Consider the following 55,769-nt stretch of genomic DNA (forward strand, 5'->3'; position numbering starts at 1 on the left):
GCGCGCCGCCACCGCCGCGATCCCCCGCAACGAGCGCTCGCCCCTTTCGGCCATGAAGACGCTGAACTGCCTGGAGCAGATCCTCTGCCTGCGGGCCGCCCGCGCGGCCGGCCAGGACGACGCGGTGATGCTGAACGGCAAGGGCCATCTCGCCTGCGCCACCAGCGCCAACCTGTTCCTGGTCCGGGACGGAGCGCTGCGCACCCCGTCCCTCGCCTGCGGGATTCTGCCGGGCATCACCCGCGCCCGCCTGGTCGAGGTCTGGCCAGGACCGGTCCGGGAGGAGCCGCTTGGCCCGGACGACCTGCTGCGCGCCGATGAGGCGTTCCTGACCAACAGCCTGATCGGCGTCCGCCCCCTGGTCGCCCTGGACGGCCGGCCGGTCGGCTGCGGCCGGCCGGGCCCGGCTGCCGCGCGCGCCGCTGTTCTGCTGGAGGAAGCAGGGCGGGACCCGCCCTAGCGGCCCCGGCGCCCCAGCCGCTCCATCCGCGCCAGCCAGCGGCGCCGGCGCGCCTCGCTGCCCTCCACCATCCCGACCAGCGATTCGCCGCTCGGCCGGATGCCCACGAAGCGCAGGATGTTGCGCTCCAGGCTGCGCAGGCTGTGGGCGCCGAAATACCAGCGATAGACCAGGGCCGGCATGCCCATGGTGACCACGATCCGCGCGGTGCGCCCGGACAGGAGCCTGGTCCGCCCGCCGGTCCCCACGGCAAATCCTGGCCGCAGCACCTGCTCCAGGAACCCCTTGAGCAGCGCCGGCATCCCGCCCAGCCAGAGCGGATAGACGATCACCAGATGCTCCGCCCAGGCGATGGTCGCCTGGGATTCCCGGATGTCCGGCGGCACCTCCGGATCGTCCCAGGCGCGCTTGCTGGTCAGCAACGGAAACGACAGGCGGGCGATCTCGATCGTGCGAACCGCATGCCCGGCCTCCTCCGCCGCCTGGGCATAGGCTTTGGCCAGCGCATGACAGTAATGCCGGTCTTCCGGATCGGGATGGCCCTGGATGATCGCGATCCGCCTGGGCATCCAACGCCTTCCGTCAGCGGCGGCCCGGCCGCCCGAGCCGCTGCTCGGCGTCGTGGACATGGCGGATCGTGCGGAGCAGCACGTCCGGGGTGACGCTGATCGAATCGATTCCGCATTCCACCAGGAAGGCCGCGACTTCGGGATAGTCGGACGGCGCCTGGCCGCAGATCCCGCTGTGCCGGCCGTTGCGCCTGGCCCCCTCCACCGCCTGCCGCAGGAAGGCGGTCACCGCCGGGTCGCGCTCGTCGAAGTCGAACGCCACCATCTGGCTGTCCCGGTCGACGCCGAGCGTCAGCTGGGTCAGGTCGTTGGAGCCGATCGAGAAGCCGTCGAAGCGTTCGGCGAACTGGTCGATCAGCAGGACGTTGGCCGGGATCTCGCACATCACGTAGATCTCCAGCCCGTCCTGGCCGCGCCTCAGCCCCTCCTCGGCCATGGCGGCGATCACCCGGTCGGCCTCGTCCAGCCGGCGGCAGAACGGGATCATCAGCTTCAGGTTGGTCAGGCCCATCGTGTCGCGCACCCGGCGCATCGCGGCGCACTCCAGCCCAAACGCTTCCCGGTAGGCCGGGTGCGCGTAGCGGGATGCGCCCCGGAACCCGAGCATCGGGTTCTCCTCGTGCGGCTCGAACGCCCGCCCACCCAGGAGCGCCGCGTACTCATTGGTCTTGAAGTCGGACAGGCGCACGATCACCGGCCTTGGCCAGAACGAAGCGGCGATGGTGCCGACCCCCTCGGACAGCCGGTTCACGAAGAACTCCGCCCCCGAGGCATGGTCGGCGATCATGGCCTGGATCGCCTGCCGCTCGCCCGGATCGGGCACCCGCTCGGGATGCAGCAGCGCCATCGGATGCGCCTTGATCGCCTCGCTGATGATGAACTCCAGCCGGGCCAGGCCCACCCCGTCGGCCGGCAGCCGCGCCAGGCCGAAGGCGAGGTCGGGATTGCCCAGGTTGATCATCACCTCGGTGGAGGGCCGCGCGACGCTGGCGAGATCGGTGCTCTCCACCCGGAACGGCACCGCCCCCTGGTAGATCCGGCCGGCATCGCCCTCGGCGCAGGACACGGTGACCACCGCCCCGTCCGGCACGGCGGTCGTGGCGCCCTCGGCGCCCACCACCGCCGGGATGCCCAGTTCCCGGGCGACGATCGCGGCATGGCAGGTCCGCCCGCCGCGATTGGTCACCACCGCCGCCGCCCGCTTCATCACCGGCTCCCAGTCCGGCGTGGTGGTGTCGGCGACCAGCACCTCGCCGTCGCGGAAGGCCTCCAGGCCCCGCAGGTCGGTGATCAGCCGGGCCGGCCCGGTCGCGATCCTGGTGCCCACCGCCCGCCCGGTCGCCAGCACCTCGCTCCTGCCGACAAGCACGAAGTCCTCGACCAGCGTGGCGGACCGCCGGGAGGTGACCGTCTCCGGCCGGGCCTGGACGATGTAGAGCCGGCCATCCACCCCATCCAGCGCCCACTCGATGTCCATGGGCGTCGGCCGGCCGGCCTGGCGGCTGTAGTGCTGCTCGATCCGGATCGCGTAGTCGGCCAGTTGCAGCACCTGGGCGTCGTCCAGGCAGAACCGCCGCCGCTCCTCGGCGCTGGTGACCCGGTTGGTGACCGGCTCGCGGGTGCGGCCTTCCGCATAGACCATCTTGATCTTCTTGCCGCCCAGCCGGCGGCGCAGGACGCAGCGCTTGCCCGCCTGGAAGGTCGGCTTGTGGACATGGAACTCGTCGACGTCGACGGCCCCCTGCACCACGTTCTCGCCCAGCCCCCAGGCCCCGGTGATGAACACCGCGTCGGCGAACCCGGTCTCGGTGTCGATCGAGAACATCACCCCGGCGCTGGCGAGGTCGGCGCGCACCATCTTCTGCACGCCCACCGACAGCGCGACCTGGAAATGGTCGAACCCCTGGTCGATCCGGTAGGAGATGGCGCGGTCGGTGAACAAGGAGGCCTGGCAGCGGCGCACCGCGTCCAGCAGCATGCCGGGGCCGCGCACGTTCAGGTAGGTGTCGTGCTGGCCGGCGAAGCTGGCGTGCGGCAGGTCCTCGGCGGTTGCCGAGGAGCGCACCGCCACCGAGAGATCCTCGCCATATTCCGCCCGCATCTGCTCGTGCGCCGTCAGGATCGCCGCCTCCGTCTCCGGCGCCAGCCCGGCGGCATAGACGATCTCCCGGCAGCGGGCTCCCGCCCGCGCCAGGGCGCGCACGTCGTTCTTGTCCAGTCCGTCCAGGGCCTCGTGCAGACCAGGCCAGGCATCGGCGCGGGTCAGTCCGTCCCGGAACGCTTCGGCGGTCACCGCGAACCCGTTCGGAACCGGGATGCCCAGCGGCACCAGCTCCTGCACCATCTCGCCCAGGCTGGCGTTCTTGCCGCCGACCAGCGCCACGTCGCCGATGGTCAGTTCCGAAAACCAGCGCACGTCCCGGTTCGCTGCCATGGCCGTTTCCTTTCGCGATCGATCCAGCGGGCGGTCAACGATACACCAGCACCGGAACCTTCGAGTGCGTCAGCACCCGGCTCGTCTGGCTGCCCAGGAGCAGGGCCGACATTCCGCGCCGGCCGTGGGACGCCATGGCGATCAGGTCGCAGCCCTTGGCCGCGGCCGTGCCGATGATCGCCTCGTGCGGCTGGCTGTGCTCGACCTCGACCATCCCGCAGTCGATGCCGAGCGCCTGCCCCTCCTTCCAGGCCGCATCGAGGATGCCCTGCGCGTGGCGCGCCGCTTGCTCGTGGAAGCTGGATGGCGTCTCGGTCACCTGGTAGGGCGTCATCGAGAAGGGCAGGAACGGCTCGACCACCGTCAGCACCGTCACCTGCGCGCCGATCTCCTGCGCGAAGCGAAGGCCCTTCTGGAGAGCCGCCGTGGCCAGGGCCGAGCCGTCGGTCGGGATCAGCAGGTGCCGGAACATGAACCATCCTCTCCTTGCCGGACGCGCCGGCATGCCGTTGCGCCATGCAACACGATGGTCGGAGGATCGGCGATGCCGGCAGGATGGTCATTGATTCAACGCAAGCCGCGCGGCTTTTGCTGCCTCGGGATCGACAGAGTCGACATGCCGAAGGTCGGCCAGGAGCAGGTCCGGCCGATCAACAGGCGATCATGGAGAGGGAACTGGTGGAGCCGATCGGGATCGAACCGACGACCTCGACGGTGCAAACGTCGCGCTCTCCCAGCTGAGCTACGGCCCCGTTCCGGCGCCTATATGCCGGGCGGAGCGCCATCGGGCAAGGGCGAAGGTCAAGGCCAGCGCAGGAGACCAGCGGCGAGCGTGTCGGCCTCTCCCAGGTCGGCGACGGCGATGCGGTCGCCGGTCCGGCGGAGCCGCTGGCCTGGCAGGAGCGCCTCCAGCACCCCCAGGTCCAGCCAGTCGGCGGCCGGCGCACCGGTTTCCCGCTCAAGGACGCCAAGATCGATGCCCTCCGCCAGCCGCAGCCCGTCGATCGCCCGCTCCCGGGCCTGGTCGGCGGCCGCCAGGCGATGCAGCCGCCCCCGTCCGTCGCCGCCCGCATCCACCGCCCGACGCCAGCGATTACCCGGCCCGCCGCGCCACCAGCGCCAGCCTTCCGCTCCCGGCCAGCGCCCATAGGCGCCCGGCCCCATCCCCAGGATCGGAGCCCCGCGCCTGGCGCCCAGCAGCCAGCGCGCCTCATGGCCCGGCAGCGCCCAGTGAACGGCCTCATAGCGCCGAAGCCCCTGCCCGCGCGCCAGGCCGTCCAGCCGCTCCACCGCCTCGGCCGGCAGGCTGCCGCCGCGAAGCCCCAGATGGACCACGCCCGCCTCCATCAGCCGGCGCAGCCAAGGCGCCGTGCAGCGCCGCAACTCACGCGGCCCCAGGTCGACGGCATGGGGTCCGGGCGCGCCCGGATGCGGCCAGCCTGCCGGCAGCCGCGGCCAGGAGCGGCGGCTGACACCGAGCGCAGAAGCAGCGGCCTCGTTGCCGGCATCCCCATGCCAGGTGATCTCCGCCCCTGGAGCGAGCACGCCGGCAGCGGCGAGATCGCCGGCAAGCGCGGCCGCCGCCCCAACCTCCACCGCCACCGGCGCGTCCAGGAACAGGCTGGCGAAGCGCGCCTTGGGCAGGCCGGCAAGCGCCCGGCCGAGCGCTGCCCGCAGCCGTTCCAGGCCGGGATCGGCGCGGTCGACCCGCAGCAGCAGCCCGGCCTGGGTCATGCCGGGCTCATGCCGGGGTGAAGCAGCGCTCCTTGAGGAGCTGGAAGGCGCGGGTGCGATGGCTGATCGCGTTCTTCTGCGCGGGGTCCATTTCGCCGAAGGTCTGCCCGAACCCGTCCGGCACGAAGATCGGGTCGTAGCCGAACCCGTTGGGCCCACGGGGCGCCTCGACCAGCTGGCCGGGCGAGCGCGCCAGGACGATCTCGTCATGGCCGTCCGGCCAGGCCAGGCACAGGCAGCTCACGAACGCGGCGGCGCGGTCGGCTTCCGCGAAGCTGCCGAAGCGCTCCGCCAGCTCGCGCACCACCCGCGCCATCGCCGGCCCGAAATCCTTGCCAGGCCCCGCCCAATCCGCCGAGTAGACCCCGGGCGCACCGTCCAGCCCGGCGCAGGCCATGCCGCTGTCGTCGGCCAGCGCCGGCAGGCCGCTGGCCCGGGCGGCGGCGTGCGCCTTGATCCGGGCATTGCCCTCGAAGGTCGCCTCGGTCTCCTCCGGCTCCGGCAGGCCGAGATCGCCCGCCGAGACCAGTTCCACCGGATAATCGCCCAGGAGTGCCCGCAGCTCGGCGAGCTTGCCCTTGTTGTGGGTGGCGACCACCAGCTTCGGCTCGGTGAAGCGGCGGCTCATGCGAAGCCCGCCTCGGCCAGCGCCGCCAGCTGCCGCTCGACCAGCTGCCGCACGCCCTGCTCGGCCAGGCGCTGCATCGCCACGATCTGGGCCGGCTCCAAAGGCGCCTCCTCGGCGGTCACCTGCATCTCGACGATCTTGCCGGACGGGGTCAGCACGAAATTGGCATCCGCCTCGGCGCCGCTGTCCTCCAGATAGTCCAGGTCGAGCAGGGCTTCACCCTTGACCAGGCCGCAGGACACCGCGGCCACCGGCTCGCGCAGCGGCAGGCTCGGCAAAGCCCCCTTCTGCACCAGCTTGCGCAGGGCCTCGTGCAGGGCGACATAGGCGCCGGTGATCGAGGCGGTGCGGGTGCCGCCATCGGCCTGCAGCACGTCGCAATCGACCACGATCTGCCGCTCGCCCATCGATTCGACCAGGGTGACGGCGCGCAGCGAGCGGCCGATCAGCCGCTGGATCTCCATGGTCCGCCCGCTCTGGCGGCCCTTGACCACCTCGCGCGGCGAGCGGGAATGGGTCGAGCGCGGCAGCATCGCGTATTCCGCGGTCACCCAGCCCTTGCCGGTGTTGCGCAGGAACGGCGGCACCCGTTCCTCGACGGTCGCCGTGCACAGCACCCGCGTGTTGCCGAAGCTGACGATGCACGAGCCCTCGGCATGCCGGTTGACCCCGATCTCGATCGTCACCGGCCTGAGCGCCTCCGCCAGCCGACCATCCATCCTCATGTTCCGCGTCACCCTTTTCGTGTCCCGTCGCGCTGCCGCTCATAGGGGCTTGGCGTCCCGAAGTCTCGGACCGATCGCAGGGCGTCCCCCGGCTCACCCCGCTTTCCCTGCCGCGACGGCGTCGATCCCGGTTGCTCTGGAGCTTTCGCGAACGCAGGTAGAGAGCAACGACAATGCAACAGACAAGCCATGCCAGGGGAGCGCTCATGACGGCCGATGCGGGGATGAAGGCGGCATCCGATCTGCTGTTCCGCTGCTGGGAGGAAGGCTGGAAGCTGCCCTCCGTGCCCGACGAGATGCGCCCGCGGACGCGCGCCGACGGCTACGAGGCCCAGGCCTTCCTGGAGCAGCGCAGCGCTTCGCCGCTGTTCGGCTGGAAGATCGCGGCCACCAGCCTGGCCGGCCAGGCCCATATCGGCGTGGACGGGCCGCTGGCCGGCCGTATCCTGCAGGAGCGGGTCCTGCCCCCCGGCGCCACCGTGTCCCTGGCCGGCAACGCCATGAAGGTCGCCGAGCCCGAGTTCGCCTTCCGGATGGCCCAAACCCTGGCGCCCCGTCCAGGAGATTACGGCACCGACGAGGTGATGGCGGCGGTCGGCAGCCTGCACCCGGCGATCGAGGTCCCGGATTCCCGCTTCGAGGATTTCGTCAGCGCCGGCGAGGCCCAGCTCCTGGCCGACAATGCCTGCGCCCACCAGTTCGTCTTAGGGGAGCCTGCCCCGGACGGGTGGCGCGACCTGGACCTGGTCACCTTCGCGCCCAAGGCCACCGTGCGCCGCCCGGGCCAGCCGCCCACCACCCGGATGGGCCAGGGCGCCAACGTGCTGGGCGACCCGCGCGTCGCGCTGACCTGGCTCGCCAACGAATTGTCCCGCCTGTCGATCCCGCTGCAGGCCGGCCAGGTGGTCACCACCGGCACCTGCATGGTGCCGCTCGCCGTCGAGGCTAGCGACGAGGTCGAGGTCGATTTCGGCGTGCTGGGCGGGCTGCGGATCGCGTTCGGCGCCTAGTCCGGGCGCAGGATGCGGCCACCCCGGCGCAGCAGTTCCTGCGCTTCTCGGAAATGGGGCAGCTCCGGATCTCCGGTGAAGGAGGCACAGGCCGCCGCCAGCCGTTGATGCGCCAGCCCCGCCTCGCCTGCCGCTGTGGCTGCACGAGCCATGCTGATCGCGGTGCGCAGCCGCCACAGCGGGGCGTCCTGCGCAGCCGCGATGGACCAGGCCCTTTCCAACTCCTGCTTGGCTGCAGCCGGATCGGCCGCCGGTTCCAGGGCCAGCAGCTCGCCCCGGCGGCGCACCAGTTCCGCTTCGAACCAGCCCTCCCGGATGCGCTGGGCCTGCCTAAGAGCCTTGGTGACCTGCAGCAGGAGCTCCGGCTTGGCCCGTCCCGCCCAGGAGAGCGCGTCGATCAGGAGGCAGCGGTTGTACGGCATGAAGATCCGTGTGCGGGTCCCCAGCAGGGCCGTGAACCCTTCGCTGATCCGGGCAAGGCCCGCCTCCGGCTGTCCGGTCCGTGCCAGGGCCCAGCCATGGAATACCTTCGCCTCGCCTGCAAACATCAGGAAGTCCAGCTTCTCGGCCAGATCCAGATAGGCCTCCGCTTCCGCCAGGGCCGTGGCGGTGTCGCCGCATAGCTCGGCAACCATGAAGCAGTAGGCGCGGGCATAGGCGCCTGAAGCGGGATGCCTGAGGAAAGTCGCGCGGCTCAGCGCCTCTCGGGCGTACTGCCGCGCCCGGCCCGGCCGGCCGCCAATCGTGAGGATGAGCGCCAGGTAGCACAGGGCGACCACCCGGGTGTCGCAATAGAAGCCGAAGGGCGCGGACAGCCCCGGGTCGTCGAGAGCGAGAACTGCGCCCAGATGGTGTCGCGCCCTGGCAAGATCGCCCATGTGGAACGAGTTGACGCCGATGACCCGGTGGCCCAGCGACTGCGCGACCACGTCCCCTCGGCGTTCGCCCAGCGCCAGCAGCGCGGCGCCTTCTCTTTTCGCGGCTTGGTAGTCCGCGCGAATCGCCTTCACGCCGCATTGCGCCAGGAGCACCAGCGGCAGCTGGTCAGGTTCGCCCAGCGACTCGCAGAGGGCGCGGGCGCTCTTCCAGACCCGTTCCGCGTCGAGCGAGCCGTAGCCGCGCAGGCTGGCGACCACGGAGCCCAAAGCAATCTGCAGGTCAAGTTCGCGCCGCATCCGCCCGCGATCTTCGGGCATCCTGTCCAGCAGGGCCAGCGCCTGGCTGAGATGGGCGATAGCCTCGCGGCCGGCCGAGCGCGCGATCGCGAGGGTGCCGGCTTTCTGCCAGTAGGCCACGGCCTGCTCGATGAGCTCCGCTTGCGTGAAATGATGGGCGAGCAGTTCCGGCTGAACCGCGACCACATCCGGGAAACGCGCTTCGATCGTTCGCGCTACCTTGGCATGAAGCTCGCGGCGCCGACTGCGCAGCAGCGTCCGGTAGGCGACATCCTGCACCAGCGCATGCTTGAAGGCGTAACAGCGCTGGGCTGCCGGTCCGCGCACGAAAATCAGTTCCGCCTGCAGAAGATCAGCCAGCGCGCGCTTGAGCATTCTGGTCGGCCAGCCGGCCACTTCTGCCAGCAGGTCGAGAGAGAACTCCCGGCCGATCACCGCGCAGACCTGGACGACGCCACGAACATGCACCAGCCGGTCTAGGCGCGCCAGCAGCGAGTCCTGGAGGGTCGCGGGAATCACCGGAAGATCCGCCGGCTGCCCCGGAGGCGGCAGGTCCCGGACCAGCTGCCGGGACTCCACCAACGTCTTGGTCAGTTCCTCCACGAACAATGGCACGCCATCGGTCCGCGCCACGATCTGGCTGAGAAGCGCGCGCGGCAGGTCCGTTTGCCCCGCCACGCTTTCGGCCATGGCTGCGGCATGCTGGTCGTCCAGGCTGGCGAGCGTGAGGAGGCCGACATGGCCAAGGCTGCTCCAGCGCGGCTCGAAGCCTGGCCGGCAGGTCACGACGATCAGCACCGGCAGGTCCTGAAGTTGCTCGATCGCCAGGTCCAGCAGCTCAAGGGTCGTGGGATCCATCCAGTGGGCATCCTCCACGATGACCAACAGGCCCTGGCCTGCCGCCAGCCGCTCGAACTCGGCTATCAGCGCCCGGAAGGTTCGCGCCTTGCGCTCGTGCGGGCTGAGGTCCTCCAAGGAGCAGCGATGATCCGGATCGATGCCGAGAAGCTCCGCAAGCAGCGGCAGGGTGCGCTCGTCGCGGCCGGCGTCGGCGCCCAGCATCGCCTCCAGCTTACCCAGCCGGACCTGCGCATCGTCCTGCCGGGCGAAACCTGCGGCACGCTGGAGCTGCTCCACGACCGGCCATAGGGCGGCGTTCACGTGGAAGGGAGAACACTGGTAGCGCAGGATCTGCCCGCTCCCGCGAACTTCCTCGCTGATCGCCCAGGCGATCCTCGACTTGCCGATGCCCGGCTCGCCCCGGATCAGGACGACCTGCCCCTTGCCGGCAAGGGCCAGCCGCCAGCGGTCGCGCAGCAGGTTCATTTCCTGGCTCCGACCGATCATCGGCGTCAGCGCAGCCGTGTGGCGCGCCCGGAACCGGTCCCCCACCTCCGCATCGCGCAAAACGCACCAGGCCTGGATCAAGGCGCTGAACCCCTTGAGCCGGCGGCGGCCCAGGTCGCGGTAGAGGAACAGGTCGCCCAGCAGCGTCCGCGTGCCGTCCGCGATGATCACCTCGCCTGGTTTGGCGAGACCTTGCAGTCTGGCAGCCAGGTTGGGCGTCTCTCCCACCACCGAACGCTCACGCGACTCCCTGCTGCCGATCAGTTCGCCGACCACCACCTGCCCGGTCGCGATCCCGATCCGCGCCGACGCCGCGGTGGCCAGGTTCAGGAGAGGCATGGCTGCAGCGATGGCGAGCCCGGCGCGCACCGCCCGTTCCGCCGCATCCTCTTGGGCGACGGGCCATCCGAAATAGGCCAGCACTCCATCGCCCAGATACTTGCTGACATAGCCGCCGAAGCGCGCCACCTCATCCGTGATCAGGTCCTGGTAGGCGTGGATCAGGTCGCTCATCTCTTCCGGGTCGAGACGCTGGCTCAGTTCCGTGGAACTGACCAGATCGACGAACATGACCGTGAGTTGTCGCCGCCCTGCCGACGGCGGGTATCGCGGAGCTTTGGGATCCAGCGATCGCTCGTTCGCCCTGGGGTTCCCGGATGGCGCCGTCCCGGTGCGAAGCATCTGGATCGCATCGAGCATGCGCCGGCGGTGGCCGACGGCGGCGACACCGATTTCCTTCAGGTCGTCGGCGGTCAGCCGGACGAGCAGGCCGAAACCTACGTCATGCTTGCGGAAGTGCGGGCCGTACTGCTCCAGCCCCAGTCCGCGTAACCACGCGTCGAGGTCCAACCCACTCGCTCCCGGCCTTGCCTGGGACCCACCAGTATAGACGCGGCAGCGCGATCCGCTCCCTGAAAGAGCAAGCTTGTCTCAACTTGAAGATGAAAAATTCTTCAGGACGTTTCCGTTATTGCGCTCCACGCCGCCGCAGCGGTCGGCAAGCGCCGAGAGGGTGGCGCGGATCGACATCAATTCGCCGATCTTGCCGTCGATCTCGCCGATCCGGTCCAGGGCCAGCGCCTTCACTTCCGCGGCGCTGCGGTCCTGCCCCCGATAAAGCGCCAGGAGGTCGCGGCAGTCGTCGACCGAGAAGCCCAGCGAACGGGCGCGCTGGATGAACAGCAGGGTCTGGACGTCGGTCTCGTCGTAGAAGCGATAGCCGCTCTGCCGCCTGGCCGGCGCCTCGATCAGGCCGATCTGCTCGTAGTAGCGGATCGTCTTGACCGGCAGGCCCGAGCGCTCCGCCGCCTGTCCGATGTTCACGTCATTCCTTCCCCGCCCCCTCGCCGCCCAGCTCAGGCCGCCAGCGGCGCCGCGGCCGGCTGGCGCTCCCATTCCGGCCCCCAGACCTGCACCACATGGCCGGGCGACACCTCGCGGTACTGGCGGACCGGCGGCTCGTAGTCGGGCGGCCGCACCGGGCTCTTGATCTCGTCCTCCGACACCTCGCGCCGCTCGCCGCGCATGGCCGGATCGGCGATCGGCACGGCGGCCAGCAGCTTGCGGGTATAGGGGTGCTGCGGGTTGCCGAACACCACGGCGCGCGGGCCGATCTCGACGATCTCGCCCAGATACATGACCGCGACCCGGTGGCTGACCCGCTCGACCACCGCCATGTCGTGGGAGATGAACAGGTAGGCCAGGCCGTAGCGCGCCTGCAGGTCGAGCATCAGGTTGATCACCTGCGCCTTGATCGAGACGTCCAGGGCCGAGACCGATTCGTCGGCCACGATGATCTTGGGCTCCAGCGCCAGGGCACGGGCGATGCACACGCGCTGGCGCTGCCCGCCGGAGAACTCGTGCGGCAGGCGGCTCGCCATGTCCGGGGTCAGGCCGACCTGCTGCAAAAGGTCGGCGACCCTGGCCTGGGCCTTCGCACCGCTGGCCAGCCCGTGCGCCAGGAGCGGTGCCGCGATCGCGGCGCCGACGCTGCGGCGCGGGTTCAGGCTGGAGAACGGGTCCTGGAAGATCATCTGCATGGACCGGCGCATCAGGCGCAGGCCCGGCTTGTCCATGGCGCGCACGTCCTGGCCCTCGACCAGGATGCTGCCGTCCTGCGGCTCGACCAGCCGCATGATCGAGCGCCCGGTGGTGGACTTGCCGCAGCCGGATTCGCCGACCAGGGCCAGGGTCTCGCCGGCCCGCAGGTCGAAGGAAACGTTCTCCACCGCATGGACCCGCCCGGTCACCCGGCCGAACAACCCGGTGCGGATGTCGAACCGGGTCACCAGCCCGGCCACCTCCAGCACCGGCCGCGCCTGGGGCTGGATGGTCTCGCCGGTCTCCATCGGCACGTCGGACTGGCCGGTGGCGGTGTCCACCACCGGGAAGCGCATCGGCCGGGCCCGCCCCTCCATCGAGCCGAGCCTGGGCACCGCCGAGAGCAGCGCCTTGGTGTAGGGCCTGGCTGGGCGGGCGAAGATCTGGGTGGTGGGACCGCTCTCGACCATCTCGCCGCGGAACATCACCACGGTCCGGTCGGCGATCTCGGCCACCACCCCCATGTCGTGGGTGATGAACAGGACCGACATGCCGTTCTCGTCCTGCAGTTCCTTGATGAGCTGCAGGATCTGCGCCTGGATGGTCACGTCCAGGGCGGTGGTCGGCTCGTCGGCGATCAGCAGCTTGGGCCGGCAGGCCAGCGCCATGGCGATCATCACCCGCTGGCGCATGCCCCCGGAGAAGCGGTGCGGGTACTCGTGGAAGCGCGAGCGGGCGGCGGGGATACGCACCTTGTCCAGCAGCCGCACGGTCTCCGCCTCGGCCTCGCCCCGCGACATGCCGCGATGCTGCACCAGCGCCTCGGCGATCTGGAAGCCGATGGTCAGCACCGGGTTCAGGCTGGTCATCGGCTCCTGGAAGATCATCGCGATGTCATCGCCGCGGATCTGCCGCATGTCGCGCTCGGGCAGGGTCAAGAGCTCCTGCCCGGCCAGCTTGACGCTGCCCTCGATCCGCCCGGCGTTCTTGGGCACCAGCCGCATGATCGAGAGCGCGGTGACGCTCTTGCCCGACCCGGATTCGCCGACGATCGCCACCGTCTCCCTGGGCGCCACCTCGAACGACACGTCCCGCACCACGGTGCGCCAGCCGTCCTCCATGCGGAACGCGGTGGACAGGTTGGCGACGGACAGGATCGGCGTGGTCATCGGCGACAATGTCTCCCGGCGTTCGGATCCCTGGCGGCGGCCCCGCGATGATAGGCAAGCCCCTCCACCGCCGTCTACGCCCAGCCTGCCGGAGGCACTGGCCGCCGGCCTGCAACCTGTCCGCCAACTCAACCTCACCGATCCCGCAGCCGCGACCTGGCGCACCCTCGCCGCGGCGTGCGCGCTCCTCTATGCCCGAAGCCGTTCCTTGACGGATTTCGGGGTTTGATATGACGCGTGTCCTGGTGACCGGCGGGGCCGGCTATATCGGCAGCCATGTGGTCAAGCATCTGGCGGCGTCCGGCTTCGCGCCGGTCACGCTGGACAATCTCTATGCCGGGCATCGCTGGGCGGTGACCTCGGGCGAGCTGATCGAGGCCGATTTCGGCGATCCGGAGCGGATGGACGCGATCCTCGGCAGCGGCCGGTTCGAGGCGATCATCCACATGGCCGCCCATATCTGGGTCGGCGAGAGCGGCAAGGATCCCGCCAAGTACTACCAGAACAACACCGTCGGCGCCCTGAACCTGTTCCGGATCGCCGCCCGCCACGGCATCCGCCGGATCGTGTTCTCGTCCACCGCCGCCGTCTACGGCGAGCCGGACCTGGACCCGATCCCCGAGGACGCGCCGCTGCGCCCGATCAACCCCTACGGCGCCTCCAAGATGATGGCCGAGCGGATCCTGGCCGACGTCATGGCGGCGTCGGGCGGCAGCTGGATGGCGCTGCGCTACTTCAACGTGGCCGGCGCCGACCCGGACGGCCAGGTCGGCGAGGCCACCCCCAACAACAGCCACCTGGTCAAGCTCGCCTGCATGACCGCCGCCGGCCTGCGCCCGCGCATGGCGATCTTCGGCCGGGACTACCCCACCCCCGACGGCACCTGCATCCGCGACTATGTCCATGTCCAGGACCTGGCCCGCGCCCATGTCGACGCGCTGCGCCACCTGCTGGACGGCGGCGCCTCGATGCCCCTGAACTGCGGCTACGGCCACGGCTTCAGCGTCAAGGAGGTGCTGGACACCTGCCGCCGGATCACCGGCGTCGACTTCCCGATCGTCGACGAGCCGCGCCGCCCGGGCGATCCGGCCCGCCTGGTGGCGGACGGGCGCCGCATCCGCGAGGTGCTGGGCTTTGAGCCCCGCTTCGACGACCTGGACACCATCGTCGCGCATGCCTGGGCCTGGGAGCGGAAGCTGGCGGCGATGCGCGGCGCTTAAAGCCGATGGGACGGACCGGCGAGGTCCTCGCCGCCTTCCTGCCGGTCCTGCTCCTGGTCCTGGGCGGCTATCTCGGCCAGCGCACCGGCCGGATGGACGCCTCCCTGCGCAGCGGGCTGGAGCGGATCGGCTACCACGTGTTCCTGCCGGCGCTGCTGTTCCAGAACCTGGCCTCCTCGGCCGCCTCCTCGGCGGTGGTCCTGCCGCTCCTGGTGCTGACGGTGGTCTCGATCCTCCTGGCCTCGGCGGCAATGCTGGGCTGGTGCCGCTTCGCCCGCACGCCGCACCCGCAGGTGGGGCCCCTGGTCCAGGCCTCGATGCGCTTCAACAACTTCCTGGGCTTCTCCCTGCTGCTTCCGCTGTTCGGCCCGGTCGGCCTGGCCGCGGGCGCCATCGTCTCGACCTTCTCGGTGATCGTCGCCAACACCGTCGCCGTGACGGTCCTGCTGGTCTATGCCGGCAAGGAGCCGCCCGGCCTGCTGCGCCTCGGGCGCGAGCTGGTGCGCAACCCGCTCATCCAGGCCTCGGCCGCCGGGCTCCTGTTCAAGGCGCTGGGCGTGGAGCTGCCGGAGACGCTCGGCCAGACCCTGTCGATGCTGGGCCAGGCCGGGATCGTGGTCGGCCTGATCGTGGTGGGCGCCGCCCTGGCGGCGGCACCGAGCGCCCTGGTCCCCCTGCGCGCCCTGCTGCCGGCCGCCCTGGTCAAGTTCCTCCTGCTGCCGGGCATCGCCTTCGCGATGGCGAGGATGTTCGGCCTGGACCCGGTCGTCACCGCGGCGATCACCATGTTCTTCGCCCTGCCGACCGCGCCGGCCTCCTACCTGCTCTCCCGCCAGCTGGGCGCGGACGCCGACCTGATGGCCGGCCTGATCGTCGCCGAATCGGTCTTGGCCCTGCTGGCGCTGCCGGCCGTGGTGCTGCTCACGGCGCCCTAGCGGCATCCTCCGGGGGTGAACCGGATCACGACGTAGCCGGCGCCCGGTGATCGTCGGATTGCCGCAGGCGTCCCGGGCCTCGTCTGGGCCCGTCCCGATCGAGCTGCCCCTAGTTTCTGGTCGACGCCGTCCCGACGATCGCTGGAAGAGCGAACTCGACCGACCCGTCCTGCCGCTCATATCCGGCGAGCGCATGCCTCGCGTCGTCGAGCAGCGCTGCGTAGGCCTTGTCGCCGAACTCGCCGCCAACCCAGCCTCGGACTTCCGCCTCGACCCAGTCCTCAATCGAGGGGAAGCGTGCGGTGGCATCGACCGAAGCGGCCTCGACATCGACGAACGCTGCCGTCTCGAGCAGCGATCTGATCCTGTCGGCATCCCCCAGGGCGAAGGAGGCGCGGATCGGCATGCCCGCCTCCCGACCCAGATGCCGCTCGACCAGATCGGTCAGCATGGCATAGCCGGGCGTGCGGTCGAGCCGGTCCCAGACTGCCAGGGCGACGCGCCCGCCGGCGCGGAGGACCCGCCGCATCTCTTGGAGGGCTTGCCCGGGATCGTCGAAGAACATCATCCCGAACTGGCACGTCACGGCATCGAAGGCTGCGTCGTCGAACGGTAGCGCCTCCGCGCGACCCTCGTGCCAGTCCAGGTCCGGAAGCTTGCGACGCGCCACCGCGAGCATGTCCGGGCTCCGGTCCAGACCGGTCACGCTCCCGTCCGGACCGACCCGCCTGAGCGCTTCGGCGGCCACGGCGCCGGTCCCGCAGGCAACGTCGAGGACCCGGTCGCCTGGGCCCAAGCGCGCGGCATCCGCCACACGGACGGCCCAAGGTCCGGCCATCGCAGGCAGGAACAGGCGTTCGAAGACCTCGGCGGATGATTCCGATCTGCTTTCTGCTCGCTCCTCGTGTTCCATGCCAGATCCTCCACAGCCGTCGCGAGCGCAGGAACGCTCGTGAAGGACAGCCCCGTCGATCCTAGCATGGGAAAGGTCCGATCGCGCTGATGACGGTTCCGTGGAGAGGCGAACCGCGCTGCTGGGTTCGCGTGCTTGGCGTTGTCGGAGGTGGAAGTCTTGCAGCGAGGTGTCCGGCTTGACCCCGTCTAGCTGACGCCCACGTAGCGGCCGGGCCGGTGGTTCAGCGCGATGATCAGGTTGAGCACGGCGGCGCCCAGCGCCGAGAGCAGGATCTTGGCGGGCGGCAGCACGAAGCAGGCGCCCGCCAGGATGGCGGCGTCGACGCCGAACTGGAAGTAGCCGGCGCGGATGCGGTGCCGGTCCTGCAGGTAGAGCGCCAGGATGTTGATGCCGCCGAGCCCGGTGCGGTGGCGGAACAGCATCAGCATGCCGATCCCCATCAGGGTGCCGCCGGTGACCGCGGCATAGAGCGGCTCCAGGTGGTCGAGGCTGATCCAGTCCGGGGTCAGCCGGGCGAACAGCGACAGGAGCAGGACCGCCAGGAAGGTGCGCAGCGCCAGCTGCCAGCCCATCCGCCGCACCGCCAGGTAGTAGAAGGGCAGGTTCACCACGAAGAAGATGATCCAGAACCCGTGGCCGGTCACGTAGTGCAGCAGGAGCGCCAGGCCCGCCGTGCTGCCGGTGAACAGGGTGGCGTGGGCATAGAGCGTGATGCCCAGCGCCACCAGCAGCGTGCCCAGGAGGATGGCGAGCACGTCCTCGTGCAGCCGGTGCGGCAGGCCGGCGCCTGGCCGCGCCGGCTCATGGCGACGGTCGTCGCGCCGGCGCATGGGCGGCATGCGCTGCAGGGACGAGAGGAGCGGGCTCCTGGCGCTACCGGCCTGGCGCATCGGCCGACACTCCGCCGCGCACCGGGCGCTGCCCGCTCAGACCCGCCGGACCCGCTGGCTCGCCAGCAGTTCCTCCATGAACGGGAACAACTTCAGCCCGTCCTGCACCTTCTTGAGGGTCGCGGCCTCCACCTCGCGCACGTCTTTGAGCGCCGCCACGACCTCCTTCAGCCGCGCGCGCGGCACGATCACCACCCCGTCCGGGTCACCCACCACCACGTCGCCGGACTGCACCACGACCTCGCCCATCACGATCGGCAGGTCGACCGTGCCGGGGCCGCTGCGCGCCGGCGAGTTCGGGGTCAGGCCGCGGGCAAAGCAGGGCACGCCCATGTCGCGGATCCCGTCCAGGTCGCGCACCATGCCGTCGGTGACGAAGCCGACCACGCCCTGGTTGCGCGCCATGCCGAGCGCCAGGTCGCCGGTCACCGCCGCCTTCTCGTAGCCGGCGGTGGTGGTCACCACCACGTCGCCCGGCTTGCAGTCGGCGATCGACGCCAGCATGGCGAGGTTGTCGCAGGGCCCGCAGTCGGAGGTGCGCGCCACCCCGAAGAACCGGTCCTGGCCCGGCACGATCGGCTTGATCCGCCAGTCCAGGGCACCGCTGCCGCCCATGGCGTCGACGATCTGGCTGGTCAGCATGCCGGCCAGCGCGTCGACCAGCTCGGCCGGCGGCCGCTCGAAGCTCTTGGCGATGGTGAGAATCGGCGCTTCGTCGATCATGCTGCGATAGCCTTCGGCCTGGTGGAGGGAACGACGCCCGGCGCCAGCAGGCTGGCATCCGCGTCGGCAAATCGGGTGACGCCGCATAAGCACAAGGCGCGGTCCAGGTCGCGGCGCAGGATCTCCAGCACCGCCGCCACCCCGGCCTCGCCGCCGACCGCCAGCCCCCAGAGCTGCGGCCGGGCGATCAGGCAGGCATCCGCGCCCATCGCCTTGGCGATCAGCACGTCCACGCCGCGCCGGATCCCGCCGTCCAGCAGCACCTTCATCCGGCCCTGGGCCGCTGCCGCCACCGCCGGCAGCGCGTCCAGCCCGGAGGCCGCCCGGTCCAGCTGGCGCCCGCCATGGTTGGACACGATCACCCCGTCGACGCCGTGGTCCAGCGCGATCTGGATGTCCGCGGGGTGCAGGATGCCCTTGAGGATCAGCGGCCCGGCCCACTGCTTGCGCAGCATCGCCACGTCCGCCCAGGACATGGACGGGTCCAGCAGCGCGTTCATCCGCCCGGCCAGCGTGTTGCGGTCGGCGCCGCCCTCGATCGCGGCATAGTTGGCGAAGGTGAAGTCGCGCCGCTCGCGCATCCGCCAAAGCCAGTTCGGCCGGATCGCCATCGCCGCCATCACCTTGAGCAGCAGCTTGGGCGGGATCGAGAACCCGTTGCGGGTGTCGCGCTCGCGCTGGCCGAGCGTCTGGTTGTCGATGGTCAGCACCAGCGCGTCGAAGCCGGCCTGCGCCGCCCGGTCCACGAACGAGCGGGTGAAGCCACGGTCCTTGTAGACGAACACCTGCATCCAGCGGTGGCCGGTCTTCGGCAGCGCCTCGATCGGCACGGTCGAGGCATGGCTCATGCAGTAGGCGGTGCCGGCGGCCGCCGCCGCCCGGTGCGATTCGAGCTCGCCGTCCGGCCACAGCATCCCGGACAGCCCGGTCGGGCCGATCATCACCGGCATCGACAGCGTCGTGCCGAACATGTCGACCGACAGGTCCCGCTCCGCCACGCCCTGCAGCGGCCGCGGCAGCAAGGCAGGCTCGTGGAACGCCGCCTCGTTGCGCCGCAGCGTGACCTCGTCCTCGGCCCCGCCATCGGTGAAGTCGAACACCGGCCGCGGCAGGACGCGCATGGCGCCTCGCCGAAAGCCGTCCACGTTCAGATATCGCCGGACGAGCTGGTCCCGCTCCATCATCCGGCAGCCTCCCTGCCCCGGTTCCTTGTCGGAGCACCTAGGCCCCGGCCGCGCGCAGGGTCAACCGCGACATGGCGCGGTTGATCAGCCGGTCAGGCCGGGATCTCGTCGCACACCACCTTGAATCCGGTAAGCGTGCTCGGGCCGAACGTGTGGGTGAGCGGCACGTCGGCGGCATCCCGGCCCCGGGCGATCAGGATCCGGCCGAACATCGGGCGGTTGTTGCGCGGGTCGAACACCCGCCACTGCCCGCCCAGGAACACCTCGATCCAGGCGGCGAAATCCATTGCGCCATAGGGGGGCGGCTGGCCGATGTCGCTGATGTAGCCGGTGCAGTAGCGCGCCGGGATGTTCATGCAGCGGCAGAAGGCCAGGGCCAGGTGGGCGAAGTCCCGGCACACCCCGACCCGCTCCCGGTAGCCGTCATGGGCGGTGCGGGTCGGCCGGGCATGCTGGTAGCCGAACTCGATGTGCTGGTGGACGAAGTCGCAGATCGCCTGCACCCGCGCCCAGCCCGGCGGGGTGGTGCCGAACAGGCGCCACGCCTCGTCGAACAGATGGTCGGTGTCGCAGTAGCGGCTGCCCAGGAGAAACACGATCGTGTCGTCGGGCAGGTCCTCGACCGCGTGCTGGATCGCGTCGGTCGCCACCGGGTCGCTGGCGCCGCCGTCGCGGATCACCGTGTCGGCGGCAAAGCGCACCTGCCCGGCCGGCGCCACCAGCCGGGTGCACCAGTTGCCGAACACATCGCGGTAGCCGTGCAGCGGGATCGACGGCCGGGTGACCAGGTGGTCGGCTGCCTCCAGATCGCTCACCCGCGACCAGTGCACGTGCAGCATCGCGATCATCGGCGTCGGCTGCGGGAAATCGTAGTCCATTTCGTAGCCGATCCGGATCCGCATGCGTGCCCTCTTTCATGGCTTGCTCACGGCCGCGGGGCCACACCGTGTGGGCCGTCGGAAATGGCAGTTGCTGCAACAACAGATCAAATAGCATGCCAGTGCCGTCCGGTCCCGTTCCTCCGGCAAACAAGTTTGGCGCCGGCCGCGGCTTTCCGGACCAACTGCCGCAGCGGGGGTGCATGACCGGTTGCCGGGCCGCCGGCGGATCTCCATCCTGCCTGGTGGAGTTGTCGGAGGACGCAGATGTTGTCGCGGCGCACCCTCGTCGTCCTGGCCGTGCTGCTGGCGGCCGGCGCCGCTGCCTTCTGGTGGTGGCGAAACCAGGCGCCCGAGCTGCCGGCGGGGATCGCGCAGGGCAACGGCCGGATCGAGGCCGAGCCGATCGACATCGCGTCCAAATATGCCGGGCGCGTCCAGGAACTGCGGGTCGACGAGGGCGACCGGGTCGAAGCCGGCCAGGTGCTGGCCGTGCTGGAGTCCACCGAGACCGAGGAGATGCTGCGCGAGGCGGAGGCCGACCTGCGCCGCCTGACCCTGCAGCTCTCCGAGACCCGGGCGATGCTCTCCAGCCGCCAGAGCGAGCTGGCCCTGGCCCAGATCGAGTACGACCGCGCCGCCGAGCTGCGCCGCTCCCAGAATGTCAGCCAGTCGGTGCTCGACCAGCGCCGGGTCGCCCGCGAGGCCGCCCAGTCCTCGGTGGACGCCGCCGAGGCGGCGACCGGCCAGATCGAGGCGGCGATCGAGGGGGCGGAGGCCAGGGTCGCCCGGACCCGGGCGATGCTGGCGGAACTGTCCTTGCGGGCGCCGCGCGCCGGGCGGGTCCAGTACAAGCTGGTGCAGACCGGCACGGTCGTGGCCGCCGGCCAGCGCGTCTACACCCTGGTCGACGTCACCGACGTGCACATGACGATCTTCCTGCCGACCGCGGATGCCGGCCGGCTCGCGATCGGCTCGGAGGCCCGGATCGTGCTGGACGCCGCCCCGGCCTACCGGATCCCGGCCAGCGTCTCGTTTGTCGCCAGCGAGGCGCAGTTCACCCCGAAATTCGTGGAGACCCAGGACGAGCGCAACAAGCTGATGTTCCGGGTCAAGCTGCAGCTGCCAAGGGACCTGCTGGCGAAATACGCCGACTACGTGAAGACCGGCGTGACCGGGGTCGCCTATGTCCGGGTCGACCCCGACACTGCCTGGCCGCCCGGGCTCGAGCTGCGCCTGCCCGATGAATCCTGATCCCGGCCCAGCTCCCGGTCCTGGCCCGGACCCGGTGGTCGACCTGGACGGGGTCAGCCATCGCTACGGCAAGGTCGCCGCGCTGGAGGACGTCCGCCTCGAGGTCGGGCGGGGCCGGATGGTCGGGCTGATCGGCCCGGACGGCGTCGGCAAGTCGACCCTGATGGCGCTGGTCGCGGGCGTAAAGCGGATCCAGGCCGGGCGCGTGTGGGTGCTGGGCGGCTCGATGGCCGAGAACCGCCACCGCCGGCTGGTCTGCCCGGACATCGCCTACATGCCGCAGGGCCTGGGCAAGAACCTCTACCCGACCCTGTCGGTGGCCGAGAACCTGGCCTTCTTCGGCCGGCTGTTCGGCCAGAAGCGGGCCGAGCGCCAGGCCCGGATCGAGCACCTGACCCGCTCCACCGGCCTGTTCCCGTTCCTGGACCGCCCGGCCGGCAAGCTTTCCGGCGGCATGAAGCAGAAGCTCGGCCTGTGCTGCGCCCTGATCCACGACCCGGAGCTGCTGATCCTGGACGAGCCCACCACCGGGGTGGACCCGCTCTCGCGCCGGCAGTTCTGGGCGCTGATCGGCGCCATCCGCCAGGACCGCCCGTCGATGAGCGTGCTGGTCGCCACCGCCACCATGGACGAGGCCCGCCAGTTCGACCGGCTGGTCGCGATGGATGGCGGCCGGATCCTGGCGGAGGACACGCCGGCCGGCCTGCTGGCGCGGACCGGCAGCGACGACCTGGAGGCGGCCTTCATCCGCCTGCTGCCCGAGGAGCGCCGCCAGAACCATGTCGCCCCGGTCCTGCCGCCCCGGACCTCCGCCGGCGGCCCGCCGGTAATCGAGGCCCAGGGCCTCACCCAGCGCTTCGGCTCCTTCACCGCGGTCGACCATGTCGACATCCGGATCGAGCGGGGCGAGATCTTCGGCTTTCTCGGCTCCAACGGCGCCGGCAAGACCACCACCATGAAGATGCTGACCGGCCTGCTGCCCGCGACCGAGGGCAACGCCACCCTGCTGGGCAAGCCGATCGACGCCCGCGACATCCAGACCCGGCGCCGGGTCGGCTACATGAGCCAGGCGTTCTCGCTCTACGACGAGCTGACCGTGCGCCAGAACCTGGAGCTGCACGCCCGCCTGTTCCGCCTGCCCGACGATCGGCGCACCGCCCGGATCGCGCTGCTCCTGGAGCGGTTCGAGCTGGAGGAGGTCGAGGGCCAGCTGGCCGAGGCCCTGCCGCTGGGCGTCAAGCAGCGCCTGTCCCTGGCGGTGGCGGTTTTGCACGAGCCGGAGCTGCTGATCCTGGACGAGCCGACCTCGGGCGTCGACCCGATCGCCCGGGACCGGTTCTGGGAGCTGCTGATCCGGCTGTCCCGCGAGGACGGCGTCACCATCTTCCTTTCCACCCATTTCATGGGCGAGGCCGAGCGCTGCGACCGGATCTCGTTCATGCATGCCGGACGGGTCCTGGAGGTGGCGCCGCCAGCCGAATTGAAGGCCGCCGTGCCCTCGCGCGACCTGGACGACGCCTTCGTGGCGGCGATCGAGAAGGCGGCGCCCGAGGCCACCGACGACGGCAGCAGCCCCGGCTCCACGCCGGAGATCGCCGTCGGCCACCGCGGCGGCGCTGTCGCCCGCACCCTGGCCTGGGCGGCGCGCGAGGCCAAGGAGCTGCGCCGCGACACGATCCGGCTGGTGTTCGCCTTTCTGGGCCCGGTCCTGCTGATGGTCGCGTTCGGCTACGGGATCAGCTTCGACGTCGAGGACGTGGCGTTCGCGGTGCTGGACCAGGACCGCAGCGCCGAGAGCCGGGCGCTGGCCGCGGACTATCGCGGCTCGCGCTACTTCGCCGAGCAGCCGGACCTCGCCAACCTGGCCGAGCTCGACCATCGCCTGCAGGCCGGTGCCATCAAGGTGGCGCTGGTGATCCCGCCCGGCTTCGGCCGCGACCTGCAGGCCGGCCGCAGCCCGGAAATCGGGATCTGGATCGACGGCGCCATGCCGTTCCGCGGCGAGACCGCGCGCGCCTACGCGATCGGCGTGGCCCAGGGCTTCGGCGCGCGGATCGCCGGCGAGCTGGGCCGAAACGCCGGCGCGGCGCCGCCGGTCGAGGTGGAGACCCGCTACCGCTACAACCAGCAGTTCGAGAGCGTGCGCGCGATCGTGCCAGGCGTCCTGATGCTGCTCCTGGTGATCATCCCGGCCATGCTGACCGCGCTCGCGGTGGTGCGCGAGAAGGAGACCGGCGGGATCGTCAATTTCTACGTCACCCCGACCCGCCGCCTGGAGTTCCTGGTCGGCAAGCAGCTGCCCTACATGGGCGTGGCGTTCGTGAGCTTCCTCCTGCTGACCCTGATGGCGGTGCTGCTGTTCGGCCTGAGCGTCCAGGGCAGCTTCCTGACCCTGGCCCTGGGCGCCCTGCTCTACGTGGCCGGCACCACCGCGGTCGGCCTGGTGTTCTCGACCTTCGTCAACAGCCAGGTCGCCGCCATGTTCGGCACCGCGATCGCCACCACCATCCCGGCGATCAACTTCTCCGGCTTCATGACCCCGGTCAGCTCGCTTTCCGGCGTCACCCCCTGGATCGGCCGGCTGTTCCCCTCGGCCTGGTTCCAGATCGTCTCGGTCGGCGCCTTCGCCAAGGGCACCGGCCTGGCCGAGCTGGTCCTGCCGCTGCTGGCCCTGGCCGGCCTCGCCCTGGCCTATCTGGCGCTGGCGGCCCTGCTCCTGCGCAAGCGAGCGCGCTGAGCGATGCGCCGCACCCTGTCCGCCGCGTTCTGGCTGGGCCTGAAGGAGCTGGCCTCGCTGCTGCGCGACCCGGTGCTCCTGTTCCTGATCGCCTATTCGTTCAGCTTCGCGATCGTCTCGGTGGCGCGCGGCGCCCGCATGGAAGTTTCCAACGCCGCGGTCGGCATCGTCGACGAAGACCGCAGCCGCCTGTCCCGCGCCATCGCCGACGCGCTGCTGGAGCCGCGCTTCCAGGAGCCCGTCCCGCTGGAGCTGGACGAGGTCGACCAGGCGTTCACCCTGGCGCGCACCACCTTCGTGCTGGACATCCCGCCCCATTTCGAGCGCGACGTCCTGGCCGGGCGCCAGCCGGCCTTGTCCCTGGCGGTGGACGCCACCGCCATCGCCCAGGCCGGCACCGGCGCCGGCTACATCACGCAGATCGTGCAGCAGGAGGTCGCCGCCTTCCTGTCCGCCGCCCCGGACGGCACGGCCCTGCCGTTCGGCCTGGCGGTGCGCACCGCGTTCAACCCGAACCTGGACAGCGAGAGCTTCAACGCGGTGATGCAGCTGGTGAACTCGGTCTCGATCCTGTCGATCATCCTGACCGGCGCCGCGGTGATCCGCGAGCGCGAGCACGGCACGCTGGAGCATCTTCTGGTGATGCCGCTGAAACCCCTGGAGGTGATGCTGGCCAAGATCTGGGCGAACGGGCTGATCGTGCTGGTTGCCGCCGCCCTGTCGCTCACCGTGGTGATCCGGGGCGTGCTGGGGGCGGAGGTCGCCGGCTCCACCCTCCTGTTCGTGCTGGGCACCGCCGTCTACCTGCTGGCGGTGACCTCGCTCGGCATCATGCTGGCAACCATCGCCCGGACCATGCCGCAGTTCGGCCTGCTCGCGATCCCGGTGTTCGTGGTGATGAACCTCTTGAGCGGCTCCTCCACGCCTTTGGACGCGATGCCGCCCTTCCTGCAGTGGCTGATGCAGGCCTCGCCCTCGACCCACTTCGTGGCGTTCGCCCAGGGCGTGCTCTATCGCGGCGCCGGCCTGTCGATCGTCTGGCCGCAGCTGGCGCTGATCCTGGCGCTCGGCAGCCTGTTCTTCCTGGTGGCGCTGCGCCGCTTCCGTGCCGCGCTGTTCGCCTGAGGCGTCCTCAGGAGAACTGGTCGGCCGGCTCCGCCACCGCCGCGGCGAACCCCGCGGCCGGGGCGGCGGGGATCCGGCCCAGCACAGCCTCGACCTCGTCCGGCGCCGCCGGCACGGCCTGCCCCACGCGCATCGCCAGGTCGGCGCGGATCACCGCCTGCATCTGCCGCGCCATCACCTTGCGGTCCGGCACCTCCCAGGACAGCACCGGCTCGTGGAACACCAGCTCGATCCGGCAGCCCCGGTCGCACAGGGCGCCGAACAGGTGGGTCCCGAACAGGGCGTCGCCGTACCAGGCATAGCGGTCCGCCTGGTCCGGGCCGATCGGCATCCCGTCCGCCAGGGCCACGTAGGCGATCGTCACCGGCTGCACCGCCACCGGCCGGTCCAGCAGCTTGGGCTCGGCCGCGGCGAACAGCGTGCTCTTGAACGCCAGCACGTCCAGCCCGTCGGTGGAGGTGCCCTCCGGGAACAGGATGATGTCCTCGCCCCGGCGGAGGCGCTGGGCCAGCTCGTCGCGCTGCTCGCGGGCGAAGCGCCAGTGCCGGCGGATGAACATCGTCCCGGCCAGCTGCGCCAGCCAGCCGAACACCGGCCAGCCCGCCACCTCGGACTTGGCCACGAAGGTGCCGTCCACCGCCTGGCCCAGCACCAGGATGTCCAGCCAGGAGACATGGTTGGCGACGAACAGGGTCGGGCAGGCGGTGAAGGCCTGCCCATGGCGCTGCACCCGGATGTTCAGGAGCAGCAGGCAGCCCCGGCACCAGACGAACCGGCCGATCCAGGTGGCGCGGCGGCCGAACGGCATCGCCGCCAGATAGATCGACAGGCCCAGCAGCAGCACCAGCACGAAGCAGAGCGCGCGCAGGACGAAGCGGAGGGCTGGAGCGAGCGCCGCCACCGCTCAGGCCGCTGCCAGGACGGGCGGGCGGACCGGCTTTTGGAACCGGCGGCGGTTGCGCTGGCGCACGCCCTCGCAGGGCAGCAGCACGCAGACGTCGATCGTGTTGAACAGCGGGTCCAGCGAGGCGCCGTCGCCGACCACGGCGCCGGCCAGGAGATAGCCCTTGAGCAGCGGCGGCAGCTGGCGCTTGGCCAGCGTCTCGTCGATCTGCCCGGGCGGCAGGATGTCCATCTCGACCCGCTGGCCGCGCAGGGCGGCCGGGCGGAACGAGGCCGGCGCCCGGTGGTGGCGGTGCAGCCAGGAAAGGGCGTGGGCCACCGCGTCCGGGTCGGTGCCGGGCAGGCTGGCGCAGCCGAACATCACGTCGATGCCGTGGCGGTCGACATAGTCGCACAGGCCGCGCCAGAGCAGCTGAACCACATGGCCGCCGCGATGCTCCGGCGCCACGCAGGAGCGGCCGAGTTCCAGCAGTTCGCCGCGGCTGGCCAAAAGGCCGCTGATGTCGAACTCGCCGGCGGTGTAGAAGCCGCCGGCCCGCTCGGCGACACTTCGCCGCAGCAGCCGGTAGGAGCCCACCACCACCGGAGCACCCGGGCGCGAGGCGGCCCGGTCGATCACCAGCAGGTGGTCGCACAACGCGTCGAACGGGTCGATGTCCCGGCGCAGCTTGTGGCAGGCCGGGCTGGTGCCCGCTCCCATCTCCTCGACAAACACGCGGTAGCGGAGCGCCTGGGCGGCCGCGATCTCCCTCGGATCTTCAGCCAGCCGCAGTTCCATGACGCCGTCCTGAATACCAGGGCTCATCAACTTCTCCTCGAACCGCCGGAACGTTGCGATCCTGCTTGCGGCCAAGAACTCTGCTTGCCGATCGCCTGTTTAATACTCTGGTGCTGCGCCTTCGCGACTGTCTGGTGACGGATGCTTCGCCGTATCGCGACCGCCGGATGACGGTGGCTTCTTCACGTTTCGTTAAGAGCTGGGCGTGCATGCTCTGGCCAAGCGGATGAACTTGGAGACCACGATGATGGACGCGACGGCTTTCGGCGGTGCGGCGGCGAACGGGGCGATGCGGGTCCCGGCGCCAGAGATGGCGGGCGGCGAGGTCGAGAAGCTGCCGCTGCCGCAGTCGGCCATGCTGATCGTATTGGGCTCCGGCGGGTGCTGGTTCCTGCTGACCCTGGCGGCGCGCTGGCTGTTCTTCTGAGCCGGCGGGTCCCGCCCGCGGCTTGAAGGCGAGGTTGCGCCGCCCGCCGCCTTTTGCCACCACCGCGCCGACCGCCGCCGGAAAGCCGGCGGGGACCGCCCGCCGGATCTTGCCTGCGGGCGCGGGCCGGACAGCAGGCGAAGAGGACGAGCGTGATCGCGTGGCTCGACGTGATGGAGGCTGGACGCCGGCGGCTGTGGCCGCCCGCCATGGCGTTCGCCGACGGCTGGATGCTGCTGCTGCCGGCCCTCCTGCTCGTCTCGGTGCTGGCGGTGGGGCTGGTGTTCATCGGCGACATGTCGCTGCGCACCCTGGACACCTCGACCTTCATGCTGAGCGAGGACTGGTCGCTCGCCAACTACGCGGCCGCGATCGAGCGCCGCGCCACCTGGCTGGTCGGCTGGCGCACCTTATGGGCCTCGGTCGCCACCACGCTCCTCACCCTGCTGCTGGCGTTCCCCTACGCCTACGCCCTGGTGCGCACCTCCTCCTCGGCCTGGCGCAAGTTCCTGCTGATCAGCCTGTTCCTGCCGTTCTTCCTGGGCCAGGTCGTGCGCGCCTATGGCTGGCTGATCGTGCTGGGCCGCCAGGGCCTGGTGAACAGCATGCTGGCCTGGTTCGGGCTGGAGCCGCTGGCGCTGATCTACACCCCCTCGGCGGTGGTGCTGGGCCTGGTCCAGTACATGCTGCCGTTCGCGGTGCTGATGCTGGCGCCGGCGCTGACCGCCATCCCTGAGGAACTGGAGCTGGCCTCGGCCTCGCTGGGTGCCGGCTGGGTCCGCACCTTCCGCCACGTGGTCCTGCCGCTGGCGCGGCCGGGCCTGGTCGCGGCGGGGATCGTGGTGTTCACCCTGAGCTTCACCGAGTACGCGATCCCGCAGATCATGGGCGGCGGCAAGTTCGACTTCGCCGCCCAGGCCGTCTACGAGGCCTGGTTCTCGACCTCCGACGCCGGGCTCGGCTCGGCCCTGGCCCTGATGGTGGTGATCGTGTCCACCGGCTTCACCGCGCTCCTGATGGCGCTGCTCGGCATCCGGGCGGTCGAGGGCCATGCCGCGCCCTCGGGCAAGGGGGGCGGCTCATGACCGGCGAGCGCGGCAAGCGCCTGCTGATCGGCGGGCTGGTCCTGTTCGACCTAGTGTTCCTGGCCCTGCCGACCGTGATCATCCTCCTGGCCTCGTTCACCAGCGGCTCGATCGTGCGCTTCCCGCCCGAGGGCTTCTCCTTGCGATGGTATGCCGAGCTGTTCGCCGGCGGCGCCTTCCTGGACGCGTTCGGCCGCTCGCTGCTGGTGGCGACCGTTTCCACCGCGATCGCGGTGCCGGCCGGCAGCCTCGCCGCCCTGGCGCTGGCCCGCTGGCGCTTCCGCACCGCGGCGCTGATCCGGCTGTGGCTGCTCTTGCCGTTCACGATCCCGCTGGTGGTGGCGGGGCTCGGCATGATGGTGCTGTTCGGCGAGATCGGGATCCTGGGCAGCCTGTGGCCGGTGGGGCTGGCCGCCTGCATCATCAACCTGCCCTTCATGCTCTGGGCGGTCAGCGCCTCGGTGAACCATCTGGACCCGGAACTGGAGAACGCCGCAGCCAACCTGGGCGCGGCACCCCTGCACCGATTCGTGACCGTCACCGCGCCGGCGGTGATGCCCGGGATCGTGACCGGCGGCCTTTTGATGTTCATCCTGGCGTTCAACGAGTTCCTGGTCAGCCTGATGCTGACCGATGCCCGCACGGTCACCCTGCCGGTGCAGATTTACACGTCGATTCGTGCGATCATCACCCCGGACTTGGCAGCGGTTTCCGCGATCTACGTGCTGGTGGCGCTGGTTGCGGTCTGGCTGCTCGACCGGCTGGTCGGGCTCGACCTGTTCCTGCGCTCGCGCTGATCCGGAACCTGCTCCGCCCAAGCCCGTTGATCGCCCAACGGATCTACACTCACGTTTCTGTGAGTGTTGATCCGACACATGGAGGGAAGTATCGTGGCCACCACCGCTGGAGATATCCGCGACTCTGCCCGCAAGACGGGCGAGGATCTTCGACAGGGCGCCCGTGACGTCGGCAGCGACGTGCGCCACTCCATCCGCGACACCGCCCGCGACGCGAAAGAGCAAGCCTTGCACACCGCCGAACATGCCCGCCAGTCGCTCAGCGCCAACTATGACCAGCTCAAGCGCGATCTCGACGTGCTGCGCGGCCAGCTGGTGGCGCTGGGCGCCGATGCCAGCGACGAGGCGAAGCACCGCCTGCACGACGGTCTGGAGACCTTGAGCCGTCGGGTCGACCATCTGTCCCACGACGCCAAGGACTTCGGCGGGCGCAAGCTCGAGGAAGCCGAGCGGCTGGTGCAGGAGCGTCCGTTGACCAGTGTCCTGGTGTCGTTCGGCCTCGGCATGCTGTTCGCCCAGTTCCTGCGTCGCTGAGGTCGTTGCCGATGTGGCCGCTCCTGCGGACCGTGCTGCCGGTGGACATCCTGCGTCCGCAGGTGCGTGCCCTGACCACCCGCCTCGGCGCCTATGCCGTGGCGGGTCTCCTGGGCCTGATCGCCTTCCTTTATTTCCTCGACGCCGCGCGGCTGGGGATGCTCGGCGTCATGCCGGCCTGGGCCGCCTCGCTGGTGGTGGGCGCGATCCTGGTGATCGCGGCCGCCCTGGTTGGCCTGATCGGCGCCGTGGTTGCGCGCCGGGCCGAGCGGCGCGCCCGGATGCTGGCCCTGGCAGCACCGCCGCCCTCGATGCAGATGGCGACCTTGGCCACGCCCCTGGTCATGAAGGTGCTCCGGCACCCCCGCCAGATCGTGCTGCTGAGCCTGGTCGCCGGGGCGGCCATGGAGTTCTTCCGCAAGCGTTGAGCCCGGTCTCCTGGACGGGGACCCGGCGGACATCACGGGCCGAGGCGAGCGGGCGACCGCTCGCCTCGGTCGCTTTTCGCGCCGGGACCGCATGCAGCCGGTTGCTCCTGCGCGGCGGGCGGCTAGGTTCCGCGACGCCAACCCCCTGGAGGAACCATGCGAGGCGCCAACATCATCGATCTGGCGGAGCTGTCGGGCGAGGCCCGGGCGGCGCTGATGAAGCGCGCCGAGCACGACGTCTCGGCGATCCTGGAGCCGGTGCGGGCCATCGCCGACCGGGTCGCCGGCGGGGGCGACCGCGCGGTGGCCGAACTCGGCCGCGAGATCGACGGCGCGCCGCTCAGCCCCGACCGGCTGTTCGCCACCGAGCAGGAGTTCGAGGACGCCGAGGCGCTGGTCGAGCCGGAGGTCAAGGCCGCCATCGAGGAGGCCGCCCGCAACATCCGGCTGTTCCACGAAAAGCAGATGCCCCCGCCCATGTGGCTGGAGGAGATCCGCGAGGGGGCCTTTGCGGGCGAGCGGCACCGGCCGATCCCGTCCTGCGGCTGCTACGTGCCGCGCGGCAAGGGCTCCTTCCCCTCGGTGGTGATGATGACCACCATCCCCGCGGTGGTGGCCGGGGTGCCGGAGATCGTGATCCTGACCCCGCCGACGCCCGAGGGCGGGGTCGACGCGGCGAGCCTGGTGGCGGCGCGCCGGGTGGGCGTGTCCAGGGTCTACAAGGCCGGCGGCGCCGTAGCGGTGGCGGCGGCCGCGCACGGTACCTACAGCCTGCCGAAGCTCGCCAAGATCGTGGGTCCGGGCTCCCCCTGGCTGGTGGCGGCCAAGAAGCTCCTGGCCGACCGGATGGACACCGGGCTGCCGGCCGGCCCGTCCGAGGCGATCATCCTGGCCGACGAGCACGCCAACCCGGAAATCGCCGCTCTCGACCTGCTGATCGAGGCCGAGCACGGGCCGGACAGCTCGGCCTATCTGGTGACGCCGTCCCGCCGGGTCGCCGAGGCGGCCGCCCGGGTCCTGCCGGACCTGTGGGCCAGGATGGGCGAGCAGCGGGTGGGATTCTCCAGCACCGTGCTCAGCGGCCCGCGCGGCGGCATCCTGGTCGCCCGCGACATGGACGACGCGGTGGCGTTCGTGAACGAGTACGCGCCTGAGCATCTGGAGATCCTGGCCGCCGAGCCCATGGGGCTGATGAACCGGATCGAGCATGCCGGCGAGATCCTCCTGGGCGAGAACACCCCGATCGTGATCGCCAATTTCGTGCTGGGGCCGGACGCGGTGCTCCCCACCGGCGGCAACGCCCGGACCTGGTCGCCGCTCTCGGTGTTCGACTTCCTCAAGCGCACCGGCATCGGCTACGCCACCCGGGCGGGCTACGAGCGCCTGGCCGAGCCGGCCCGCCGCCTGGCCCGCTACGAGGGCTTCGACGCCCACGCCAACGCCATCGAGCTGCGCGAGCGTTATCGCCGCTGACGGTTGGTCCTAGCGGAACAGAACCGTCACGGAACGTCCCTATGTACCTCCGCGCACCGCATCCTCCCCAGGGCGGCCGGCGCCGGTGCTAGACCTCGACGCCGGGGACCGCCGCCCCGGCGGGGGCGCGATCATCGACGCGGCCCGGTCCTTGCATCGGGCCTGACGGGGTTCGACCCATCGAAGGGCGTTTCATGGCCTCTTTGGACCTGCCGATCGTGGACGCCACCGCCCGCGGCGGCGACGTCGAGCAGCTGGCGCGCGCGGTCGGGCGCGCCGCGCGCGCGACCGGCTTCTTCTACCTGTCCGGCCACGGCATCCCGCGCGACCTGGTCCGTGCCGTGTTCCAGCACACCGCCGCCTTCTTCGCCAGGGACGAGGCCGCCAAGCGCGAGCTGGCGGCAAGCCGCTCCGCGGATGGCCGCGGCTATGTTCCGTTCGGCGCCGAGCGGCTCGACCCTGCCCGCCCGGCCGACCTGCGCGAGGCGTTCAACATCGGGCTGGAGCTGCAGCAGGACCATCCGGAGATGGCCATGGGGATGCCGATGCGCGCCCCCAACCAGTGGCCCGCGGACCGCGCGTTCCGCCACACGATGCAGGCCTATTTCTGGGCGTGCTGGTCGGTCGGCCGCCGCCTGCATCAGGCGATCGCCCGCGATCTGGGCCTTCCCGCCGACTTCTTCGAGGACAAGTTCGACCGCCCGCTCGCGACCTTGCGCCTGCTCCACTACCTGCCGCATCCCCCGGCCGGGCCAGACGGCCCGATCGGGGCGGGCGAGCACACCGATTCCAACGCGCTGACCTTGCTGATGACCGACGGCAGCGCCGGGCTGGAGGTCCGCCGTCCAGACGGCTCCTGGCTGCCGGTGCCGCACGTGCCGGGCGCGTTCGTGGTCAATATCGGCGACTGCCTGGTGCGCTGGACCAACGACACCTACGTCTCCGCCCCGCACCGGGTGGTCAACCGCAACCCGGCCGGGCGCTACTCGCTGGCCTTCTTCCTGGGCCCGAACCCGGAAGCCAGCGTCGCGGTGCTGCCGACCTGCATCGCCCCGGACCGTCCGGCCCGCTACGCGCCGATCAGCGGCGCCGCCTACTCGCGCGAGCGCCCCTATCCGGGCTTTGCCCACCAGCAGGCAGGCTGATCAAGAACAAGGCAATGCCCCTGTTCTGAGCAGCGGATCCGGGCATTCCGGGCCGACCCGCCCGACCGCGCCGGCGGGTGGCACGGAGCTTGCCCGTTCCTGCAGGCGAGAGCCCGGTCACAGATGGCCGGGCCGCCGGGCGGATGGGTGCAGGCATGACCACGATCGATTCGGATCCTTATCCGTGGCCGTTCGACGGCGGGCTGCGCGTGGACAACACCGCGCTGGTCGTGATCGACATGCAGACCGATTTCTGTGGCAAGGGCGGCTATGTGGACGCGATGGGCTACGACCTGTCGCTGACCCGCGCGCCGATCGAGCCGATCCGGGCGGTGCTGGCGGCGATGCGCCGTGCCGGCCACGCAATCGTGCACACCCGCGAAGGCCACCGCCCGGACCTGGCCGACCTGCCGGCCAATAAGCGCTGGCGCTCGCAACGGATCGGGGCCGGCATCGGCGATCCGGGACCGTGCGGCAAGATCCTGGTGCGCGGCGAGCCCGGATGGGAGATCATCCCCGAACTGGCGCCCCTGCCGGGCGAGATCGTGATCGACAAGCCCGGCAAGGGCAGCTTCTGCGCCACCGACCTGGAGCTGATCCTGCGCAACCGCGGCATCACCAACCTGGTGCTCACCGGCATCACCACCGATGTCTGCGTGCACACCACCATGCGCGAGGCCAACGACCGCGGCTTCGAGTGCCTGCTGCTGGAGGATTGCTGCGGCGCCACCGACCACGCCAACCATCTGGCGGCGCTGCGGATGGTCAAGATGCAGGGCGGGGTGTTCGGCGCGGTCGCGACCAGTCAGGCCCTGCTGGCCGGCCTCGCCTGATGCCCCAGGCCCGCGTCCACCGCATCCCGGCAGCCTCGCCTGACGACATGCAGGGCCTGAACCGGCTGATCGGCGACGGCGTGATCGACCCCGCCGGGATCGTGGCGATCCTGGGCAAGACCGAGGGCAATGGCTGCGTCAACGACTTCACCCGCGCGTTCGCGGTGAGCGCGCTGAAGGCCAGCCTGCGCCGCCACCTGCCCGAAACGGCTGTGGAGCGGATCGTCTACGTGATGTCGGGCGGCACCGAGGGCGGCCTTGCCCCGCACTGGCTGGTGCTGGAGCGCAGCGCCTACGACCAGGGCCTCCGCCCGGCCCTCGCCATCGGCGCCCACCACACCGCCGAGCTGCCGGCTTCCGCGCTGGGCCGGACCGCCCAGGCCGAGATGGTCCGCCAGGGCGTGCTGGCGGCGATGGCCGAGGCCGGGCTGGACGACCCGGCCGATGTGCATTTCGTGCAGGTCAAGGTGCCGCTGCTGACCGCCGAGCGGATCGCCGCCGCCACCGGCGAGGTCCGCACCCGCGATACCCTGAAGTCGATGGGCCTGTCCCGGGGTGCCGCCGCCCTGGGCGTCGCCCTGGCTTTGGGCGAGCTGGCGCCGGACCAGGTCACCGACCAGGCGATCGGCGCCGATCCCGCCTTGTGGTCGGGGCGCGCCAGCAGCTCGGCCGGGGTGGAACTGGCCAACCACGAGATCCTGGTCCTGGGCATGAGCCAGCACTGGTCCGGGCCGCTGGTGGTCGATCATGCGGTGATGGCCGACCAGCTCGACATCGAGCCGGTGCGCGACACCCTGGTCCGCCTGGGCCTGCCGGTCCGCGCCCAGCTGGCCCCCTCCGAGCGCCACCGGGTCGTGGCCCTGCTGGCCAAGGCCGAGGCCGGCACCAGCGGCCGGCTGCGCGGCCGCCGCCATACCATGCTGGACGACAGCGACATCTCCGCCACCCGCCATGCCCGCGCCTTTGTCGGCGGGGTGCTGGCCGGCCTGATCGGCCATGCCGAGCTGTTCGTCTCGGGCGGGGCGGAGCATCAGGGACCGGACGGCGGCGGGCCGGTCGCCATCATCGCGGAGCGCACATGAGCGAGCAGGACACCAGCCGGACCCTTCCGGCTCCTCCCACCGACCAGGATCTCGTCCGCCTGATCGAGGCCTGCTCGACGGTGAACGGGATCGCGATCGAGCCCGGCTGGCAGGACCAGGTCCAGGCCCATCTGAAGGTGGCCTTCGCCATGGCGGCCCTGGTCGAGCGGGAAGACCTGCCCGACCAGGCCGAGCCCTTGCCGGTGTTCGCGCCGTGAGCGAGCTCTGCGCCCTGCCCGGCCACGCGCTCGCCGAGCTGGTCGAGGCCGGCGGCGCCAGCGTCGGCGCGATCGTGACGGCCCATCTGGCGCGGATCCGGGCCCATGACGGCCGGCTCGGCGCGTTCACCGACCTCCTGGCCGAGCGGGCGCTGGCCCGGGCCGCCAGCCTGGATGCCGATCCCCGCCCCCGGCCGCTCAAGGGCGTGCCGTTCGCGGTGAAGAACCTGTTCGACATTGAGGGCCTGCCGACCCGGGCCGGCTCCAGGATCAACCGGACGCGCCCGCCCGCTGTTCGCGACGCCACCGCGATCCGCCGCCTGGAAGCGGCCGGGGCTGTCCTGCTGGGCGCCCTCAACATGGGCGAGTACGCCTACGACTTTACCGGCCGCAACTGCCATGACGGGCCGTCCCTGAACCCGCACGACCCTGGGCGGATGACCGGCGGCTCGTCCGGCGGCTCCGGCGCCGCGGTGGCGGCCGGCTTCGCACCCCTGGCGCTGGGCTCCGACACCAACGGCTCCATCCGGGTGCCGGCGTCGTTCTGCGGCCTGTTCGGCCTGAAGCCCAGCTATGGCCGGCTGTCGCGCGGCGGCAGCTTCCCGTTCGTCGCCAGCCTGGACCATGTCGGCCCGCTCGCCCGCTCGGTGCGCGACCTGGCCCTGGTCCACGACGCCTGGATCGGCGCCGACCCGGACGACCCGGTGGTGCCGCGCTCCCCGGCTCCCCCGGTCCTGCCCGGCCTGGAGCAGGGCATCGCCGGCCTGCAGATCGCGGTGCTGGACGGCTGGTTCGTCCAGAACGCCCAGCCCGAGGCGCTGGCGGCGCTGGAGCATGTCGCCGGCGCGCTGGACGCGAGGCGGCGGGTCCGGCTGGAGGGGGCCGAGGCGGTGCGCGCCGCCGCCTACCTGATCACCATGGCCGAGGGCGCCGCCCTGCACCGCGAGCGGCTGCGCAGCCGGGCGCCCGAGTTCGACCCCGAGGTGCGCGACCGGCTGATCGCGGGCCTGATGCTGCCGGCGCACTGGGTGGTCACCGCCCAGAAGCTGCGCCGCCACGTCCTGGAGCAGGCCCGCGAGGTCTTCCGCAGCGTCGACATCCTGCTGGCGCCGGCGACGCCCTGCGTGGCGCCGCTTTCCGGGGCCAAGACCATGACCCTGGATGGGGTCGAGAAGCCGCTGCGCCCGAACATCGGCCTGTTCACCCAGCCGATCTCGGCGATCGGCCTGCCGGTGGTGGCGGTGCCGGTGCGCTCGGTGGCGTCTCTGCCGATCGGCGTCCAGGTGATCGCCGCCCCCGGCCGCGACGACCTGGCGCTGCGGGTGGCCCGCCACCTGGAGCGGACCGGGGCGGCGCAGGGCGGGATCGCAAAAGGATACGACGCATGACCGAGCGCGACCTGCCGCAGGTGAAGGCCGAGGTCGAGGCCGCCTTTGCCGCCTACGAGAAGGCGCTGGTGGAGAACGACGTCGCCACGCTCGGCGCTTTGTTCCTGGACCATCCCGACACGATCCGCTTCGGGATCGCCGAGAACCTGTACGGCTACGCGGAGATCCAGGCGTTCCGCGCCGCCCGGCCGGCCGCCGGCCTGGAGCGCAGCCTCAGCCGCACGGTGATCACCACGTTCGGCCAGAACACCGCGATCGCCTCGACCCTGTTCCACCGGGCAAGCCAGCCCGCCCGGGTCGGCCGGCAGCAGCAGACCTGGGTGCGCACGGAGGGCGGCTGGAAGGTCGCCGCCGCCCATGTCTCGGTGATCCAGGATCATACGGAGGCGAGATAGGCCTTCCAGCCGCCGAACCCGGTGATGTCCTGCGCCCCCTCGATCCCGATGCCCTCGCAGGCGAAGCCGCACACCACCCGACCGTCCTCCAGGACCACCTTGCCGATCCCGAGCGGGGCCGGGATCGCCGCCACGAACCGGCCGAACGCCGCCTCGGGCAGCGCCCAGATCTCGCCGGTGATCGGGGCACCGGTGCCGGGTGCCACCCGGATCAGCCCCGGCCGGTGCGGCGGCCCGCCCGGCAGCGCGTAGAACCGGTAGTCCGGGGCGGTGCGGACCTCTTCCAGGAACACCCCGCCCGCACTCGTGATCTGCGGGTTGAGCGGCAGGCCGGCCAGATGCGCGCCCACCGCCAGGAACGGCACGAACCCTTCGGGCATCGTAGGGCCGGGCAGCGCCTCGCCCAGGAACGCCGCACCCAGCGAGGCCAGTCGCCGGTCCTGCCCGGAAGGTGCCACCAGGGTGATCCCGGCCGGGTTGCCGTCCGCGCGCAGCGGCCCCGGCACCGCCAGGGCGGCCAGGTCCAGCAGGTTCACGAAATTGGTGTAGGTGCCAAGCTCGCTGTTGCGCAGCACCGGCTCCGCCTCGATCTCGGCCAGGGTCACCGGGCGCGGGATCGACGGCACCACCATGGCCGCCACCCTGTCCCACAGGCCCTCCGTCTGCCGCTTCAGTTCCGCCAGCCGGTAGAACGCCTTGAACGCCGCCACCGCGTCGTGGCGGGAGGCTTGGCTGATGATCTGGCGGGTCACCGGGTGCAGCGCGTCCGGGTCGCGGACCAGCAGGTCCTCGACCGCCGCATAGCGCTCCGCCACCCAGGGCCCCTCGTAGAGCAGCCGGGCCACCGCGAAGAACGGCGCCAGGTCCACCGGCACCAATTCCGCCCCCTGTTCCTCCAGCCGCGCCAGGGCGGCATCGAACGCCGCCTCGGCCATGGCATCGCCCAGGAACACCCGGCTGGCCCGATCCGGCACCGCCAGCCGCATCCCCGGCGCCAGCGCGCCGCCGGGCGCCAGGGCCAGGCGGCGGGAATAGGCGTCGTCCGGGTCGTGGCCGGCCATCACCTCCAGCGCCGCTTTTGCACCCGCCACGTCGCGGGTGAAGATCGAGACCACGTCCAGCGTTCGGCAGGCCGGCACCACCCCGGCGGTGGAGACCAGGCCCAGGCTCGGCTTCAGCCCGACCAGGCCGTTCAGGGCGGCCGGCACCCGGCCGGAGCCCGCCGTGTCGGTGCCCAGCGCCAGCGGCACCAGGCCCGCCGCGACCGCCACTGCCGAGCCGGAGGACGACCCGCCCGGCACCCAGTCCGGCACCCGCGGGTTGCGCGGCACGCCATAGGGGCTGCGCACGCCGACCAGGCCGGTGGCGAACTGGTCCAGATTGGTCTTGCCGACCAGGATCGCGCCGGCCGCCTCCAGGCGACGCACCACCTCGGCGGAGTGGGCCGGCATTCTTGCGAAGGCGTGGCAGGCGGCGGTGGTCGGCAGGCCGGCCACGTCGATATTGTCCTTCACCGCGAACGGCACCCCGAACAGCGGCAGCCGCTCGCGGTCGCCTGGTGCCAGGGACGCCGCCGCCGCCAGCGCCTCCGGCTCCGGCCGGAGCGTGATGAACGCCGCCGGGTCACCATGGCCGCGGATCCGCGCGTAGCAGTCCCGGACCGTCGCCTGCGGGTCCGCCCCGCCGCGATGCGCCGCCAGGATCTCCGCCACCGTTGCCATCATCGTCCCGCCTTCCGCGCTGCCTGCCCGAGCCTCGTGCTGCTGCAAGCTCCATGCCGCAAGGAGGGCGATGCCCGGTCAAGGACGGCCGGGCAGGCTCCGTCCATCCAGGCAGGCCCTGCTGATCTGGTCCATCGAGGTCACGCCCAGCAGCGCCATCGACGAATCCAGCTCGTCCCTGAAGATGGCGATCGCCCGGTCGACCCCCGCCTCGCCCGCCGCCGCCAGGCCCCACAGGAACGGCCGGCCGATCATGCAGGCATCCGCCCCCAGCGCTTTTGCCTTGATCAGGTCGATGCCGCGGCGCACGCCCCCGTCCAGGATCACCTGGGCGCGGCCGGCCACCGCCGCCACCACGCCCGGCAGGGCCGCGGTCGCCGAGGGCACATGGTCGAGCTGGCGGCCGCCATGGTTGGAGACCACCACCGCGCTCGCCCCGATCGCCACCGCGCGCTCGGCATCGGCGGGATGCAGCACGCCCTTGACCACGAACGGGCCGCCCCACTCTCTCGCGATCCGCTCCACCGTCGCCCAGTCGGCCGAGGCGTCGCAGAGCTTCGCGATGTGCTGGGCGATGCTGCCGAAGCCCTTGTCCGGCACCGCCCCCTCGAAATTGCCGAAGCGCACGCCCGAGCGCAGAAAGCCGGACAGCCAGGCCGGCCGCGCCAGCACCTCGGCGATCATCCGGGCCGTCGGCCGCAGCGGCACGGTGAAGGCGTTGCGCAGGTCGCGCTCGCGCCGCCCCTGCACCGGCAGGTCGAGGGTCAGGCACAGCACCCGGTAGCCGGACGTGCGGGCGCGCTGGAGCATCGAGCTCATCAACGCCGCGTCTTTCAGGAAGTAGAGCTGGAACCAGCGGTCCACCCCCGGCACCGCCGCCACCTCCTCGATCGACGCCACCGAGTTGGTCGACAGGCAGAAGGGGATCCCGGCCCGGCCGGCCGCCCGCGCCGCCAGGAGCTCGCCGCCCGGGCGGAAGAAGCCGGCCAGGCCGGTCGGCGCCAGCACCAGCGGCAGGGCCGAGCCATGGCCCACCACTTCCGTGGCGGTGGAGCGGGCGGCGACGTTCACCGCCACCCGCGGCATCAGCCGGATGGCGTCCAGGTCGCCGGTATTGTTGCGCAGGGTCCACTCGTCGCCAGCACCGCCGTCGATGAACTCGAACACGGAGCGCGGCAGGCGGCGCCGTGCAAGCTCCCGCAGGTCGGCGATCGAGGCGGCGCGGTCCAGCCTGGCCATGGTCAAATCCCCCAGGTGAGCCAAAGGGCCAGCGACGGGAACACGATCACCAGCAGCAGCACCGCGAGCGACCAGCCCAGGAACGGCAGGATCTCCCGGCAGACCGCCATGAACGGGATCTTGCCGATGCCGGCCACCACGAACAGCAGCAGGCCGACCGGCGGGGTGATCAGGCCGATCATCAGGTTGATCACCACCACGCAGCCGAAATGGACCGGGTCGATGCCGAGGTCGAGGCCCACCGGCAGGAGTGCCGGCAGGAAGATGATCATCGCCGGCAGCGGCTCCAGGATCAGGCCCACCAGCAGCAGGAAGACGTTGATCAGGATCAGCACCACCAAAGGATTGGTGGAGATGACATGGATCAGGTCGACCAGCCGGTCGGCGATCTGGCTCTCCGCCACCAGCCAGGAAAAGGGTGCGGCGGCTGCCAGCAGGAACAGGATGACGGCGCTGCTCCGCCCGGCGCTGGCCAGGATCGCCGGCAGCTCGCGGAGCTTCAGGGAGCGGTAGACGACCATGCTCACGATCAGCGCGTAGACCACCGCCACCGAGGAGATCTCGGTGTCGGTCATCAGCCCCATGCGGATGCCCAGCAGGATGATCACCGGCAGCAGCAGGGCCCAGATCGCGTCGGCGGAAACGCGCAGCCTGGTCCGCCAGTCGACCTTCGGCCCGGCCGGGAACCTGCGGGCGCGCCCGATCAGCGCGCAGATCGCCATGAAGCCGATCGCTAGGAGCAGGCCCGGCAGCAGGCCGGACATGAACATCTTGGCGACGGAGGTGTTGGCCATCTGGGCGTACACCACCATCGGGATCGAGGGCGGGATGATCGGGCCGATCAGCGCGCCGGCCGCGATCGCGGCGCCGGAATAGGCCACCGGGTAGCCCTTGTCCCGCATCTGCGGGATCATCGCCTTGCCGATCGCGGTGGCGTCGGCCACCGCCGAGCCGGAGATGCCGGCCATCATCACGTTGGCGCCGACCGAGACCTGGCCCAGGCTGCCGGGACCACGGCCGACCCACACCCCGGCGAAGTCGATCAGCCGGCGGGTGATCCCGCCCCGGTTCATGATCTCGCCGGCCAGGATGAACAGGGTGATCTGCACGAAGGCGTAGAACCCGACCCCGCTCAGCATGGAGGTCGGGAGCATCACCAGGTCGACGAACCGGTCGGTCTTGAACTCGATGCCGAGCCAGGCCGCGATCACCATGGCGAAGCCGACCTCGGTGCCCAGCAGCAGGAGCAGGAGGAAGGAAAGGAACAGGAGGCTCATGTCTGCTCGGCCCCGGCCACAAAGCGCCGCACCATCCGCCAGGCGATCAGCGGGATCAGGAGCAGGATGCCGGCGAGCACGCCATAGGCGGGCACCGACAGCGTGAGGTTGGTGCCCAGGATCATCTGGTACTGGGCGCTCTGGATCATGGTGAGGCTCTTGACCGCTAGGATGGCGAGCACGGCGAGCAGCAGGAGGTCCACGAGCGTGTCGATGACCAGCAGCGCGCGTGCCGGCAGGACCTCGTGCAGGACGGTGATCCGGATGATCTCGTCGGTGGCGAATGCCCGCGCCAGGCCGACGAAGCACAGCCAGGTCAGGCCGATCTTCACGTATTCCTCAGGCGACTGCCGCCACAGCGTGACGAAGTTGCGGTCGATGAACTGGGAGAACACCAGCACCAGCAAGGCGGCGACCAGCAGGCCGATGAAGACGTCCAGGACCGTGCCGACGATCCTGCCCAGGATCGCGACCCGCCGGTCGATCGAATGGAAGGTCATGAGGCTCACCAAGGCGAGGGCCGCCCCGTCGCCGGGGCGGCCCTCGATCCAGATCTTAGGTCGTCAGTCCTGCATGGCCCGGATCTTGGCGACCAGGCCTTCCGGCCAGACGCTGCCCTCGGACTGCTGGTAGACGTCGGCCAGCGCCGCGCGGAACGCTTCCTTGTCGGGCTGGGTCACCTCGACGCCGTTCTCGGCGAAGATCGCGTAGCCCTCCTGGTCGACCTCCTCGCCGGCCTTGGTCATGGCGGCACCGCCGGTCTTGGCCGCCTGGCGGAAGATCTCGCGGTCCTCCTCGGAGAAGGACTGCCAGAGCCCCTCGTTCACGTAGAACGCGGCGGTCTCGAAGATGTGGTCGGTGGGCGTGAAGTACTTGGCGACCTCGTACCACTTGTAGCCGACCGCGGCGTCGATGCCGTTCTCGTGGCCGTCCACCTGGCCGCGCTCAATGGCGTTGTAGGTGTCGCCCAGGCCCAGCACGACCGGCTTCGCACCCATGGTCTCGAACGCGATCCGGATGCCGTCGATCGGCGGGATGCGGATCTTCAGCCCCTCCAGGTCTTCCGGCTTCTCGACCGGCCGGACCTTGTTCTGGATCGCGCGCGGCGAGCGGGCGCCGTGGACCGCGAAGATGCGCACGCCCGACTGCTCGGCCAGCTCGTCATAGAGCGGCTGGAACACCTCGCTGTTGGCGATCCGCTCCGCGTCTTCCTTGGAGTTGAACAGGTAGGGCGTGTAGGCGACGTTCAGCGGCGCGCCGCCGCGCAGCACGCCGGCATTGCCGATCGCCAGATAGGTCATGTCGACGGTGCCGAGCTGCACGCCGTTGATCAGCGCCTGGATGTCGCCCAGCTGGCTGTCCGGATAGACCAGCACCTTGAGGCGGCCTTCCGACAGCTTCTCGACCTCGTCCGCGAACACCGGCAGAGCCTGGTGGATCGTGCTGGAGGTGGGCCAGGGCGAGCCCAGCCGGATTTCCTTCACCTCCTGCGCGTGCGCCGTCCCGAGCTGGGCGATCATCACTGCCGCACCTGCCATCAAACCGAGCAGCCGCATCCTTGCTTCCCCCCTGGTGGTCGAGGCGTCCCGCCGCGGTGCCCACGGCCGCCGGTGCGCCCCCTTATAGGATGCATGGTATGATGAGCTGATGAGCATGTCGATAGGCGCCGCCGGATTTTCCGGACGGGACAAGGCATCCGGGAGCCACGCGGGCGCCCGGTGCGGGAAAGAACCAGGAAGCTTCTAGAGGTTCAGCCTGCCGCCTCGCGGTAGACCGGCATCACTTCCGGCAGCATTTCCTGGATCTGGTCGATCCGCTGGTCGCCGCTCGGATGGGTCGACAGGAAGGCCGGTGGGCTGCCGCCGCCGGCCGCGGCCATCGACTGCCAGAAGCTCACCGCCGCCTGCGGGTTGTAGGCAGCCTCCGCCATGTAGTGCAGGCCCAGCGCGTCGGCCTCCAGCTCCTGGTTGCGGGTGTAGGGCAGGATCACCCCGTACTGCACCCCGGCGCCCAGCAGGCCCAGGATCTGCGGCGGCAGGCCGTAGGCCTGGGCGCCCACCCCCACCAGCCCGGCGCCGAGTTCGGCGATCTGGGTGGTGCCGATCCGCTGCGCGGCGTGCCGCGCGGTGACGTGGCCGACCTCGTGGCCCATCACGGTCGCGACCTCGTCGTCGCTTTCCGCCAGTTCCAGGATGCCGCGATAGACGCCGATATGGCCGCCCGGCAGCGCGAAGGCGTTGATCTCGTCGCTGTCGAACACCACCACCTCCCATTCCGGGTACGGGATGTCCGAGCCGCTGGCCGGGATGATCCGCGACGCGATCGCCTGGACCCGCTCCTGCGCGCTGGCGTCGCGCAGCTGCGGCGTCTCGCTCTTGATCTGCTGGAACGCCTGGGCGCCGAGTTCCGCCTCCTGGGCCGGCGTCACCGTGGAGGCGGCCAGCTCGTTGTAGGCCGAGCAGCCGGACAGGGCGAAGGCGCCGCCAAGCCCGGCCACGCCCAGCATCCGGCGCCGGGACAGGCTGGCGCAGCGACTGCAGTGAAACCTCATGGCGACGGCTCCCTTGTTGGCGGCTCGGGCTTGCTCCTAGAGCCGCCGAACCGCGGCCGCGGTTCCCGCCCCGGCCATCCCGGCTCCGGCAATCCCGCGTGACGGAACCGGGCAGGCATGGCAGAGCTGTGCCCCCGGCACCGGCAGGACAAGCAGAACGCCGGCACCGCTCCGGCCAAAGAGACTGTCCGATGAACCGTGGATCCGCCATCACGAGCCCTGGATGCGCCGCGCCCTCCACCACGCTGGCGGCGGTAGCCTTCGTGGTCGCCGGGGTGACCCTCTATGCGGTGATGGACGGCACCGGGGTGTTCCTGTCGGACACGCAGAGCGTCGTGCAGATCGTCTGGGCGCGCTACGCCTTCGCCCTGCCGGTGGTGCTGGCGGTGCTGGCCCGCGACGGCGGCGGCGCCCGGCTGCGCACCCGCCGGCCGTTCACCCAGGCGGCCATCGGCCTGTTCCCGGTCCTGGCGAGCTTCTCGGTGGCCGGCGGCTTCGGCCTGCTGTCCCTGCCGGAGCTGACCGCGCTGACCTTCGCCGCACCGCTTTTGGTGGTGGCGCTGTCGGTGCCGCTCTTGCGCGAGCGCACCACCCGCCACGACTGGATCGGGGTGCTGGTCGGCTTTCTCGGCATCCTGGTGGTGGTCCGCCCTGGCGCCGATGCCCTGGCCTGGGCGGCGGTCTTCCCGCTCGGCTGCGCGTTCTTCTTCGCCCTCTACCAGGTCGCCATGCGCTTCGTCGGCCGCCACGACGACCCGGTCGCCACCCTGGCCTGGTCGATCGGCACCGGCCTGGTGGTCACCACGCCCTTGGTGCTCCTCGACTGGCGGCCGCCCAGCGGTGCCGCCTGGGCGGCGATGATCCTGACCGGGCTGGTGTTCGGCGCTGCCCAGTACTGCCTGATCCAGGGCTTCCGCCGCGCCCCGCCGGCCAGGCTCACCCCCTTCACCTATACCCAGATCATCCCGGCCACCCTGATCGGCATCGTCCTGTTCGGCAGCTGGCCGGACATCTGGGTGATCCTCGGCGCCGCCCTGGTGATCGGCGCCGGGATCTACGTCCTGCGCAACCGGACCCGCACCGGCTGAGGACGTGGGACGCCCGGCCCGTTTCTGCTACACTGCCCCGTTCGTGCGGAGCCTGGTCCCCCGCGGACGGTATCGCCTGGTGCGTTTTGCACGAACGAACCCGGGAACAACCCGGCCGTTTTGACCAAACGAACCCGGCAAGCCGCGGGCGGATGCGCCGCCAGCGGGACTCGGCACCCGTTCCGCTCGTTTTGCACGAACGAACCCGAGCGCCGCCCTCGGCCCCGCCCCCGTGAAAAGCTTCGACAACGGCCGCGCCTCAGCCGGCCGCCGCCAGCGGCGCGTGCCGGCCGATCCAGTCCCAAAGGAACGGCACCAGCGACCGGTCGGTGAACACCCGCACCGTCTCCCCGCGTGCCACCAGGGTCACCGGCTGCAGGGCCAGAAGCGTCCGGGCCGAGCGGCCATCGGCGATCTCGGCCGGGCAGCCATGCGCCAGCAGGCGGCGGGCGCCTGGGCCAGCCAGCTCGATCGCCGGCAGCCCGTCGGTCACGTCGGTCACCAGCACCGAGCGCGGCGCCGCTTGCTGCACCGCCCGGACCAGCTCGAACCGCTGGGCCTGGTCGCTGGTCACCAGCCAGCGGTCCGGCCCGGTCCAGATCGAGCAGGGATCGGCGCCGGTGCAGCTGCCGGGCGCAGGATCCGGGGCATGGCCGAGCAAGCCCGCCAGCGCCAGGGCCAGGCCCGGCGCGCCGTGGGTTCCCGCCAGCCCGACCGCCACCCGCACCGGCGCGATCCCGACCCGCAGGCCAGAAACCGCCGGCACCGGCGCCAGCCCGAACGCCTCGATCGGCCCCAGCGGGGCCAGCTTCGTTTCAGCCACGCAGCCGCTCCCCGGCAGGGTCATAGAACACCGGGCTCACCACCCGCGCCCGATAGGTCCGGCCCAGATGGAACAGGTCGACCTCGGCCCCCGCCGCCTGCAGCGCCCGGCCATCGGCCAGGATCGCCAGGGCGATCGGATGGCTCAAGGTCGGCGAGCGGTAGGCGGAGGTGACATAGCCGCGGCTGCGCCGGGTCCCGTCCTCCTGGCGCTCGTACATGTGCGCCCCGGTCGGGATCGCCTCGTCGGCCACGCTGTTGACCAGGCCCACCAGCTCCAGCCGGCCGGGATCGCGGCTCACCGGCCGCAGCAGCGAGCGCCGGCCGACGAAATCGTGCTGCTTGCTGCGCATCGGTGCGGTGACGCCCAGGTCCTGCGGCTCGCTGTTGCCGTCGGTGTCCCGGCCGATCAGGACATAGCCCTTCTCCGCGCGCAGGATCAGCAGCGCCTCCGAGCCCAGCGGCACGATCCGCTCTGGCCGGCCGAGATCCGCCAGCCGCCGGTACAAGGCCGGGCCATAGGCGGCCGGCACGCTGAACTCGAACGACAGTTCCCCGGTGAAGCTGACCCGGGCGATCCGCAGCGGCACCCCGTCCAGCTCGGTCTGCACGAAGCCCATGTGCGGCAGGGCCTTGGCCGACAGGTCGGCCGCCACCGGCAGGCGCGCCACCACGGACCGCGCCTTCGGCCCGGTCACCGCGAAGGTCGCCCAGGCGGTGGTCACGTTGCTGGCAACCACCTCCAGCTCCGGCCACCCTGTCTGCCGCCATTCCTCGACCATGGCATGGACCCCGGCGGCATGGCTGGAGGACGGCGACAGCAGGAAGCGGTCCTCGGCCAGCCTGGCCACCACCCCGTCATCGTAGAGCTTGCCGTGCTCGGTCAGGAGGAACACGTAGCGCACCCGCCCGACCTTCAAGTCGCTCAGCCGGTGGTAGTAGAGCCGGTCCAGGAAAGTCGCCGCGTCCCGGCCGCCGACCTCGATCTTGCCGAGCGGGCTGCCGTCGAACAGCGCCACGCCATGGCGCACCGCCAGCACCTCGCGGGCGATCGCCGCCTCCCGGCGCTCCTCGCCCTTCGGGTAGAAGGCCGGGCGCGACCAGCCGCCATAGTCCTCGAACACCGCGCCGGCGCGCACATGCTCGCCATGGGCCGACAGGAGCCGCAGGGGCGTCAGCATGGCGCCCCGCCTGGACCCGGCGATGCCGGCGAACGAGACCGGCGTGAAGGGCGGCCGAAACGTCGTGGTCCCCACCGCCGGCACCGGCTTGCCGAGCTGGTCGGCCAGGAGCGCCAGCCCGTTCAGGTTGCTGGTCTTGCCCTGGTCGGTCGCCATCCCGAGCGTGGTGTAGCGCTTGAGATGCTCGACCGAGACATAGTTCTCCTGCACCGCCAGGCCGACATCCTTGCTGGTGACATCGTTCTGGTAGTCGACCCATTGCCGGGCTTTCGGCCGGTCCAGCTTGCGCCAGATCGCCTGTTGCCAGGGCGGCTCACGCGCCGCCCGCGGCGCCTGGCCGTCGCCGGCACCACCGCCCGCCGCCTGCCCCGCCCGGTGCCCGTCGCGCAGGCAGCCGGCCGTATCCATCACCCCGTTCGCGGCGCCCACCGTCACCGAGGCCCGCGCCGCCCCGTCCGGCACGAACCCGTCCAGAGCCTCGTCGAAGCGCAGCCGGCCGCCGTCATGCATGTGCAGGTGCACGGTGGGCGTCCAGCCGCCGGCCGCCGCCAGGAGGTCGCAGCCGATCTCGATCCGCCCGCCGCCGCCCAGCGGCTCCACCACCACGCCGCTCACCCCCTTGCGCCCGTGCACGGCGGTCGCCGCCGCGCCGACATGGGTCGGGATCGCCGGATGCGGCAGGGCGTCGGCGCGCAGGTCGACGATCACCGGCCCCGCGCCCGCTGCCGCCAGCGCTTCGGCAGTCCGCCGCCCGGCCTCGTTGTTGGTCAGCACCACCGGCGAGCGGCCGGCCAGGATGCCGTGCCGCGCCAGGTAGGCTCTTGCCGCGAACGCCGACATCACGCCCGGCCGGTCGTTGTCCGGGAACACCAGCGGCCGCTCGATGGCGCCGGTCGCCAGCACCGTGCGGGCCGCGCGCAGCTTCCAGATCCTCTCCGGCGCAAAGCCCGCCGGCATCGCGCGGCGCTCCGCCAGGACCGCCAGCCCGTGGTCGAACAGGCCGAGCGCCGTGGTGGACGGCAGCAGCGTGACGTTCGGCCGTCCCGCCAGCTCATCCGCCACCGCCGCGATCCAGTCGGCGGCCGGCATGCCCTCGATCTCGACCGGGTCGACCAGCAGCTGCCCGCCCGGTGCCGGCTGGTCGTCGGCCAGCACCACCCGGACGCCTTGGCGCGCCGCCGCCAGCGCCGCGGCCAGCCCGGCCGGCCCGGCGCCCACCACCAGCAGGTCGGCTTGGCCATGGACCTGCGCCCGCTGCAAGGGCTCAGGTGTGGCCGGCACCACGCCCAGGCCCGCCATCTGGCGGATGCGCGGCTCGAACAGGTGCCAGTCCGGCCGGATAAAGGTCTTGTAGTAGAAGCCGGCCGGGATCAGCGGGTGCAGCCGGTCCAAAAAGCCGAACAGGTCCCGCCCGGCCGACGGCCAGCCATGGACGGTCTTCACCACCAGCCCGTCCTCCAGCGGCACCAGGGTGGCGCGGGCGACCGGGTCGTGGCGGCCGTCCGGGAAGCGCACGTCCAGGATCGCGTTCGGCTCCTCCGCGCCGATCCCCCAAAGGCCGCGCGGCCGGTGGTACTTGAACGAGCGGCCGAGCACGGTCTGCCGGTTCGCCAGCAGTGCGGCGGCCAGGCTGTCGCCGGCAAAGCCCTCCATCCGCCTTCCCTCGAAGGTGAAGGAGAGCGGGCGCGTCCGGTCCAACGCCTGGCCGCTGTCGGGAAGCCTCGTGGCCTGGGTGCTCAACCCTGCTCTCCGGCCGGACGCGGGCGATCAACGGGCGCGGCCGCAAGCTCGCGGCCTTCGGCGGACGGATGCCCCGGCAGCACCCCGGTCCGGAAGATCTCGTGGCTCACCGTGTCGCGCTCCACCAGGAACCACTGGCCGCACCCGCCGGCATGGCACCAGAGCTCCTGCTGCCGGCCGCGCCGGTTGTGGCGCTCGTACAGGTAGCCTGCCCAGGCACGGTCGTCGGCGCTGTCCGGATCCGGGCGGCGCACCGTCGCCTCCACCCCGAACTTGAACTCGGTCTCATCCCGGGGTCCGCACCAGGGACAGGCGATCGACAGCATCCCACCTCCACATGCCCGTAAGAGCCGGCCGTCCGGCAGGGCGCATGCCTCCCGGCGATGGCGGCGGAGGCTAGAGTCAGCGCGCGGATTCTGCCAGAGGCGGCGACACGTCCCATCACTCCGAGCGCGGCCGCGCCTCGTGCCGCTGCACCCGCCGGCCGTCATGCCAGTCATAGATCAGCCAGCAGCCCTGCCCGTCCGCCAGGTCCGGGCAGTGGGCGTCCGGCACCGAGATCGCCACGTCGATCCCCCCGGCGAACACTTCCGGGCCGCTGCCGGTGGTGGTGATCGGCTGGAACTTCTCGCTGGAGACCGCGATGTCGATCCGGCAGCCCCCTTCGCCGCAGAAGGCCTCGGTGGGGGCGGTGCAGTCCAGGGTCCGGGTGTCCAGGAGGTAGTCGGTGACCCCGTCCTCGTCGAAGTCGCGCGAGGTGATCACCGGCCGGCTGCCGCCATCGACCAGGCCGCCGCCCAGCCTGCGGCAGCGATCGGCATAGCCGGCCAGCGTCGCGGCCACCCTTGGCGGCAGGCCGTCGGCCGCGGCCGGCGCGGGTTCCTCGCCAAGCCGGGCAAGGCTGGTCCGGATCCGCTCCTGGAGCAGGGCGATGCGGGCCTGGTAGGCGTCGCGCAGGCAGGCGGGCTTCTCGCCGCAGGCGGCCCGCTCCTGCCGGAACGATGCCTGGTCGGGTGGGGCCGCTTTAGCCGGCAGCGCCCCATAGGCGAAGTCCAGCCCGCGCAGCTCGCCGTCCAGCGCCGCCAGCTCCGGGCTGGCGCACACCGCCGCCGGTCCGGCGCCGTCCCCCGAAGCGCAGTCCGGGGCAGCTGGACCGGCGGACGTCCACGGCAGCCAGAACGCTGCGACCAACGCCACAACCAGCACCCAGCCCCGATGCAACGCCCACGCCAATTCCCGCCTCCCCGCCGATGGCCCGAAGCCACGCCCGCCGCTTAAACGAGCCGGCGGCAGGCTAGACAGGCAGGCCCCGGCCTTCCAGCGGACTTGGCGTCGCCGGCCTGGCGGAACGAGCGCAGCCGCCATGACTATGCTATCGCTGCAGGTGCCGAACCGCTTCGGGCGGGGTGCCGCCCTTCCGGGAGAAGCCGTGATGCCCAAGGGGACGCAGTTCAACATCTGGTACTGGATCGCCGCGCTGCTGGGCATCCTGTTCATCCAGTACCTGTACGCCTCCGCCCAGTCGGTGGCGCCGGTGCTCTACAGCGACTTCGAGCAGTACCTGCGCGACGGCCGGGTCGCCGAGGTGGCGATCTCCGACAACTTCATCCGGGGCGAGCTGCGCGAACCGCTGCCGGGCGGCCAGACCCGCTTCACCACCACCCGGGTCGATCCGGACTTCGCCGAGCAGCTGCAGAAATACAATGTCCGCTTCACCGGCCAGATCGAGAGCACGTTCCTCTCCGACCTGCTCTCCTGGGTCCTGCCGGTGCTCCTGTTCTTCGGCCTGTGGATGTTCCTGCTCCGGCGCATGGGCGGCGGGATCGGCGGCGGGCTGATGCAGATCGGCAAGAGCCGGGCCAAGGTCTATGTCGAGACCGACACCAAGGTGACCTTCGACGACGTGGCCGGGGTCGACGAGGCCAAGGACGAGCTGAAGGAGATCGTGGCCTTCCTGCGCAACCCCGGGGATTACGGCCGGCTCGGCGGCCACATGCCCAAGGGCGTGCTGCTGGTGGGCCCGCCCGGCACCGGCAAGACCATGCTGGCCAAGGCGGTGGCGGGCGAGGCCAGGGTCCCGTTCTTCTCGATCTCCGGCTCGGAATTCGTCGAGATGTTCGTGGGCGTGGGGGCCGCCCGGGTCCGCGACCTGTTCGAGCAGGCCCGCGCCAAGGCCCCGGCGATCATCTTCATCGACGAGTTGGACGCGCTGGGCCGCGCCCGCGGCATCGGCCCGATGATGGGCGGCCATGACGAGAAGGAGCAGACCCTGAACCAGCTCCTGGTCGAGCTGGACGGGTTCGACAGCTCCAGCGGCCTGGTCCTGCTGGCCGCGACCAACCGCCCGGAGATCCTGGACCCGGCCCTGCTGCGCGCCGGCCGGTTCGACCGCCAGGTCCTGGTCGACCGCCCGGACAAGGTCGGCCGCGTCCAGATCCTCGAGGTCTACCTGCGCAAGTCCAAGCTCGGCACCGACGTCGATCCGGAGAAGGTGGCGGCCCTCACCCCGGGCTTCACCGGCGCCGACCTCGCCAACCTGGTCAACGAGGCCACCCTGCTCGCCACCCGCCGCAGCGGCGACGCGGTGACCATGGAGGACTTCAACAACGCCATCGAGCGGATTGTGGCCGGCCTGGAGAAGCGCAACCGCCTGCTCAACCCCCGCGAGCGCGAGATCGTCGCCTATCACGAGATGGGCCATGCCCTGGTGGCCATGGCGCTGCCCGGCCTGGACGTCGTCCACAAGGTGTCGATCATCCCGCGCGGCGTGGGCGCTCTCGGCTACACCATCCAGCGGCCGACCGAGGACCGGTTCCTGATGACCCGCGAGGAGCTGGAGAACAAGATGGCCGGCCTATTGGGCGGCCGCGCCGCCGAGTGGATCGTGTTCCACCACCTCTCCACCGGCGCTGCCGACGATCTGGCCCGGGTCACCGACATCGCCCGGGCAATGGTGACCCGCTACGGCATGTCCGAGAAGCTCGGCCATGTCGCGCTGGAAAAGGACCAGCGCTCCCTGCTCACCCCCAACCCGATGGCCGGCGGCCCGCAGGAGCACGACTTCTCCGACCGCACCGCCGCGGCGATCGACGACGAGGTCCGCCGGATCGTGGACGCCGCCTTCGACCGCACCGTCGCCATCCTCACCGAGCGGCGCCAGCTCCTGGAGAAGACCGCCCGCGCCCTTCTGGAGAAGGAGACGCTGGACGAGGCCCAGCTGCGCGCCCTGGTCGGCGCGCCGGCCCCCGTCCCGCCGCAGCCGGTCGCCGTGTGAGCGATCCGGCCAGGGCTCAGTCCGGCTGCGGCCGCGCCTCGTGCCGCAGGCCGGGCTTGCCGTCCTGCCAGGCATAGACGGCCCAGCAGGCCTGGCCGGCCTGGAGGTCCGGGCAGTGCTCCTTGGACACCCAGAGCTCGACCTCGGCCAGCTTGCTCCCCTGCACCAGGGTCGGCTGCCCGCCCATCGCCGAAACCGGCTGGTAGCCCGCCGTCGAGGGCAGGATGTCGACCTGGCAGCCGGCATTGGCGCAGAACGCGGTCGCCGACCCGGCGCATTGCAGGCCCTGGCTGTCCAGCAGGTAGTCGGCCTGCCCGTCGCCGTCGAGGTCGGCGGTGAGGATGTTCGGCTGGTCGCCCCCGGCCTCCAGCTTGCCGCCAAGCTCGGTGCACTGGCCGGCATAGCCGTCGATGACCTTCTGCACGCCCTCGGGCAGCGCCGGCGCCGCCGGCTCCGTCGTCGCCAGGTCGCCCAGGCCGTCCTTCACGGCGGTCTTCAGCGCCTTGATGCGGGCCTCGTACAGCCCGGTCAGGCAGCCGGTGTCGGCGCCGCAGGCGGCACGCTCCTCCAGGAACTTGACCGCCTCGTCATGGCGGACGCCGCTCATGCCCATCATCAGCGGGTACTGCTCGTAGGCGAACCAGAGCCCGCCCATCTCGCTGTCCAGCGCCGAGAGCGAGGGATCCGCGCATACCGCCCGCTCGTCCGGCTTCGCCGCCTTGCCGCAGTCGAAGCTCGCCGCGCCCGCCGGCGGCGTCGCCAGGCCGAACGCCGCCGCCAGCGCCACAACCGGCAGAACCTTCCCGATCACCACGAAGCACCTCCCGTAGCTTGCAAGGGCGCCACCATGCCCTCGGCTCCGCGCCAATCCAATGACATTCAACAGACATGCTGTTGTGAATCGCGCCGCCTGGGGCTCAGCCATGCAATTCCCTGGAGTCGCCCGGGGCCTCGTCCCTCTCCTCCATGCCGTAGTCGCGCATCACCGCCGCCACCCGCAGCCGGTAGTCCGCGAACACCTTGGTGCGGCCCGCCGCCTGCGCCAGCCGGTGCTTCTCGGTCCGGCGCCAGCGCATCACCGCCTCCTCGTCCCGCCAGAACGACAGCGACAGGAGCTTGCCCGGCTGCTTCAGGCTCTCGAACCGCTCCACCGAGATGAACCCGTCCACCTGCTCCAGGACCGGGGTCAGCGATGCCGCGATCTCCAGGTAGTTCTCCAGGTGCCCGCGGCGCGGAATGACCTCGAAGATCACCGCGATCATCGGCCCTGCCCCCAGATGGCCGGGGCGGGGCCGGGTGCGGCCCGGCTGGGAATGCGGCAAGCGGGAATCATGGTCGACTTCTCCTCGGCTGGTCGCTCTGGTTGTAGCGGCTTGCCCGGCTGGGATGCTTCGATCATCATCGTAGCATGAGAGCTGGCCCCGACATCGCCCGCGTCGCCGCCCTGTTGGGGGACCCGGCGCGCGCCAACATGCTGACCGCCCTGCTGGACGGGGGAACCCTCACCGCCGGCGAACTGGCCCGCCAGGCAGGCGTCACCGCGCAGACCGCCAGCTCGCATCTGGCCAGGCTGCAGGACGGCGGCCTGGTCGCCAGCCGCCGCCAGGGCCGCCACCACTATTTCAGCCTGTCCGACCACGATGTCGGCGCGATCCTGGAAAGCCTGATGGGCCTGGCCGACCGGATCGGCCACCAGCGGGCACGACCTGGACCGAAGGATCCTGCCCTGCGCCAGGCCCGGGTCTGCTACGACCATCTGGCCGGCACCATGGCCGTGGCGATGCTGGATTCGATGCTGGCCCAGCGCCTGGTCCATTCTCCGGGCGACGATCTCGTCCTGACCGACCAGGGGAGCGCCTTTATCGGCCGGCTCGGCATCGACCTGCCTTTCCTCGCCCGGTCGCGCCGGCCGCTCTGCCGGACCTGCCTGGACTGGAGCGTGCGCCGTCCGCATCTGGCCGGCGGCCTGGGCGCCGCCCTGCTGACCCGGTTCAGCGAACTCGGCTGGGCGTCCCGGCAGGCAGGCTCGCGGGTCGTGACCTTCACGCCCCTCGGGCAGGAAGCGTTCGCCCGCCTGTTCCCGCCGGCTGCCTGAGACGCCTGCCCGATGCGCCGCTTCCCGCCGGAACGGATCGTGTGCCTGACCGACGAGACGGTCGAGACCCTCTACCTCCTGGGCGAGCAGGACCGGATCGTGGGCGTTTCCGGCCATGCCGTCCGCCCGCCGGGCGTCCGCCGGGACAAGCCCCGGGTGTCGTCGTTCCTTTCCGCGGACCTGCCGAAGATCCAGGCCCTGCAGCCCGACCTCGTGCTGGCGTTCTCCGACGTCCAGGCGACGACCGTGGCGGAGATCGCCCGCGCCGGGCTGGCGGTCCACCTGTTCAACCAGCGCGACATCGCCGGCATCCTGGCGATGATCCGCACGCTCGGTGCCCTGGTCGGCTGTCCCGCCCGGGCCGAGGCGCTGGCAGGCTCGCTGGAGGAGCGGATCGCCGCCATCGCGGCGCGCACCGGAGCGGCGGCGGCACGGCCGAGGGTCTATTTCGAGGAATGGGACGATCCCCTGATCTTCGGGATCGGCTGGGTGTCGGAACTGATCGAGGTGGCCGGCGGCGCCGACGTGTTCGCCGGACGGCGCGGCCGGCCGGCGTCCCGCGATCGCGTCGTACGGCCCGAGGAGGTCGTCGCCGAAGCGCCGGACCTGATCCTGGCTTCCTGGTGCGGCCGCAAGGTGGTGCCGGCCAGGATCGCCGCCCGGCCGGGCTGGGAACGGATGCCGGCGGTGCGGGCCGGCCGGATCGCCGCGATCCCTTCCTCGCTGATCCTCCAGCCGGGCCCGGCCGCCCTCACCGAGGGCCTGGACGCGCTGGTCTCCGCCATCGCCTGAGCCGATCCGTCCCATGCAACGGCAAGGCCGCCTCGCCGGTTGTCGCGGCATGACCGCGACCGCCCACACGGAGGCCATGTCCCCATGCGATCGATTGATCCTCGCCCGCTGCTTCTGCCCTCCCTCCTCCTGACGCTCGCCGCCTGCACCGGCGGAGCGCCCGTGCCGCCGTCGGTGGCGCCGGATGGGCGTCCCGAGAGCACCCGGACCGACCTCCTGGAGGCAGGCGCCACCGCCCTGCAGACCGACGCGCCGGTCGACGCCATGGACATCTACCTGGTGGGCTTCCACCCGATGAAGGACGATCCCGGCCACCAGATGGAAGCCCACCACTTCTGCCGGCAGGTGAACGAGGACTTCGCCCAGTGCGCCCTGTTCGACGGCAACACCGCCGACGCCAACCTGAACGGGCTGGAATACATCATTTCCGAGCGCCTGTTCGAGCAGCTTCCGCAAGAGGAGCGCCAGTACTGGCATCCGCACAATGGCGAGATCCTGTCCGGCCAGCTGGTGGCGCCCAACCTGCCCGAGGTCGCGGAGCACGAGCTGATGGAGGCCAAGATGAACAGCTACGGGAAGACCTGGCACACCTGGCGGTCCGAGCATGGCACCGGTCCGGGCGACCAGATCCCGCTGGGTCCTCCCATGCTGGCCTGGTCGTTCAACCGGGACGGCGAAGCCCGCCCGGAGCTGATCGAGGCCCGCGACCAGGACATGGGCATCTCCACGTCGGAGCGCCGCGCCGCCCGCCAGGACCTGGTCCCTCTGGCACAGCCCCAGGAAGGGGTGGATGCCCTGCAGGGCGCGTTCCCGCGGCCGACCACCGCCATCCCGGGCGTGGTCGACAAGAACGACGCCGCCCGCTGAGCGGTCCGTTCGCCGGGCGGGACGACGCCCTCGCCCGCCCGGCAAGGCCGAAGCCGCGGCCGAGTAGGCGTTTCTGATGCGAAAACTCTTGCATTGCACCTGCCTGTCGTCGTCCCACGGAGGAGGAAGGGTCCTCCGTTGACGAGGCCCGCTCCGATTCCCACATCCGGCTTGGCCAATGGCCGGCCCATGCTTCGGAAACGATGATCACCGAACTGAACAGTCGATCCCGACAGATCTTTCGCCAGATCGTCGACGCCTATGTGACGACCGGGGAACCGGTCGGGTCGCGGACGATCGCGCGCAAGCTCGACGAGCGGCTCTCGCCCGCGACGATCCGCAACGTGATGGCCGACCTGGAGGATGCCGGCCTCCTGTTCGCGCCGCACACCTCGGCCGGCCGGCTGCCGACCGCGGCGGGCCTGCGCCTCTATGTCGACGGCCTGCTCGAGGTCGGCAACATCGGCGACGAGGACAAGCGCA

General features: G+C 71.2%; 53 protein-coding genes and 1 tRNA gene (2 of these 54 only partly in view). 25 read left to right on the plus strand and 29 right to left on the minus strand.

Going from position 1 to position 55,769, the window contains the following annotated elements; all coding sequences use genetic code 11:
* On the plus strand, positions 1–460 hold the 3' portion of the coding sequence (locus GEMRO_RS0101610) for an aminotransferase class IV (protein ID WP_027132615.1). Its footprint begins 377 nt before the window's first position; 460 of the gene's 837 nt are visible here — the last part of the coding sequence; its start codon lies beyond the left edge, outside the window; it ends in the stop codon at positions 458–460.
* On the opposite strand, the gene GEMRO_RS0101615 is transcribed toward GEMRO_RS0101610, so the two are convergent.
* The 7 genes from GEMRO_RS0101615 to rph all read right to left on the minus strand — a co-directional run bounded on the left by GEMRO_RS0101615 (position 457) and on the right by rph (position 6,550).
* Positions 457–1,029: an NAD(P)H-dependent oxidoreductase gene (locus GEMRO_RS0101615; RefSeq protein ID WP_027132616.1), complete on the minus strand. Its 573-nt coding sequence runs from the start codon at positions 1,027–1,029 to the stop codon at positions 457–459. The two genes, GEMRO_RS0101610 and GEMRO_RS0101615, sit on opposite strands and share 4 nt — an antisense overlap.
* A 13-nt stretch (positions 1,030–1,042) precedes the next feature.
* Positions 1,043–3,463, minus strand: coding sequence for a phosphoenolpyruvate synthase (gene ppsA / locus GEMRO_RS0101620; protein ID WP_027132617.1), 2,421 nt, complete (start codon positions 3,461–3,463; stop codon positions 1,043–1,045).
* A 34-nt stretch (positions 3,464–3,497) separates the two neighbouring features.
* Positions 3,498–3,935, minus strand: coding sequence for a universal stress protein (locus tag GEMRO_RS0101625; RefSeq protein WP_027132618.1), 438 nt, complete (start codon positions 3,933–3,935; stop codon positions 3,498–3,500).
* 204 nt (positions 3,936–4,139) lie between these two features.
* Positions 4,140–4,215, minus strand: a tRNA-Ala gene (locus tag GEMRO_RS0101630).
* A gap of 49 nt (positions 4,216–4,264) precedes the next feature.
* Positions 4,265–5,197 (minus strand): hypothetical protein, encoded by a 933-nt coding sequence (locus GEMRO_RS0101635; protein WP_027132619.1) that lies wholly within the window; start codon positions 5,195–5,197, stop codon positions 4,265–4,267.
* Between the two features lie 7 nt (positions 5,198–5,204).
* On the minus strand, positions 5,205–5,825 hold the full coding sequence (gene rdgB / locus GEMRO_RS0101640; RefSeq protein ID WP_027132620.1) for an RdgB/HAM1 family non-canonical purine NTP pyrophosphatase: 621 nt from the start codon (positions 5,823–5,825) through the stop codon (positions 5,205–5,207).
* A complete protein-coding gene (gene rph / locus GEMRO_RS0101645; protein ID WP_027132621.1) occupies positions 5,822–6,550 on the minus strand; it encodes a ribonuclease PH in 729 nt (242 codons plus the stop codon). The genes rdgB and rph overlap by 4 nt, the downstream gene beginning before the upstream one ends.
* A 206-nt stretch (positions 6,551–6,756) precedes the next feature.
* Here rph and GEMRO_RS0101650 point away from each other — a divergent pair, with 206 nt between their 5' ends.
* Positions 6,757–7,560: a 2-keto-4-pentenoate hydratase gene (locus GEMRO_RS0101650; protein WP_027132622.1), complete on the plus strand. Its 804-nt coding sequence runs from the start codon at positions 6,757–6,759 to the stop codon at positions 7,558–7,560.
* Here the strand turns inward: GEMRO_RS0101650 and GEMRO_RS26925 are convergent.
* The 3 genes from GEMRO_RS26925 to GEMRO_RS0101665 form a co-directional block, all read right to left on the minus strand.
* A complete protein-coding gene (locus GEMRO_RS26925) occupies positions 7,557–10,931 on the minus strand; it encodes an ATP-binding protein (RefSeq protein WP_084506419.1) in 3,375 nt (1,124 codons plus the stop codon). The two genes, GEMRO_RS0101650 and GEMRO_RS26925, sit on opposite strands and share 4 nt — an antisense overlap.
* A gap of 81 nt (positions 10,932–11,012) precedes the next feature.
* Positions 11,013–11,405, minus strand: a complete 393-nt coding sequence (locus GEMRO_RS0101660; protein ID WP_027132623.1) for a MerR family transcriptional regulator — start codon at positions 11,403–11,405, stop codon at positions 11,013–11,015.
* Between the two features lie 32 nt (positions 11,406–11,437).
* Complete coding sequence (locus tag GEMRO_RS0101665) at positions 11,438–13,291, minus strand: ABC transporter ATP-binding protein (RefSeq protein ID WP_027132624.1); 1,854 nt, start codon at positions 13,289–13,291, stop codon at positions 11,438–11,440.
* A gap of 230 nt (positions 13,292–13,521) precedes the next feature.
* On the opposite strand from GEMRO_RS0101665, the gene galE reads away from it, so the two are divergent.
* Positions 13,522–14,511 carry a UDP-glucose 4-epimerase GalE gene (gene galE, locus GEMRO_RS0101670; RefSeq protein WP_027132625.1) on the plus strand — a complete coding sequence of 330 codons (990 nt, stop codon included), beginning with the start codon at positions 13,522–13,524 and terminating at the stop codon, positions 14,509–14,511.
* Between the two features lie 5 nt (positions 14,512–14,516).
* A complete protein-coding gene (locus GEMRO_RS0101675) occupies positions 14,517–15,446 on the plus strand; it encodes an AEC family transporter (protein ID WP_027132626.1) in 930 nt (309 codons plus the stop codon).
* 109 nt (positions 15,447–15,555) lie between these two features.
* Here GEMRO_RS0101675 and GEMRO_RS26930 read toward each other — a convergent pair whose 3' ends face one another.
* The 5 genes from GEMRO_RS26930 to GEMRO_RS0101700 form a co-directional block, all read right to left on the minus strand.
* Entirely contained in the window at positions 15,556–16,359 is an 804-nt protein-coding gene (locus GEMRO_RS26930; protein ID WP_035484586.1) for a methyltransferase domain-containing protein, read from the minus strand.
* 188 nt (positions 16,360–16,547) lie between these two features.
* On the minus strand, positions 16,548–17,192 hold the full coding sequence (locus GEMRO_RS0101685; protein WP_051328573.1) for a YitT family protein: 645 nt from the start codon (positions 17,190–17,192) through the stop codon (positions 16,548–16,550).
* 96 nt (positions 17,193–17,288) lie between these two features.
* Positions 17,289–17,975 (minus strand): RraA family protein, encoded by a 687-nt coding sequence (locus GEMRO_RS0101690; protein WP_027132628.1) that lies wholly within the window; start codon positions 17,973–17,975, stop codon positions 17,289–17,291.
* On the minus strand, positions 17,972–19,159 hold the full coding sequence (locus GEMRO_RS0101695) for an alpha-hydroxy acid oxidase (protein ID WP_051328574.1): 1,188 nt from the start codon (positions 19,157–19,159) through the stop codon (positions 17,972–17,974). Before GEMRO_RS0101695 ends, GEMRO_RS0101690 begins: the two co-directional genes overlap by 4 nt.
* Before the next feature lie 92 nt (positions 19,160–19,251).
* A complete protein-coding gene (locus GEMRO_RS0101700) occupies positions 19,252–20,061 on the minus strand; it encodes a transglutaminase-like domain-containing protein (RefSeq protein ID WP_027132630.1) in 810 nt (269 codons plus the stop codon).
* A 243-nt stretch (positions 20,062–20,304) separates the two neighbouring features.
* On the opposite strand from GEMRO_RS0101700, the gene GEMRO_RS0101705 reads away from it, so the two are divergent.
* From GEMRO_RS0101705 to GEMRO_RS0101715, 3 genes are read left to right on the plus strand one after another with little or no spacing between them, the layout of a single operon-like run.
* Positions 20,305–21,291, plus strand: coding sequence for an HlyD family secretion protein (locus GEMRO_RS0101705; RefSeq protein WP_027132631.1), 987 nt, complete (start codon positions 20,305–20,307; stop codon positions 21,289–21,291).
* The gene (rbbA, locus tag GEMRO_RS0101710; RefSeq protein ID WP_051328575.1) at positions 21,281–24,028 is read left to right on the plus strand and encodes a ribosome-associated ATPase/putative transporter RbbA; all 2,748 of its coding nucleotides are present in this window, start codon (positions 21,281–21,283) and stop codon (positions 24,026–24,028) included. The genes GEMRO_RS0101705 and rbbA overlap by 11 nt, the downstream gene beginning before the upstream one ends.
* Before the next feature lie 3 nt (positions 24,029–24,031).
* Positions 24,032–25,153 (plus strand): ABC transporter permease, encoded by a 1,122-nt coding sequence (locus GEMRO_RS0101715; RefSeq protein WP_027132633.1) that lies wholly within the window; start codon positions 24,032–24,034, stop codon positions 25,151–25,153.
* 7 nt (positions 25,154–25,160) lie between these two features.
* Here the strand turns inward: GEMRO_RS0101715 and GEMRO_RS26935 are convergent, their stop codons facing one another.
* Together GEMRO_RS26935 and GEMRO_RS0101725 are read right to left on the minus strand one after the other, a co-directional pair.
* The gene (locus tag GEMRO_RS26935) at positions 25,161–26,054 is read right to left on the minus strand and encodes a lysophospholipid acyltransferase family protein (protein WP_051328576.1); all 894 of its coding nucleotides are present in this window, start codon (positions 26,052–26,054) and stop codon (positions 25,161–25,163) included.
* A gap of 3 nt (positions 26,055–26,057) precedes the next feature.
* Positions 26,058–26,861 carry a GNAT family N-acetyltransferase gene (locus tag GEMRO_RS0101725; protein ID WP_035486118.1) on the minus strand — a complete coding sequence of 268 codons (804 nt, stop codon included), beginning with the start codon at positions 26,859–26,861 and terminating at the stop codon, positions 26,058–26,060.
* Positions 26,862–27,078: 217 nt separating this feature from the next.
* Between GEMRO_RS0101725 and GEMRO_RS0101730 the strand changes: the two genes are divergently transcribed.
* The 12 genes from GEMRO_RS0101730 (at position 27,079) to hpxZ (ending at position 36,639) form a co-directional block, all read left to right on the plus strand.
* On the plus strand, positions 27,079–27,261 hold the full coding sequence (locus GEMRO_RS0101730; RefSeq protein ID WP_157505416.1) for a hypothetical protein: 183 nt from the start codon (positions 27,079–27,081) through the stop codon (positions 27,259–27,261).
* A 173-nt stretch (positions 27,262–27,434) separates the two neighbouring features.
* Positions 27,435–28,346: an ABC transporter permease gene (locus tag GEMRO_RS26940; protein WP_051328577.1), complete on the plus strand. Its 912-nt coding sequence runs from the start codon at positions 27,435–27,437 to the stop codon at positions 28,344–28,346.
* Entirely contained in the window at positions 28,343–29,143 is an 801-nt protein-coding gene (locus GEMRO_RS0101740) for an ABC transporter permease (RefSeq protein WP_027132636.1), read from the plus strand. The genes GEMRO_RS26940 and GEMRO_RS0101740 overlap by 4 nt, the downstream gene beginning before the upstream one ends.
* 93 nt (positions 29,144–29,236) lie before the next feature.
* The gene (locus GEMRO_RS26945; RefSeq protein ID WP_157505417.1) at positions 29,237–29,677 is read left to right on the plus strand and encodes a DUF883 family protein; all 441 of its coding nucleotides are present in this window, start codon (positions 29,237–29,239) and stop codon (positions 29,675–29,677) included.
* An 11-nt stretch (positions 29,678–29,688) separates the two neighbouring features.
* Positions 29,689–30,105 (plus strand): phage holin family protein, encoded by a 417-nt coding sequence (locus tag GEMRO_RS33955; RefSeq protein ID WP_035484591.1) that lies wholly within the window; start codon positions 29,689–29,691, stop codon positions 30,103–30,105.
* Between the two features lie 156 nt (positions 30,106–30,261).
* Positions 30,262–31,578 (plus strand): histidinol dehydrogenase, encoded by a 1,317-nt coding sequence (gene hisD / locus GEMRO_RS0101755; RefSeq protein WP_027132637.1) that lies wholly within the window; start codon positions 30,262–30,264, stop codon positions 31,576–31,578.
* A 194-nt stretch (positions 31,579–31,772) separates the two neighbouring features.
* The gene (locus GEMRO_RS26955; RefSeq protein ID WP_035484593.1) at positions 31,773–32,723 is read left to right on the plus strand and encodes an isopenicillin N synthase family dioxygenase; all 951 of its coding nucleotides are present in this window, start codon (positions 31,773–31,775) and stop codon (positions 32,721–32,723) included.
* A gap of 155 nt (positions 32,724–32,878) precedes the next feature.
* A complete protein-coding gene (gene biuH, locus GEMRO_RS0101765) occupies positions 32,879–33,556 on the plus strand; it encodes a biuret amidohydrolase (protein ID WP_027132638.1) in 678 nt (225 codons plus the stop codon).
* On the plus strand, positions 33,556–34,638 hold the full coding sequence (gene atzD / locus GEMRO_RS0101770; RefSeq protein ID WP_027132639.1) for a cyanuric acid amidohydrolase: 1,083 nt from the start codon (positions 33,556–33,558) through the stop codon (positions 34,636–34,638). Before biuH ends, atzD begins: the two co-directional genes overlap by 1 nt.
* Complete coding sequence (locus GEMRO_RS26960; protein WP_035484595.1) at positions 34,635–34,856, plus strand: DUF4089 domain-containing protein; 222 nt, start codon at positions 34,635–34,637, stop codon at positions 34,854–34,856. Before atzD ends, GEMRO_RS26960 begins: the two co-directional genes overlap by 4 nt.
* Positions 34,853–36,244 carry an AtzE family amidohydrolase gene (locus GEMRO_RS0101780; RefSeq protein ID WP_027132640.1) on the plus strand — a complete coding sequence of 464 codons (1,392 nt, stop codon included), beginning with the start codon at positions 34,853–34,855 and terminating at the stop codon, positions 36,242–36,244. Before GEMRO_RS26960 ends, GEMRO_RS0101780 begins: the two co-directional genes overlap by 4 nt.
* A complete protein-coding gene (gene hpxZ / locus GEMRO_RS0101785; RefSeq protein WP_027132641.1) occupies positions 36,241–36,639 on the plus strand; it encodes an oxalurate catabolism protein HpxZ in 399 nt (132 codons plus the stop codon). Before GEMRO_RS0101780 ends, hpxZ begins: the two co-directional genes overlap by 4 nt.
* On the opposite strand, the gene atzF is transcribed toward hpxZ, so the two are convergent.
* The 6 genes from atzF to GEMRO_RS0101815 form a co-directional block, all read right to left on the minus strand.
* A complete protein-coding gene (atzF, locus tag GEMRO_RS0101790; protein ID WP_027132642.1) occupies positions 36,621–38,363 on the minus strand; it encodes an allophanate hydrolase in 1,743 nt (580 codons plus the stop codon). The two genes, hpxZ and atzF, sit on opposite strands and share 19 nt — an antisense overlap.
* Before the next feature lie 75 nt (positions 38,364–38,438).
* Positions 38,439–39,599 (minus strand): alpha-hydroxy acid oxidase, encoded by a 1,161-nt coding sequence (locus tag GEMRO_RS26965; RefSeq protein WP_035484597.1) that lies wholly within the window; start codon positions 39,597–39,599, stop codon positions 38,439–38,441.
* A 2-nt stretch (positions 39,600–39,601) separates the two neighbouring features.
* Complete coding sequence (locus GEMRO_RS0101800; protein ID WP_027132643.1) at positions 39,602–40,876, minus strand: TRAP transporter large permease; 1,275 nt, start codon at positions 40,874–40,876, stop codon at positions 39,602–39,604.
* On the minus strand, positions 40,873–41,376 hold the full coding sequence (locus tag GEMRO_RS0101805; RefSeq protein ID WP_157505418.1) for a TRAP transporter small permease subunit: 504 nt from the start codon (positions 41,374–41,376) through the stop codon (positions 40,873–40,875). Before GEMRO_RS0101805 ends, GEMRO_RS0101800 begins: the two co-directional genes overlap by 4 nt.
* Positions 41,377–41,439: 63 nt before the next feature.
* A complete protein-coding gene (locus GEMRO_RS0101810; RefSeq protein WP_027132645.1) occupies positions 41,440–42,432 on the minus strand; it encodes a TRAP transporter substrate-binding protein in 993 nt (330 codons plus the stop codon).
* Between the two features lie 194 nt (positions 42,433–42,626).
* Positions 42,627–43,427 carry a M48 family metallopeptidase gene (locus tag GEMRO_RS0101815; RefSeq protein ID WP_157505419.1) on the minus strand — a complete coding sequence of 267 codons (801 nt, stop codon included), beginning with the start codon at positions 43,425–43,427 and terminating at the stop codon, positions 42,627–42,629.
* Between the two features lie 191 nt (positions 43,428–43,618).
* Here GEMRO_RS0101815 and GEMRO_RS0101820 point away from each other — a divergent pair, with 191 nt between their 5' ends.
* Positions 43,619–44,515 (plus strand): DMT family transporter, encoded by an 897-nt coding sequence (locus GEMRO_RS0101820; RefSeq protein ID WP_027132647.1) that lies wholly within the window; start codon positions 43,619–43,621, stop codon positions 44,513–44,515.
* A gap of 259 nt (positions 44,516–44,774) precedes the next feature.
* Here the strand turns inward: GEMRO_RS0101820 and GEMRO_RS32240 are convergent, their stop codons facing one another.
* The 4 genes from GEMRO_RS32240 to GEMRO_RS32245 form a co-directional block, all read right to left on the minus strand.
* Positions 44,775–45,338 (minus strand): aminomethyltransferase family protein, encoded by a 564-nt coding sequence (locus GEMRO_RS32240; RefSeq protein ID WP_169728299.1) that lies wholly within the window; start codon positions 45,336–45,338, stop codon positions 44,775–44,777.
* Complete coding sequence (locus tag GEMRO_RS35600; RefSeq protein WP_027132648.1) at positions 45,331–48,258, minus strand: 2Fe-2S iron-sulfur cluster-binding protein; 2,928 nt, start codon at positions 48,256–48,258, stop codon at positions 45,331–45,333. The genes GEMRO_RS32240 and GEMRO_RS35600 overlap by 8 nt, the downstream gene beginning before the upstream one ends.
* The gene (locus GEMRO_RS26975; RefSeq protein ID WP_051328579.1) at positions 48,255–48,584 is read right to left on the minus strand and encodes a sarcosine oxidase subunit delta; all 330 of its coding nucleotides are present in this window, start codon (positions 48,582–48,584) and stop codon (positions 48,255–48,257) included. Before GEMRO_RS26975 ends, GEMRO_RS35600 begins: the two co-directional genes overlap by 4 nt.
* Positions 48,585–48,699: 115 nt before the next feature.
* Positions 48,700–49,362 carry a lysozyme inhibitor LprI family protein gene (locus tag GEMRO_RS32245; RefSeq protein ID WP_051328580.1) on the minus strand — a complete coding sequence of 221 codons (663 nt, stop codon included), beginning with the start codon at positions 49,360–49,362 and terminating at the stop codon, positions 48,700–48,702.
* A 328-nt stretch (positions 49,363–49,690) separates the two neighbouring features.
* On the opposite strand from GEMRO_RS32245, the gene ftsH reads away from it, so the two are divergent.
* On the plus strand, positions 49,691–51,532 hold the full coding sequence (gene ftsH, locus GEMRO_RS0101845; RefSeq protein ID WP_027132649.1) for an ATP-dependent zinc metalloprotease FtsH: 1,842 nt from the start codon (positions 49,691–49,693) through the stop codon (positions 51,530–51,532).
* A 16-nt stretch (positions 51,533–51,548) separates the two neighbouring features.
* On the opposite strand, the gene GEMRO_RS34825 is transcribed toward ftsH, so the two are convergent.
* Positions 51,549–52,343, minus strand: coding sequence for a lysozyme inhibitor LprI family protein (locus tag GEMRO_RS34825; RefSeq protein WP_205624875.1), 795 nt, complete (start codon positions 52,341–52,343; stop codon positions 51,549–51,551).
* Positions 52,344–52,449: 106 nt separating this feature from the next.
* Entirely contained in the window at positions 52,450–52,794 is a 345-nt protein-coding gene (locus tag GEMRO_RS0101855; protein ID WP_027132650.1) for an antibiotic biosynthesis monooxygenase family protein, read from the minus strand.
* Between the two features lie 146 nt (positions 52,795–52,940).
* Here GEMRO_RS0101855 and GEMRO_RS0101860 point away from each other — a divergent pair, with 146 nt between their 5' ends.
* From GEMRO_RS0101860 to hrcA, 4 genes are all read left to right on the plus strand, one after another.
* Complete coding sequence (locus tag GEMRO_RS0101860; protein ID WP_027132651.1) at positions 52,941–53,627, plus strand: ArsR/SmtB family transcription factor; 687 nt, start codon at positions 52,941–52,943, stop codon at positions 53,625–53,627.
* A gap of 12 nt (positions 53,628–53,639) precedes the next feature.
* Positions 53,640–54,419, plus strand: a complete 780-nt coding sequence (locus tag GEMRO_RS0101865) for a cobalamin-binding protein (RefSeq protein ID WP_027132652.1) — start codon at positions 53,640–53,642, stop codon at positions 54,417–54,419.
* An 84-nt stretch (positions 54,420–54,503) separates the two neighbouring features.
* Entirely contained in the window at positions 54,504–55,286 is a 783-nt protein-coding gene (locus GEMRO_RS0101870) for an OBAP family protein (RefSeq protein WP_051328581.1), read from the plus strand.
* Between the two features lie 203 nt (positions 55,287–55,489).
* Positions 55,490–55,769: the 5' end (the start) of a heat-inducible transcriptional repressor HrcA gene (gene hrcA, locus GEMRO_RS0101875; protein WP_027132654.1), read on the plus strand. The gene runs 800 nt beyond the window's last position; only the first 280 of its 1,080 coding nucleotides appear in the window; the start codon lies at positions 55,490–55,492; its stop codon lies off the right edge, out of view.

Source organism: Geminicoccus roseus DSM 18922 (assembly GCF_000427665.1).
Classification (GTDB): domain Bacteria; phylum Pseudomonadota; class Alphaproteobacteria; order Geminicoccales; family Geminicoccaceae; genus Geminicoccus; species Geminicoccus roseus.

Coding starts and splice junctions, on each gene's coding strand:
- GEMRO_RS0101725 (WP_035486118.1), bottom strand. CDS start 26,861: ATGAGCCCTGGTATTCAGGACGGCGTCATGGAACTGCGGCTGGCTGAA.
- atzF (WP_027132642.1), bottom strand. CDS start 38,363: ATGATGGCAACGGTGGCGGAGATCCTGGCGGCGCATCGCGGCGGGGCG.
- hisD (WP_027132637.1), top strand. CDS start 30,262: ATGCGAGGCGCCAACATCATCGATCTGGCGGAGCTGTCGGGCGAGGCC.
- GEMRO_RS26955 (WP_035484593.1), top strand. CDS start 31,773: ATGGCCTCTTTGGACCTGCCGATCGTGGACGCCACCGCCCGCGGCGGC.
- GEMRO_RS26965 (WP_035484597.1), bottom strand. CDS start 39,599: ATGGCCAGGCTGGACCGCGCCGCCTCGATCGCCGACCTGCGGGAGCTT.
- GEMRO_RS0101805 (WP_157505418.1), bottom strand. CDS start 41,376: ATGACCTTCCATTCGATCGACCGGCGGGTCGCGATCCTGGGCAGGATC.
- ppsA (WP_027132617.1), bottom strand. CDS start 3,463: ATGGCAGCGAACCGGGACGTGCGCTGGTTTTCGGAACTGACCATCGGC.
- GEMRO_RS0101855 (WP_027132650.1), bottom strand. CDS start 52,794: ATGATCGCGGTGATCTTCGAGGTCATTCCGCGCCGCGGGCACCTGGAG.
- hpxZ (WP_027132641.1), top strand. CDS start 36,241: ATGACCGAGCGCGACCTGCCGCAGGTGAAGGCCGAGGTCGAGGCCGCC.
- GEMRO_RS26960 (WP_035484595.1), top strand. CDS start 34,635: ATGAGCGAGCAGGACACCAGCCGGACCCTTCCGGCTCCTCCCACCGAC.
- GEMRO_RS26930 (WP_035484586.1), bottom strand. CDS start 16,359: ATGGAACACGAGGAGCGAGCAGAAAGCAGATCGGAATCATCCGCCGAG.
- GEMRO_RS0101685 (WP_051328573.1), bottom strand. CDS start 17,192: ATGCGCCGGCGCGACGACCGTCGCCATGAGCCGGCGCGGCCAGGCGCC.
- GEMRO_RS0101635 (WP_027132619.1), bottom strand. CDS start 5,197: ATGACCCAGGCCGGGCTGCTGCTGCGGGTCGACCGCGCCGATCCCGGC.
- GEMRO_RS0101665 (WP_027132624.1), bottom strand. CDS start 13,291: ATGACCACGCCGATCCTGTCCGTCGCCAACCTGTCCACCGCGTTCCGC.
- galE (WP_027132625.1), top strand. CDS start 13,522: ATGACGCGTGTCCTGGTGACCGGCGGGGCCGGCTATATCGGCAGCCAT.
- GEMRO_RS0101865 (WP_027132652.1), top strand. CDS start 53,640: ATGCGCCGCTTCCCGCCGGAACGGATCGTGTGCCTGACCGACGAGACG.
- atzD (WP_027132639.1), top strand. CDS start 33,556: ATGCCCCAGGCCCGCGTCCACCGCATCCCGGCAGCCTCGCCTGACGAC.
- GEMRO_RS0101860 (WP_027132651.1), top strand. CDS start 52,941: ATGAGAGCTGGCCCCGACATCGCCCGCGTCGCCGCCCTGTTGGGGGAC.
- GEMRO_RS0101700 (WP_027132630.1), bottom strand. CDS start 20,061: ATGCGGATCCGGATCGGCTACGAAATGGACTACGATTTCCCGCAGCCG.
- GEMRO_RS0101740 (WP_027132636.1), top strand. CDS start 28,343: ATGACCGGCGAGCGCGGCAAGCGCCTGCTGATCGGCGGGCTGGTCCTG.
- GEMRO_RS0101695 (WP_051328574.1), bottom strand. CDS start 19,159: ATGATGGAGCGGGACCAGCTCGTCCGGCGATATCTGAACGTGGACGGC.
- GEMRO_RS0101675 (WP_027132626.1), top strand. CDS start 14,517: ATGGGACGGACCGGCGAGGTCCTCGCCGCCTTCCTGCCGGTCCTGCTC.
- rdgB (WP_027132620.1), bottom strand. CDS start 5,825: ATGAGCCGCCGCTTCACCGAGCCGAAGCTGGTGGTCGCCACCCACAAC.
- GEMRO_RS0101820 (WP_027132647.1), top strand. CDS start 43,619: ATGAACCGTGGATCCGCCATCACGAGCCCTGGATGCGCCGCGCCCTCC.
- GEMRO_RS0101615 (WP_027132616.1), bottom strand. CDS start 1,029: ATGCCCAGGCGGATCGCGATCATCCAGGGCCATCCCGATCCGGAAGAC.
- GEMRO_RS0101730 (WP_157505416.1), top strand. CDS start 27,079: ATGATGGACGCGACGGCTTTCGGCGGTGCGGCGGCGAACGGGGCGATG.
- GEMRO_RS26940 (WP_051328577.1), top strand. CDS start 27,435: ATGGAGGCTGGACGCCGGCGGCTGTGGCCGCCCGCCATGGCGTTCGCC.
- GEMRO_RS0101690 (WP_027132628.1), bottom strand. CDS start 17,975: ATGATCGACGAAGCGCCGATTCTCACCATCGCCAAGAGCTTCGAGCGG.
- GEMRO_RS0101705 (WP_027132631.1), top strand. CDS start 20,305: ATGTTGTCGCGGCGCACCCTCGTCGTCCTGGCCGTGCTGCTGGCGGCC.
- GEMRO_RS0101810 (WP_027132645.1), bottom strand. CDS start 42,432: ATGCGGCTGCTCGGTTTGATGGCAGGTGCGGCAGTGATGATCGCCCAG.
- ftsH (WP_027132649.1), top strand. CDS start 49,691: ATGCCCAAGGGGACGCAGTTCAACATCTGGTACTGGATCGCCGCGCTG.
- GEMRO_RS0101650 (WP_027132622.1), top strand. CDS start 6,757: ATGACGGCCGATGCGGGGATGAAGGCGGCATCCGATCTGCTGTTCCGC.
- rbbA (WP_051328575.1), top strand. CDS start 21,281: ATGAATCCTGATCCCGGCCCAGCTCCCGGTCCTGGCCCGGACCCGGTG.
- GEMRO_RS0101715 (WP_027132633.1), top strand. CDS start 24,032: ATGCGCCGCACCCTGTCCGCCGCGTTCTGGCTGGGCCTGAAGGAGCTG.
- GEMRO_RS0101625 (WP_027132618.1), bottom strand. CDS start 3,935: ATGTTCCGGCACCTGCTGATCCCGACCGACGGCTCGGCCCTGGCCACG.
- GEMRO_RS33955 (WP_035484591.1), top strand. CDS start 29,689: ATGTGGCCGCTCCTGCGGACCGTGCTGCCGGTGGACATCCTGCGTCCG.
- biuH (WP_027132638.1), top strand. CDS start 32,879: ATGACCACGATCGATTCGGATCCTTATCCGTGGCCGTTCGACGGCGGG.
- GEMRO_RS0101800 (WP_027132643.1), bottom strand. CDS start 40,876: ATGAGCCTCCTGTTCCTTTCCTTCCTCCTGCTCCTGCTGCTGGGCACC.
- rph (WP_027132621.1), bottom strand. CDS start 6,550: ATGAGGATGGATGGTCGGCTGGCGGAGGCGCTCAGGCCGGTGACGATC.
- GEMRO_RS0101870 (WP_051328581.1), top strand. CDS start 54,504: ATGCGATCGATTGATCCTCGCCCGCTGCTTCTGCCCTCCCTCCTCCTG.
- GEMRO_RS0101815 (WP_157505419.1), bottom strand. CDS start 43,427: ATGAGGTTTCACTGCAGTCGCTGCGCCAGCCTGTCCCGGCGCCGGATG.
- GEMRO_RS26975 (WP_051328579.1), bottom strand. CDS start 48,584: ATGCTGTCGATCGCCTGTCCCTGGTGCGGACCCCGGGATGAGACCGAG.